The following is a 56054-nucleotide window of genomic DNA, read 5'->3' as shown; positions in this document are numbered from 1 at the left end:
AGCTGACCCTGCGCGCGGTGATCGAAGCCTGCAAGGCCGCCGGCGCGACCAAGAAGGATCCGACGGCTGTCGCGAAGCAGATCGCCGCCGTGCACGAGGAGTGGCTGAAGGCCTGGCTGCCCAAGCTCGAGTCCAACGACGAGCCGCTCAATCCCTACCGCGTGCTGTGGGAGCTGCAGAAGACCGTCGATGTCGCCAACACCATCATCACCCACGACGCCGGCAGCCCGCGCGACCAGCTCTCGCCGTTCTGGAAGAGCACCGCGCCGCACACCTATATCGGCTGGGGCAAGACCACCCAGCTCGGCTACGGCCTGGGCTTGGCCATGGGCGCCAAGCTCGCCAAGCCGGACAAGCTGTGCATCAACGTCTGGGGCGACGCGGCCATCGGCTTCACCGGCATGGATTTCGAGACCGCGGTGCGCGAGCGCATCCCGATCCTGTCAATCCTGCTCAACAATTTCTCGATGGCGATCGAGCTCGCGGTGATGAAGGTCTCGACCGAGAAGTACCGTTCGACCGACATCTCCGGCGACTACGCCGCCATGGCGCGCGCCTTCGGCGGCTACGGCGAACGCGTCACCAAGGTTTCGGAGATCGCCGCCGCCATCAAGCGCGGCATCGAGCAGACCAAGCAGGGCAAGCCGGCGCTGCTGGAGTTCATCACGTCGAAGGAGACGTCGATCTCGACGTTCAAGTGATGCTGCGGCACGGGCCCGGGTCCAGTTCATGAGAGCACGCGCTGGGTGGCTCGGCGTTCTGGCCCTGGTTCTCGCCGCCGCGATCGGCCCGACGGCGCGCGCCGATATCATCGAGCTGTCGGTGCGTATCGTCGACGAGCAGGGCGGGCCGCACGCCGCGATGCCGACCCGGCTCGTCGTCGGCAGCGAGCCGAGTTCCCGTCGCGCGGATGCCGGCGCGCGCCTGATCGCCGATGCCGACGGCCGCGTCTCGCGCACGCTGGAGGCGACGATCGAACGACGCTGGTCGACGGGCGACTACCTCGTCCCGCGTCGACTGGACACGCTGTCCGTCGGCATCGAGCTCGACCTTGTCGGCCGGCGCGCGCTGTACTGGGTGAGGCTCACCGACCACGGCCGACGCGGCGCATCGATCGGCATCGAGACCTTCGTGCAGGGGCGCGACGGCACCTTCGATGCGCCGCTCAGGCACGTGCCGCCGGCGTCGTGGCAATTCCCCGACCAGCCGGGCGGGCTGCTGATGAGCGACATCGGCGTGAAGCCGCGCAGCTGGAACCTGGAGAGCGACACATTGGCCGACGGCAGGCGCCGGTGGCGGGCGACGATCGAGCTGACCAAGCAGGTCTTCGCCCGCCGATGACGTCGCGCGGCGACAGTTGACGTGAAGCAGACGGACCCGGCATGTCGTCGGAGTCGTTCCGCCACAGGAGCCCACTGCGATGCTCGCCGACCTCGTCACGCTGTTCTCAGATCCCGCCGTCTGGGCGGCGCTGGCGACCCTGATCGCGCTGGAGATCGTGCTTGGCATCGACAATCTGATCTTCATCTCGATCCTGACCAACAAGCTGCCGGAAGCGCAGCGCAAGGTGGCCCGTCGTATCGGCATCGGCCTGGCGCTGATCATGCGCCTGGGTCTGCTGGGCACGGTGGCGCTCATCGTGCGGCTCAGGGAGCCGATCGTCGAGGTGATGGGTCACGGCCTGTCGTGGCGCGACGTCATCCTGATCGCCGGCGGACTGTTCCTGGTGTGGAAGGCGACCAAGGAGATCCACCACCACGTCGATCCCAATCACGGTCCCGACATTTTCCAGGGCGCGGCCAGGGTCATGAGCTTCGGCGCGGCGATCGTGCAGATCGTGATCCTCGATCTCGTCTTCTCGATCGACAGCATCATCACCGCCGTCGGCATGACCCCGCACGTGCCGGTCATGGTGATCGCCGTTGTAATCACCGTGATCGTGATGCTGATCGCGGCCGATCCGCTGTCGCTCTTCATGGAGAAGAACCCGACGCTGGTGATACTGGCGCTGGCCTTCCTGCTGATGATCGGCATGACGCTGATCGCCGAGGGCTTCGGCGCGCACGTGCCCAAGGGCTATATCTACGCCGCGATGGCCTTCTCGGTGTTCGTCGAGATCCTGAACATGCTCTCCCGCCGGGTGAACCGGAAGCGCAAGGCCGACTAGGACGCCATGCTCCGGGAAGACGAAGTGGAGGATTGCCATGCCCGACACCGCGATGAGCCAGGCCGAGCGCCTGCGCGTGATCCCGCTGGGCGGTTCGTTCGGCGCGCGCATCGAGGGACTCGATCGCTCGGTGCCGGCCGACGAGGCGACGCGCGCCGCTCTGATGAAGGCCTTCCTCGACCACCAGCTGCTGGTCGTGCCGGGCGCGCCGATGACGGCGCCGCAGATGCGCGACTTCAGCTCGATTTTCGGCGAGGTCGTACCGCAGGTGCTGCGCTACAAGCGCGTCGGCGACATGCCCGAGGTTTCGCGCATGGAAAGCACGCTGAAGCCCGGCGGCGGCACCGACATGACCGCGATCCGCGCCGAGGACTGGCACACCGACGATTCGTACATGTCGATCCCGGCGCGCGGCACGGTGCTGCACGCGCATGAGATTCCCAGCAGCGGAGGCATGACCTGGTTCTGCGACATGTACGGCGTTTACGAAGCGCTGCCCGAGGCGATCCGCAGCCGCATCGACGGTCGCGTGGCGGTGCACGGCTACGACACGCCGCGAGCCCGCAACCGTCCTTCGCCGCGCACTGCGCTGGAGATCGCCGAGACGCCCGACGTGGTGCATCCGCTGGTGCGCACTCATCCGCAGACCGGCCGCAAGGCGCTCTATATCAACTCGAACCGCCTCGATCGCATCGAGGGCATGCAGCGTGCCGAAAGCGACGCCCTGCTCGACGAGCTCTACGCCTTCGCCCGACAGCCGCGCTTCCACCACGGCCACCGCTGGACGGTGGGCGACGCGGTGGTCTGGGACAATCGCTGCCTGATGCACAGGGTTGACGTCGACTACCCACCCGGCGAACCGCGCATCATGCTGCGCACGCTGCTGCGCGGCGAGAAGCCGGTGTAACTCATACCTTCCCCGGAGGGGGAAGGAACTATTCCGCAGCCTGCTTCTTCGCCGCGTTGGCCTTGGTCGCCATCGGGCCCATCAGGCCCGTGGGATCGACCAGCGTGCCGTGGTTGAGCTGGTTGTGCGCGTGCGCCAGATGATGCAGCGCGAACGACACCTGCATCGCCGTGCGCCTGCCCTGCGCATCCTGCGCGGCGTTCACCGCCTCCTTCACCAGCTTCAGCGCGAACATCGGCTTTTGCGCGATGCGCTCGGCCATGGCGAAGGTGAAGTCGAGCAGCTCGGCGCGCGGCACGACGTGGTTCACCATGCCCAGCCGCAGCGCCTCCTTGGCCTCGATCCAGTCGGCGGTGAACAGGAACTCCTTGGCCTTGCGCACGCCCATCTCCCAGGGGTGCATGAAGAACTCGGCGCCACCGACGCCCATCGCCACGGTCTGGTCGAGGAAGGCGGTGTCGTCGGCTGCTACGATCAGGTCGCAGGGCCACATCAGCATCAGCCCGCCAGCGATCAGCTTGCCGTGCACCGCCGCGATGGTCGGCTTCGGGATGTTGCGCCAGCGCTCGCAGAAGCCGATGTAGATCTCCTTCTCGCGCGCGAACTGCGCTTCGGCGCCGGGCTTGCCGAAGCCGCTCCAGGTCTCGACCGTCTCGTGCTTGCGCATGTTGTCGTGGCCGCCCTGCTCGCGCAGGTCGTGGCCCGAGGAGAAATGCGGGCCGACGGCCGACAGCACGATGACCTTCACGTCGTCGTCCTGCGCCGCGCGGTCGAAGGCGTCGTTGAGTGCATAGAGGAAGGCGGTGTCCTGCGCATTGCGCGTCTCGGGCCGATTCAGCACGAGGTGCGCCACGTGCGGACGCGGCTTGCTGTAGAGGATCGTCTGATTCTCGCTCATGAGGCGTCTCCTCGATCTGATTGCTGTCATCCCGAGCGTAGCGAGGGATCTGGATGTCTCGCTACGCTCGACATGACAGGGAAGGCATCATTCCGCCGCCTTGGGCTTGCCGAGATAGTCGCCGGTGGGCGAGGGCGATTCGGCCGAGCCTGCCGTCGCGCCGGCGTCGACCGGCAGGATCACGCCGGTGACCCAGCGCGCTGCGTCGCTGCACAGATAGAGCACGGCGTGGCCGACATCCCAGCCGTTGCCCTCGACCTGCAGCAGCGAACGCTTGCGCCTCAGCTCGCGCTGCTCCGGCGTCATGCCGCGCGAGTAGACCATGGGCGTGTAGACCATGCCCGGCGCGATGCAGTTCACGCGGATGCCCTCGCGGCCGTGATGCGCCGCCATGGCGCGTGTCAGCTGCACCACCGCGCCCTTCGACGTCGGATAGAGCAGGCTGGGATGGCCGCCGCGCAGGCCGGCCACCGAGGCGATGTTGACGATCGCGCCTGATTCCAGCCTGCGCATCTCGGGGATGACGTACTTCGCCATCGCCACCATCGAGGTGACGTTGATGCGCATGGCGTGGTCGAAGGCGGCGAGGTCGATGTCGACGGCGTTGCCCACCGGCCCGCCGACGCCGACATTGTTGACCAGCGCATCAACGCGGCCCCAGGCATCGACCGCCGCCTTCACCGCCGCCTGGCATTGCGCGGCGTCGGTGACGTCGGCCTGCCGAACCAGGCAGGTGCCGCCCTCGTCGCGGATCATCTTCGCCGTGGCCTCGGCCCACTCGGGCACGGCATCGATCAGCAGCACCCTCGCACCGGCGCGCGCCATCAGGATCGCAGCGGCGCGGCCATTGCCGATGCCGTCGGCGCGCGAGCCGGCGCCGGTGACGATGGCGACCTTGCCGTCCATGCGGTGCTCGGGCAGCGCGTCGGCCATGTCAGCTGCTCGAGCCGATCACCGCCACGGCCTCGATCTCGACCAGCAGCTCGGGCGCCGCCAGCGCCGAGATCTCGACCAGGGTGCTGGTCGGGAAGTCGCCGGTGAAGAACTCGGCGCGCGCCTTCCACACGCCGGTGTTGTTGGCGATGTTGGTGACGAAGATCGTTACCTTCACCACGTCGTCCATCTTGCCGCCGGCGGCTTCGACGAGATCCCTGATCTTGGAAAAGATGGTCTTCGACTGCTCGTACTCGTCGGCGCCGCCGACCTTGTCGCCGGTGCGCGCCGTCATGCCGGCGACCCAGACCATATCGCCGACGCGGATGCAGTTGGACCAGCGCTGCGGTGGCGGTTCGGCCACCTTCGGCGAGGTGACGCGCGTGCGTTTGGTCATGGCTCGATTCCTCCCCAGCTCGTCATTCCGAGCGTAGCGAGGAATCTTCGCGGCAGGGAGTCCTCTATCGAGAGGATTCCTCGCTGCGCTCGGAATGACAGGGTTGCTCAGAACAGCTCGAAATACTCGCGCTGCTCCCACTCGGTGACTTCCGCCTGGAAGCGCGCCAGCTCGTGTTCCTTGATCCTGGCGTAGTAGGACACGAAGGCCTGGCCGAAGCCATCGACCAGCACCGCGTCGTCCCGCAATGCGGCCAGGGCCGCGCCGAGGCTGGTGGGCAGCATCGGCGCCCGGGTCTCGTAGGGCGTGTCGGCCGACGGCCCGGGCTCGAGATTGCGCGTCAGCCCGTCGAGTCCGCTCACCACCTGCGAGGCCATGTAGAGATAGGGATTCGCCGTGGGCTCGCCGACGCGGTTCTCCAGCCGCGTCGCCGGATCGCCGGGCCCGCCCAGCGCGCGCACCATCACGCCACGGTTGTCGCGACCCCAGATCGCGCGGTCGGGCGCCAGCGAGTAGGGGCGGTAGCGCTTGTAGCCATTCAGCGTCGGCGTGCTGAACACCGTGGCGCCGCGCGCGTGATCGAGCAGTCCGGCGAGCCAGCGCCGCGCGACGTCGGAGAAGGGCCGTGCCGGGTCGTCGATCATGAAGGCGTTGGCGCCGCTTTTGCGATCGCGCAGCGACTGGTGCAGGTGCCAGCCGCTCGACATCACGTTGGGCAGGCGCGGCCGGCACATGAAGGTGGCGTGGTAGCCATGGCGTCGCGCGATCTGCTTCACCGCCGAGCGGAACAGCATCATGGTGTCGGCCGATTCGAGCCCGATGCCCGGCGCGAAGGTGAACTCGCACTGGCTCGGCCCATACTCGAGCTCGACCGTACGCAGGGGCAGGCCGAGCTTGAGCACGTCGCGCCGGATGATCTCGAACACCGGATCGAACAGGTCGTAGCGCTGCTCGGTGAGGTACTGGTAGCCGGTGGTCAGCAGCGATACTTCGGGCGGCGAGCCGGGCTGGCCGGAGTCCGAGGGCTGGAGCCTGGCGTCCACCAGCTTGAAGACGTGGAACTCGACCTCGAGGCCGGCGACGAAATCGAAGCCGGTGTCGGCGAGCCTGGCCAGCACACGGCGATAGAGATCGCGGGTCGAGAACGGCACCGGCTGGCCGGTGGCGAAATACAGATCGCACAGCATCCAGCCCGTCTTCGGTGCCCAGGGCAGCACCCTGAACGTCGTCGGATCGGCGACCATCAGCGCGTCGGCCGCGCCTTCCATCTCCTTCATGCCGAAGCCGCCGCCGGGCGTGAAGGCGGGGAAGACGGTGCGATGCGCGGTGTCCTTGGCCAGCAGCGTGGTGGTCACTCCCACCCCGCTCTTCATTGAAGATTCGAGCGCGGCCGCCGTCACCGACTTGCCGCGCAGCACGCCGTGCTGATCGGCGAAGGACAGCCGGATCACCTCGAGCCCCTCGGCCTCGACCCGGCGCAGCACCTCGCGCGCGGCCTCGACCTGCGCCGGACTCCACAGCCCGTAACGCTCGACGAGGCTCATGCTGGGACCGCCGGCGTCCCGCCGGCTCTTCGTTGCCGCCCAGTCATCACGCTGCCGATCGCTTCCACGGCGCGGAGTCGCGGCGCTTGCGATCGATCTCGGGCCAGAAACTCTCCCAACCCTCGGTGGGACCGATCGCATCCATCGTGGCGGGGCCGGTCATGCCAGCAGCGGACGCGCGGTCGAGCACCATCAGCGGCCGCTCGCCGGCCTGCGCCTGCTCGATCGCCTTCACCAGCAGGCGGCGGTTGGCGATGATCGCCTTGTCGGTGGTGCCGAGATGCTCGCGCGTGCGATCGGCGATCGGTCCCTGCGACTCGCAGGCCCACTGGTCGTGCACGTTGATGTCGAAGCCCATGCCGGTGAAGGTCTTGCTGCGCTGCTCGGCGGGGTCGTAGCCCCACTCGTTGTGGCGACCCAGCCGCGGCTTGTAGTCGGGCAGCTGGTAGAGGTCGAGCCGCTGCTCGGTCATGGTCTTCTTGTCGACCGGCCCGCCGAAGCTGGTGAAGATCGCGTACCAGTAGTTCGAGGTGTCGTCGACCGGCACGTGCCACTGCGTGATCGTCATCTCGCCCGAGAGCGGAATCAGGAACGCATTGGGGAAGATCAGGTTGGTCACCCGCAGATGCGTGCGCTGCTTGTCGATGCGCCTTCGCGAGAACAGCCGCAGGCCCCACGGCACGGGCTGCACGTCGATGTCGGGCCGCGGGAACTCGCGCAGCAGGGTGGTCATCGGGATGTCCGAGCCCATCGAGGCGGCGCGGAACTGGCGACCATAGGTGTTCGAGCCGCTGGCGCTCTCGTCCTCCTCGAAGCGGTGCAGGAAGGAGGCGTGCGCCGGGTCGATGCCGACCTCCAGCGCTTGCAGCCAGTTGCAGGCCATGTGGCCCTTGAAGGCGAAGACGTGGCTGTCGGGCGCGATGAAGCAGTCGAAATCGGGGAACGCCGGCGCCTCGCCGGCGCCGAGATAGCCCCAGATGATCCCCGAGCGCTCGACCACGGGATAGGATTTCTGCTTCACCCGCTGGCACAGCACGCCGCCGCCATCCGGCTCGCCCGGCATCTCCAGGCAGTTGCCCTGGACGTCGAACAGCCAGCCATGGAACGGGCAGCGCAGGCCGCCATGCTCCAGCCGGCCATAGGCGAGGTCCGCACCGCGATGCGGGCAGTCGCGGTCGATCAGCGCCAGCTTTCCGGACTCGTCGCGGAAGACCACAAGATCTTGTCCCATCAGTCGTACGGAACGCAATGGGCGGGGTCCCTGCAACTCGACCGCCAGCGCGATGGGCTGCCAGTACTGCCGCATCAGCGTGCCGCATGGCGCCGCCGGCCCGGTGCGGGTGATGAGATCGTTCTGTTCGCGCGATATCATGGCGATCCCCCGCTCAGGACATGGACAACAGCCTACCCAGCCACGGGACGTTTGGGCAACATCGCGCCGCCCGGCAAGGGAATGGTTGAGATGGGCAAGGCGCAGTTCGACTACCTGGTGAACATCTCGGAGTCGGCCTTCCGTTCGATCACGCTCGCCACCATCGAGAGCTATTCCGGCGTCTCGCCGCCGCGCGGCAAGGGCCGGCCGCGCAAGTATCTCGAAGCCTACGGCCTGCTGTGGGGTTACGAAACCACGCTGCGCAACGGCAAGCCCTGCTTCACCGTCGAGGCGGCGACCACCGACATCAACGCCGAGCGCGACCACACCTCGGTGACGCCCTCCAAGCACGGCCTGCAGACGATGAACGCCATCGTCTCGGCCTACTGGCCGAACTGGCGCTTCATCGGAGACTTCCACAGCCATCCGTTCAAGCCCAGCCAGGCGATGCCGCGCCGACCGGCGCTGTCGAAGGAGGACATCGAGACGGTCGAGGATGCCGACAGCCCCTATCCCAGTCTCGGCTATCGCGTCTGCCTGCTGACCAGCATCAAGCAGATGACCAGGCGCGGTGCCAAGGAGCCGGAGTATCTCGGCAACAACGCCATGGAGTGGACGATGCACAATCTGCGCCTGTCGCTGGCGGCCTGGGTCGCCCAGCCGCGCGCGCGCGGCAAGCGGCTCACGCTCTATCCGCTGCAGCAGCACATCGGCCGGCCGCGCGCCAACGGCAACCGCAATGTCTGGCTGCAGGCGCCGGTGCATCTCATCCACGACAACCTCGGCGACTGACGCCGATCGCACCTCTTGCCGCCTCGCATCGCGTCTGATCTAACGCAGGCCGACCATTCCATCTGTCCGGGATCCCGCGTCCGACATGCCCACCATCAACTACGTGCTCAAGGACGGCACAAGCCGCGCCATCGACGTGCCCAACGGCACCAGCGTCATGCTGGGCGCCATCAACAACAATCTGCGCGGCATCGACGCGGAATGCGGCGGGTGCTGCTCCTGCGCCACCTGCCATGTCTACATCGACGAAGCCGACATGGCGCGGCTGAAGCCGGCCGACGCGGTCGAGAACGAGCTGCTCGAAGGTGTCGCTGCCGAACGCAAGTCGACCAGCCGGCTGTCGTGCCAGATCGACGTGACGCCGGCGCTCGACGGACTCACCGTCCACATGCCCGAGCGCCAGAGCTAGGATGGTTGAGTCCTTCTGTCATTCCGAGCGCCGCGCGGAAGCCAGCGAAGAGCCTGGATTCCGCGCGGCGCTCGGAATGACAGAGGACCTGTGCCGGCGAGGACGGCTCTAGTGCCGCCCGAGGAAATCGTCGGCGCCGTCATCGAAGGCGCGGTGGAGCTGGCCGGCGCAGTCGTCAAGGCGGTGCTCGACGATGACGAGAAGAAGCCCGACACCGGTGAGGGGCTCATCATCGTCGGCGGCTCCTATGCCGGCGCGCAGATCGCCGCCTCGGCGCGCGACGCAGGTTACGCCGGCCGCATCCGCCTGGTCAGCGCCGAGGCGCATCCGCCCTACCACCGCCCGCCGCTCAGCAAGGCCTATCTGCTGGGCAAGGCCGAGCGCGACTCGCTGCCCATCCGCGGCGCCGCCTTCTACGAGCAGGAGAAGGTCGAGCTGCTGCTGTCGACGCCGATCGTCGCCGCCGATCGCACCAACCGCACGCTGACGACCTCGGGCGGCGACGTGCTGCGCTGGGACCGGCTGGCGCTGGCCACCGGCGCGCGGGCGCGCACCTTGCCGGGCGTGCCGGACAAGGTCCTGACCCTGCGCGATCTCGCCGATGCCGACCGGCTGCGCGACATCGCGGCCAACGCCCAGCGACTCGTGGTGATCGGCGGCGGCTATATCGGCCTGGAGGCCGCCGCCTCGCTCAGCCAGCTCGGCAAGAAGGTCAGCGTCGTCGAGATGCAGGACCGCCTGCTGGCGCGCGCCGCCACGCCGGCGCTGGCGCAGTTCGTCGCCGAGGCCCATCGCGCGCGCGGCGTCGAGCTGCTGTTCGGCGCGCGCGATGTCGGCTTCGAGCACGACCGCGGCATTCTCGCCGGCGTGCGGGCCACCGACGCCGCCGGACATGTCCACATCCTGCCGGCCGACCTCGCCGTGGTCGGCATCGGCGTGGTGCCCAACACCGAGCTCGCCGCGACGCTGGGTCTCGCCGTCGACGACGGCATCCGCGTCGATGAATTCGCGCGCTGCCTTGATGCGAGCAGCGGCGCGGCTCTGCCGGAGATCGTCGCCGCCGGCGACTGCACGCGCCATCCCAGCCGCTGGAACCCGGTGCAGGGCATGGGGCTGCGGCTCGAATCGGTGCAGAACGCCACCGACCAGGCGAAGACGGCAGGCGCCACGATCGCATCGTCATCGTCGGCCAAGCCCTATGACGCCGTGCCGTGGTTCTGGTCGGACCAGTTCGACCTGAAGCTGCAGATGGTCGGCCTGACCGGCATCCCCGACGCGACCGTGACGCGCGGCGACATGGCGTCGAGCCGCTTCTCGCTGTTCCACTTCCGCGCCGGCGCGCTGGTCGGCGTCGACTCGGTCAACAAGCCCGCCGACCATATGCTTGCCCGCCGCCTGCTGGTCGCGCGGGCATCGCTCACGCCCGAGCAGGCGGCCGACGCGGCGTTCGACCTGCGCTCGGTGCTGCCGACGTAGTCTTTTACTTCCCCCGGAGGGGGAAGGTGGCGCGCAGCGACGGAAGGGGGATGTCGAAGACGGACTCAGGCGTTCGCTTTGACATCCCCCTTCCGCCCTTCGGGCACCTTCCCCCTCCGGGGGAAGGGACTCATGGCGGCACAAACGCCGCGCATTGCGCGCAGACGTCGTCCTTCATGCGGTGGAAGTTGGGCGTGACGCCGAGCTCGGGTCGCTGGTGGTACCAGCCGATCTGCACCATGCCGCGCATCAGGTGGAACATCGGCAGCAGCGCAAGGTCGGCATCGGGCAGCACGCGCAGGCGGCGGTAGCCGCGCAGGAAGGCGGCCTCGGCGGCAGGGTACTCGGCCGTGCCCTGCTGGTGGATCAGCGCCACGGCGATGTCGTAGAGGTGCCAACCGAAGCCGGTGTCGTCGAAATCGATTACCGTCAGCTTCTTGCCATCCACCAGCACGTTGCGCGGATGCATGTCGGCGTGGATCAGGCTGTAGGTGCGCGGATCGCGGCCGTAGCGCGCCAGCGCCACGCGCACGCGATCGCGCGTGTCGAGCAGCAGGCGCGCTTCAGCCGGCGTCAGCAGCCTGTGCTCCCAGAACGGACCCCAGAACGGCCGGTCGCCCATCAGCCCGTCGGTGTCGAGGTGATGGCGGGTGAAGCCCTGCGGCACCTGCCACGCGGCGGCCTGGTTGTGCATCGAAGCGGTGATCGCGCCGAGCTGCTCGAAGGCCGTGGCCTGCCACGCCGCGTCGGTGGTCTCGGCCAGCGCCTCCGACAGCAGCCGGCCCTCGGTCCAGCTGATCATGCCGGCGTAGCGTTGCTCGCCGGTGCCGGGCACCGCGACCCGCACGTACTCGCTGCCGTCGCGCGCCAGCACCGGCGTCGGCACGGAAATGCCGGCCTCGACCAGCGCGCGCAGCCAGACGCGCTCGGAGATCAGCTCCTCGAGCGTGTGGTACCAGGGGCGGTGCAGGCGGAAGACGTACTGCGTGCCGTCGCGCGCGTCGCTGACGCGAAACGTGATGTTCTCGGCCACCGCCACCAGGTCTAGCGTCGCGGGCTCGATCGCGAAGGACTGCAGCGCCTCGCGCGCCGGTGGCTCGAAGATGCGCCGTGCCTCGTCCCTATCCATCGAGCGTGGCAATCGTCTCGTCGAACGCCTTGAGGAAGTCCTCGGCATGCGCCCGGGTGAACACCAGCGGCGGGCGGATCTTCACCACGTTCCGGAAGGCGCCGGCGTTGCTGGTGAGGAAGCCCTTGTCCTTGAGCCTGTTGACGACCTCCACGGTGCGCTTCTCGTCGGGCTCCTTCGCCGCGCCGGGCTTGACCATCTCGACGCCGATGAACAGGCCATGGCCGCGCACGTCGCCGATCGCCGCCGAGCGCGGCTGGCGCTTGGTCAGCTCGCCCTTCAGCCAGGCGCCCACCGTGCCGACACTTTCACGCAAGCCGTCGCGCTCGATCACGTCGAGCACCGCCGTGCCGACCGCCGCCTGCAGCGGGCTCGAGGCGAAGGTGTTGAAGTAGCGCGTCTTGCTGCGGAAGGCGTCGATCAGCTTCTTGCTTGCCGCCGTTGCCGCCAGCGGCAGGCCGTTGCCCATCGGCTTGCCGCTGACGGCGATGTCGGGCGTGAAGCCGGAGACCTCATAGCCCCACCATTCGCCGGTGCGGCAATAGCCCGCCTGTACCTCGTCGGAGATCAGGATGCCGCCTGCCTTGCGCACAATCTCCGCCGCACGCGGCATGAAGCCTGCCGGCACGACGGGCAGGCCCTCGTTGGCGAAGATCGAGCAGACGATCAGGCCGGCGAAGCCGGTGCCGTCGGCCTCCAGCGCGCGGATCGCGCCCTGCAGGCGATCGAGATAGGCCTCGCACAATTCCGCCTCGGTCGCGTTCGGCTTGATCGGCCGGAACGTCTCGGGGAAGGGAATGGCGGCGACGTCGCCGCTCTCATTGCGCTCGGCTGTCAGCCTTGTCAGCGCGCCCACGGCCTCGCTGTTGCCGTGATAGGTCGCGTTGGTGCAGACGATGCCGCGCTTGCCGGTGACCATGCGCGCGATGCGCAGCGCGATCTCGTTCGCCTCGGTGCCCGAGCAGGTGAAGATCACGCTCTCGATGCCGGGATGATGCAGCGCCGCCAGCCGCTCGGCGAAGGCGATGATGCCCTCGTGCAGGTAGCGGCTGTGCACGTTGAGCGTGCCCTGCTGGCGCACCATCGCGTCGACGACATGCGGATTGGCGTGCCCGACGCAGGGCACGTTGTTGTACATATCGACGTAGCGCTTGCCCGAGGCGTCGTACAGGTAAACACCCTCGCCGCGCACGATGTGCAGCGGCTCGTCGTAGAACAGCGGCGCGCCCGCGCCCATCGCCCTGTCGCGGCGCGCTGTCAGCGTGGCGGTACTCATGCTCGGCCTCCGATCCTCTGTCATCCCGAGCGTAGCGAGGGATCCAGGGTTGCCTGGACCCTCGCTACGCTCGGGATGACAGCAATACGCTAATCGTTCGGCCAGCGCCGGTCGACAGCCTCGCGCAGGGGAGAGCGGATTTCCGGCGGCGCATGGCGGAAATACCGCAGCGCCGACTGGAGGTTCTCGCTCTGCAGACTCGCGAGATGGCCGATGGCCGCGTCGAGCGAGAACGCCGTGCCTGTCTGGTCGACAAAGTTGCTGGCCAGCGCCGTCCAGATCACGGCGCCGTAACCCGATCGCAGCGCCCAGCTCTCGATGGTGACGATCGAACGCGGATGGCGCTCCCATGCCGTCTCGTTGCGCGTGTGCGCGAGCGTGTCGATGAAGCCGATGCCGTCGGGTCCGGGCATGTTCTCGCGTCGACGCAGATTGTCGATCGCCTCGTCGAGGTCGAGATGGGCGCTGGGCGCGACGTAGGTCGTGCAGGGCGTGCCGCGATCCTCGTCGATCACCAGCGTCAGGCGCCGGTCGAGCGAGACACGGCTGAACTCCAGCGGCAGCGACGGACCATCCGGCCTGAACGGCCCGCCCAGCATCAGATCGCGCCTGTCCCAGACCAGCGAGCCCCAGGCTAGAATGGCGATGCGCACGCGCTACCTCCCGTGCATGTGCCGAGCCATCCGACACCGCATTCGGCCGGATAGGCAAGTGGCTCGATGTGATGATCCGGCGGACATCTCCTTATCGCATTGACACGATATAGCTTGAACACTATATCTTGTCGTGGCTTGGACTATCGCCTTTCATAGCGAGTTCGAACCGGAGTTCGCGGCAATGCCCGAGGCGGTCCAGGACGCGCTGTTGGAGTCGGCGAAGGTGCTGGAGGCGATCGGTCCGACCCTGGGGCGACCGACAGTCGACACGCTCAAAGGTTCGGCCTACGCCAACATGAAGGAAATGCGTTTCGACGAGACAGGCGGCGTCTGGCGTGTCGCTTTCGCGTTCGACCCGAGACGCCAGGCGGTTCTGCTTGTGGCCGGCGACAAGGGCGGGCTGAGCCGCAAGATGCAGGTCAAGTTCTGCAGGGATCTGATCGCCAGGGCCGACGCGCGGTTCGCGCGGCACCTGCGGGCGACGAAGTAGCATCGAGAGGAGCGTTGCATGGCGAAGACACTGAGCGACGTCATGGCGCGGCTGCCGGCGGAACGGCGCCGCAGGATCGAGGCGCGTGCGCGGGCCCGGATCGACGAGGAGCTGGCCTTGCGCGATCTGCGCAAGGCCATGGGCAAGACCCAGGTCGAAGTCGCCCGCAAGCTGCGCATCTCGCAGGTCACGTTGTCGGATACGGAGCGGCGCACGGACGTGATGCTGTCGACATTGCGCAAGTATGTGGGGGCACTGGGCGGTGAGCTCGATCTGATCGCCCGCTTTCCCGACCGCAAGCCTGTGCGGATCGCGCAACTTTCGGACCTGGGATCGACGGCCACAAAGTCCGGGCCGAGCCGGATCGCCACCAAGCGCAGGTCGAGCGGTCCCGCGTAGTCAACGCCCCTTGAACACCGCCGGCCGCTTCTCGACGAAGGCCTTCGACGCCTCCTTGTGGTCCTCGGTGTCGCTGGTGCGCGAGTGGCCGTTGGCCTCGGTGTCGAAGCAATCCTCCAGCGTGCCGTCCTCGGCGGCGTTGAAGTTGCGTTTCATGTAGCCCAGCGCGACGCGCGGGCCGTGCGCCAGGCGTTTCGCCAGCGCCATCGTCTCGGCGAGGAGCTTGTCGTCGTCGAACACGGCGTTGGCGAGACCGAGCTTCTCCATGCGCTCCGAATCGATCATGTCCGAGAAGTAGTAGAGCTCGCGCGCCCGCGCCGTGCCGACGATGCGAGTGAGGAAATAGGAGCCGCCGAAATCGCCGGAGTAGCCGACCTTGGCGAAGGCGGTGGTCATGCGCGCGCTGCGGGCGGCGTAGCGCAGGTCGCAGGCCAGCGCCATCGACAGGCCGGCGCCGGCGGCGACCCCGTTGAGCATGGCGATGGTCGGCTTGCTGATCTCGTGCAGCAGGCGTGAGACCTCCATGCGCCGGCGCAGCGCGCGGATCTTCTGCTCTAAGGGCTCGGGCTCCTGGTCGGCGCGGCCGGCCATGGCGCGCACGTCGCCGCCGGCGCAGAAGGCGCGGCCGGCACCGGTCAGCACGATGGCGCCGACCGAGGAGTCGAGCTCGAACTTCTGCAGCGCCTCGAGCATCGCCGCACCCATGTCGCGCGACAGCGCGTTGAGCGCCTGCGGCCGGTTCATGGTGAGCGTGGCGACGCCGTCGTCGACGGAGACGAGAAGGTCGGTGGTCATCAAGTCACTCCTGTCATCCCTGGCGCAGCGAGGGATCTAGGTCTGCCTGGATGTCTCGCTGCGCTCGACATGGCAGGGGTGGTGCGTGTCACACGACGCGAATGCGCATGCCGCCGATCATCACCGTGTCGCCGTCGACCGGCAGCCCGTGCGCGCGCGCATCGGCGAGCGCGCCCTGCTTGTCGTCGACCGCGACGTCGAGGCCGCCCAGCCCGTCCGGCCGGCCGTCGCTGGTCTGCACGATACGCAAGGTCGCGTCCGCCAGCACGATCTCGAAGGCCTTGCCGGCCTGCCTCACCGGCAGGTCATAAATCGCGCCCCAGCGCTCGGCGAGCCGCGCCGGATCCTGGCCCTGCGCCTCGGCGGCGAGAAAGCCCCTGGCGCGGCCCGAGGGCTGCTGGCCGGTGGCGTGCTGGTTGGCCGGATGCCAGTCTTCGGCGCCGTGCGATTTCTGCACGCCGAAGCTCAGCATGGCGCCGCCGCTGTCGGCGGGATGCAGCTGGATCTCGTTGTAGCTGTGATAGTCGATGGTATTGGCGATGCGCACGCCGATCCTGCCGCAGCGGGCGCGGTAGCTGTCGTTCTCCGGCACCTGGCAGATCACCATGTAGCCGCCGTCGCCGCCGCGCCGCTCGAGATAGCGGCCGGCGGCGGTGCCCGGCCGCGTCGGCGCCACAACCTCGAGGAAGGACGGACCCAGCGGCATCAGCATGTTCTCCAGCCCGTACCGGCCGACGCCGGGGTCGCGGTAGCAGACAGAGAGCCCCAGCACCGCCTTGAAGTCGGCCGCCAGCGTGTCGAGCCTCGACGCCACCAGGCAGATCTGACGCATGCGCGCCGCCATCGCCGTTCCTCCGTTCGTTGACGCAGACCGTAGCCCAGGGCGGCGTGCCAAGGCGACAGCTTAACCCGCAACCCGCCATCCCTCTCTGGGGGAAGCGATGAAGCCTGCCCTCCGAACACACATAAGGACGCACAAAACTCCAGTGTTTGCGCCATCGGATGCGCATCGGCGACATCCGTAGAGGCGGAAATGGCCAAACCCGTGCCATGTCGCATACATCGGTGCCGGTGACTATTCACAGGAGCCCGGCCCATGGCCCGCAACCGAACCATCACACCCGATGCCGTCTCCACGTCGACGCCGGGGCACGGGCCACCGGCCGGGTTCCAGGAGGTCGCGCCCGATGTCGAGCAGCATCGCGCCGAGCGGCTGCGCCTGGCCGCGGGCAAGCCGCGGCGCGCAGCGGCCGCGTGCTGCTCACTTGAGCGCGTCGATCGCCTTGAGCAGTTCGGGCGTGATGCGGCGCACCAGCACGTCGACGCCCTTGACGTTGGGATGGATGCCGTCGGCCTGGTTCAGATCGCGCTCCATCGCCACGCCTTCCAATAGAAAAGGATAGAGAGGGATCGCATGCTTCTCGGCCAGCCGCGGATAGAGGCCGTCGAAAGCCCTCGTGTACTCCGGCCCGTAGTTGCGCGGCGCGGCCATGCCGAACAGCATCACGGCGGCGCCCTCGGCCTTGAGGCGGGTGATGATGGCGTCGAGATTGCGCTCGGTCTCGGCCGGATCGGTGCCGCGCAGCGCGTCGTTGGCGCCCAGCGCCACCAGCACCAGCTTCGGCTTGTCGCCCATCATCCAGTCGAGCCGCGCCAGGCCGCCGGCGGTGGTGTCGCCGGAGACTCCATGGTTTGCTATGGTGACATCGCGGCCGGCCGCCCTCAGCGCCGTCTCCAGCTTCACCGGCAGCGCCTGCTGCGGCGACAGGCCGAAACCGGCGGTCAGGCTGTCGCCCAGCATGGCGATGCGCAGCGGCCCGGCTTGCGCCAGAACCGGAACCACCATGGCAAACCATAGCAAAACCGCCGCGACACAGGCGGCAACGATCCGGCCATTGAACGCCGCCGCAATGGCGCCATATGGCATTCGCAGGGTTCGCACTGCTTTTCCCTCGCTCCCGCTGATGCCTACCGACGGACCGACTGAATGATCCGCCTGCGCGACGTGCACCTACATCTGGCGAGCGATGCCGGGGTGGTCAATATCCTGCGGGGCGTCGATCTCGACGTTGCAGGCGGTGGAAGCACCGCCATCGTCGGCCCCTCGGGCGCCGGCAAGTCCAGCCTGATGATGGTGATCGCCGGCCTGGAGCGCGCCAGCTCGGGCACGGTCGAGGTCGCCGGCCAGGACATCACCCGCCACGACGACGATCGCCTGGCGCGTTTCCGCCGCGATCATCTCGGCATCGTCTTTCAGGGCTTCCACCTCGTGCCGACCATGACGGCGACGGAGAATGTCGCCCTGCCGCTGGAGTTCGCCGGCGTCGCCGATGCCTTCGGCCGCGCCGAGGCGGCGCTGACGCAGGTCGGGCTGGGCCATCGCCTGACGCATTACCCGGCACAGCTCTCGGGCGGCGAGCAGCAGCGCGTCGCGGTCGCCCGGGCGTTCGCCACCGAGCCCAAGCTGCTGATGGCCGACGAGCCCACCGGCAATCTCGACGGCGCCACCGGCCGGCAGGTCATGGACCTGCTGTTCGAGATGACCCGTGCGCGTGGCGCCACCCTGGTGCTGATCACCCACGATCCCGCCATCGCCGAGCGCTGTGACCGCGTGATCCACGTCGCCGACGGCCGCATCACCGACGATGCGCCCACCATGGCCGCCGCCTCGTGACCCTCGCCACCGCCGAGACCGGCCTGGTCCGCACTACAGGGGGTGGCGGCGAGCCCGGTCGCTGGACGCTGGCCGCCACCATCGCGCGCCGCGAGCTGCGCTCGGGGCTGGGCGGCTTCCGCCTGTTCCTCGCCTGCATCGCGCTGGGCGTCGGCGCCATCGCCGCCATCCTGTCCTTCGCGCGCGCCATCGAGGAAGGCCTGCGGGCCGACGCGCGCTCGCTGCTGGGCGGCGACATCTCGGTGTCGCGGCCCTATCAGCCATTGACCGACGAGCAGCTCGCCTACATGGCGCGCGACGGCGCCACGGTCACGGCCTGGGTCGAGATGCGCGGCATGGCGCGGCTCGATCGCGACGGTGCGCGACCGACCTTGATCCAGCTCAAGGCGGTCGATGGCCGCTACCCGCTGGCCGGCACGATCGAGCTGAAGGGTGGCATGCCTCTGGCCGACGCGCTGGCGCTGCGCGACGGGATCGCCGGCGCCGTGGTCGAGGAGGTCGCGCTGCGCCGCATGGGGGCCTCGATCGGCGATCGCATCCGCATCGGCGACGCCTCGGTCGAGCTGCGCGCGGTGATCGCGCGCGAGCCGGATCGCGGGCTGGGCCTGTTCGGCCTGGGGCCGCGGGTGATGATCAGCGACAAGGCGCTGCCCGCCACGGGGCTGCTGCAGCCCGGCGTGCTGCGCACGCACGACTATCGCGTCGCGCTGCGGCAGGGCGCCGACTGGCAAGCGTATCGCAAGGATCTGATCGCGCGTTTCCCCGAGGCCGGCTGGCGGGTGCGCGGGCTGACCGAGGCGGGCGGCGGCGTGCGCACGTGGACCGAGCGGCTCACCGTGTTCCTCGAGCTCATCGGCCTGGCGGCGCTGCTGGTCGGTGGCGTCGGTGTCGGCAACGCCGTCGACAGCTACCTGCTGGGCCGCACCCGCACCATCGCCATCCTCAAATGCGTCGGCGCGCCCGCTTCGCTGGTGACGCGTAGCTACCTGCTGCTGATCGGCGTACTGGCGGCGGTCGGCGTCGTGCTCGGGCTGCTTGTCGGCGTGGCGCTGCCCTTCGTCGCCAACGCCTTCTTTGCCGACGTGCTGCCGGTGCGCGCGCGTGTCGGGGTCTACGCCCAGCCGCTGGTCATCGCCGCCGCCTTCGGCATGCTGGTGGCCGGCATCTTCGCGCTGTGGCCGTTGATGAAGGCGCGCCTGGTGCCGGCCGCCACCCTGATGCGCGGCGCGGTCGCGCCGACCGCGGCGCGTCCGCGGCTGCGCGATCTCGCGATCATCGGCGGCGCCGTCGTGGCGCTGGCGGCGCTCACCGTCGCGACGGCGGGCGACCGGCGCATCGCCCTGTGGTTCGTCGCCGGCTCGATCGGCGCCTTCATCGTCTTCCCGCTGCTGGCGCGCATCGTGATGCTGCTGGCGAGACTGGCCGGTCGTCCGCGCTTCGCCGCGCTGCGCCTGGCGCTGGCCAACATCCATCGCCCCGGCGCGCCGACGCCGACGGTGATGCTGTCGCTCGGGCTGGGGTTGACCGTGCTGGTCGCCGTGGCGCTGATCGAGGGCAATCTGCAGAGCCAGATCACGCGGCGTCTGCCGGCCAATGCGCCGACCTTCTTCTTCGTCGACATCCAGCACGCTCAGGTCGAGGCCTTCACCAGGGCGGTGACGGCGATCGAGGGCGTCAACGACATCGACAAGGTGCCCATGCTGCGCGGCCGCATCACCCGCATCGGCGGCAAGCCGATCTCCGAATCGCGCATTCCCTCGCAGGCGCGCTGGTCGGTCGACAGCGACCGCGGGCTGACCTATTCGGCGACCATCCCCGAGGGTACGCGCATCGTCGCCGGGCAATGGTGGCCGCCCGACTACAAGGGCCCGCCGCTGATCTCCTTCGACGCCGAGCTGTCGGCGGCCTACGGGCTGGGCGTCGGCGACACCATCACGGTCAACGTGCTGGGCCGCGACGTCGAGGCGCGCATCGCCAATCTCAGGCGCATCGACTGGAGCTCGCTGTCGATCAACTTCGTCTTCGTCTTCGCGCCCGGCACGCTGGAGCGCGCGCCGAAGACCTTCCTCGCCACGGTGCGCGCCGAGCCGGGGGCCGAGGACAAGGTGTTCGACGTCGTCACCCGCGACTTCGCCAACGTCACCATCGTGCGGGTCAAGGAGGCGCTGGAGAACGCCAGCTCGATCCTCGCCAATATCGGCCTGGCGGCACGGGTGGTGGGCGTGGTCGGCATCGGCGCCGGGCTGCTGGTGCTGGCCGGCGCCATGCTGGCGACCCAGCGGCGGCGCGTGCACGACGCGGTGGTGATGAAGGTGCTGGGCGCCTCGCGCCGGCGCGTGCTGGGCGTCTTCGCCCTGGAATTCGCCGCCCTGGGCTTCGTCACCGCGCTGGCCGCCGCCGCCTTCGGCGCGGTCGCCGCCTGGATGGTGATCCGTTTCGTGATGAACCTGGAGTGGATCCTGCTGCCCGACGTTGTGGCGATGACCGTGCTGGGGGCCATGGCGCTGACCCTGGGTTTCGGCCTGGTGGGGGCGGTAGGCGCCACGCGGCAGCGACCGCTGGCCTTGCTGCGCAATGAATAGGCGGTCGCGGCATGGGGATATTGGCATCCTTCATGACCCTTTCGTGACCCGCCGGCGTTTCGCTGGTTGGTGCGCGGGTATTGATAAAGCCGCGTCTTTCGCCAATATGGATGGCAGGTGTGTGTGTCCGCTCGCCTATCGGGAGGCAATAAATGGCTCAGTATGAAACCCGGCCCGTAGTCGGTACGACGACGACCGTCGACCAGGCTGCCTTCGATGCCGGTCTGCGCAGCCACATGCTGCGCGTCTACAACTACATGGCGTCCGGCCTGGCGCTGTCGGGCATCGTCGCGATGCTCGTCTACAGCGTGCCGGCACTCAACGCGCTGTTCATCCAGACCGGCGTGCTGGCCAACGGCCGCCCGTTCATGTCGCTCACCATTCTCGGCTGGCTCGCCGTTCTGTCGCCGATCGGCCTCATCCTGCTGGCCTCGTTCCGCGCCGCGACGATGAGCGTGACGACGACCAAGGCGATCTACTGGGCGATCGTGGCGCTCAACGGCGTCGGCTTCACCCTGCTGATCTACCGCTACACCGGCACCAGCCTGGCGCGGACCTTCTTCATCACCGCCGCCGCCTTCGCCGCGCTCAGCCTCTATGGCTACACGACCAAGCGCAGCCTGTCGGGGCTCGGCACCTTCCTGTTCATGGGCCTGATCGGCATCCTGATCGCCATGGTCGTGAACATCTTCCTCGCGAGCACGATGCTGCACTTCATCATCGCCTCCGCGGGCGTGCTGATCTTCGCCGGCTTCACCGCCTACGACACGCAGCGCATCAAGGAGCAGTATGCCGAGGCGTGGGGCAGCGACGTGCAGGAGAAGGTCGCCATCTTCGGCGCGCTCAGCCTGTACCTGGACTTCGTCAACATGTTCCAGATGCTGCTGGCGCTGATCGGCGATCGCGAATAGTCGCCGGCCGGACAGAATGCTCAATGCGCCCGGGCGGCAACGCCCGGGCGCTTTCGTTGGCCTTTTCCGAATACACCATCCGCTTCTTCATCCAAAATGACACAAAAGACTCGCCTTACTTAACGTTTGATGGTAATTTCACGACATATTGAGATCATAGAAAAGAGTTTATTGGGGGAAGTCGATGAATCGCCGAGGCTTTTTCAGCGGTCTGGCTGCCTTGCCGGTCGTTGCCATCAGTGAGCCGGTATTTGCACAGTCGTCGAAATATGCCCCGCCGGCGGTTGTCGTCTACCATTTCGTCAGTCCCGGCTGCGAGGACTGCGAACGTTGGGATTCGCGCCATCTGCCGCGCTGGCTGAACTCCGGCGAGTTCCGTCGCTCGGCCTATCGCCGGATCGAAGGCCGTACCGTCGAGGAGGCGCTCGATCCGCGCCGCTGGCCGCGCGAGGCGCGTCCATTCGCGGCCTCGCTGCGCCAGACGCCGGCCTTCATCGTCATGCGCCAGGGCCGCGGTGTGGCTGCCGCGTCGGGCGAGGAGGCCTGGACCTCGGTGATCTGGCCGGCGATCCGCCGCGCCGCCGCCTGATATCGACAAGCCCGGTCACTTCGACTACGAGGGGCGCGCCATGCCCCTCCGGAACCCGATCTACGCCGCCATCGACACCGTCGACCTCGCCCAGGCCGCGCGCGTGATCCAGCGCATCGCCGGTGGCCCGGTGCCGGCGGTGGGCGGCATCAAGCTGGGGCTGGAGTTCTTCCTCGCCCACGGCGCGCCCGGCGTGCGCTACGCCTTCCCCGAGCCGGTGCGCATGACCGGTGTCGGCTTCTTCCTCGACCTGAAGCTGCACGACATCCCCAACACCGTCGCCGGCGGCATCCGCGCCGTGGCCGCGCTCGAGCCGACCTACATCACGATCCACGCCGGCGGCGGCGCGGCGATGCTCAAGGCTGCCGTCGACGAGGCCGGGCTGCAGGCCGCCAGGCTCGGCGTGCCACGTCCGAAACTGCTCGGCGTGACCGTGCTGACCTCGCTCGACGATGCCGACCTCAAGGCGACCGGCGTCAACGAGACCGCGGCCGACCAGGCGCGCCGGCTGGCGCTGCTGGCGCGCGAAGGCGGGCTCGACGGCGTGATCTGCTCGCCGCAGGAGATCGCCACGCTGCGCGCCGCGTGCGGTCCCGACTTCCTGCTGGTGACCCCCGGCATCCGCCCGGCGGGCGCCGCCGTGGGTGACCAGAAGCGGGTGATGACGCCGCGCGACGCCATGCGCGCCGGCGCCACCGCGCTGGTCGTCGGCCGGCCGATCACCGAGGCCAGGGACCCGCGCGCCGCCGCCGAGGCGATCGCCCACGAGGCCGATCTCGGCGACAAGATCCGCATCCAGGTCGGGGCCTGATCCGATGGCGGTGGTCGCCAAGATATGCGGCGTCCGCACCAGGGAGGCGCTCGACGCCGCGATCGCCGGGCGGGCGCGCTATGTCGGCTTCGTCTGCTACCCGCCTTCGCCGCGGCACATCGCCTTCCACGATCTCGAGGAACTGGTGGCCGAGGTGCCGGCGCACATCATTCGCGTCGGCCTGTTCGTCGATCCCGACGACGACACGCTGGGCGAGTATGTCGAGGAGGGCGCGCTGGACATGCTGCAGCTTCAGGGCAGCGAGACGCCCCGGCGCATCGCCAAGATCAAGGAGGCCACCGGCCTGCCGGTCATGAAGGCGGTACACGTCGCCTCGCGCGAGGACGTCGAGGCGGCGATCGAGACCTACGCCGGCTCGGCCGACCGCCTGATGTTCGAGCCGACGCCGGCTGCCGCGAATGCGCTGCCCGGCGGCAACGGCCTGCCCTTCGACTGGCGCGCGCTGCAGGACGTGAAGGTGCCGCTGCCCTGGATGCTGGCCGGCGGTCTCACCGCCGCCAACGTCGCCGATGCGGTGCATGCCTCCGGTGCCAAGGCCGTCGACGTGTCGTCGGGCGTCGAATCGAGCCGGGGCGTGAAGTCCCCCGATATGATCCGCGCCTTTCTCTCGGCAGTCGCCAGGCTCTGAGCTAGGCTGCGGCCCGTCATCCTGAGGGGGCCGCGATGAGGACCGAGAAGCGTCTCAAGGAACTGGGCATCGAGCTCAAGGCACCGCCGTCGCCGGTGGCCAACTACGTCAACGCCGTGCGCACCGGCAACCTGCTCTATCTCGCCGGAAAGGGCCCGGGCCCGATCAGGGGCCGGCTGGGCGAGAGCATGAGCGTCGAGGACGGCTACAAGGCGGCGCGCGCCACCGGCGTCAGCCTGATCCAGGTGATGAAGGCCGAGCTCGGCGACCTCGACCGCGTCGTGCGCATCGTCAAGGTTCTGGGCATGGTCAATTGCACGCCGGAGTTCGGCGACCAGCCCAGGGTGATCAACGGCTGCTCGGATCTCTTCGTCGAGGTCTTCGGCGATCGCGGCAAGCACGCGCGCTCGGCCGTCGGCATGGGCGGCCTGCCCAACCAGATCCCGGTCGAGGTCGAGGTGATCGTCGAGGTCGGCGATCCGCCGCGTCGTCGTGCCGCCGCCGCCAAGCGCCCGGCCGCGCGCAAGGCCGCGCCGAAAGCCAAGGCGAAGAAGAAGGCGGCGAAGAAGCGGCGTTAGACTTCGTCTTACCTTCCCCCTCCGGGGGAAGGGATCGTCCTATCCGACGACGGCCAGCACCGTCGATGTGCCCGCCTGCAGCGCCGCGAAGCGCACGTCGTAGACAGGCTCCAGGGTCTCGGGCGTCATGACCTCCAGCGGCGGGCCCACGGCGTGGGCGCGACCTTGGCGCAGCACCAGCACGCGATCGCAGTAGCGCGCCGCGAGGTTCAGGTCGTGCAGCACGACGCAAACACCCGGACCGTCTGCCGCGAGGCGTCGCACCGCCGTGAGCAGCGCATGCTGGTGCGACAGGTCGAGGCTGGAGGTCGGCTCGTCGAGCAACAGGTAGCGTTGCGCCGCGGCTTCTGTCGGCGGCGCGTCGAGCTGGGCCAGCGCGCGGGCGAATTGCGCGCGTTGCCGCTCGCCGCCCGACAGCGTGCCCATCGCGCGCTCAGCGAAGCGATCGACATCGGCCAGCGCCAGCGCGCGTGATACGGCGCGGCGATCCTCTGCGCTGGTCGAGCGGCCGACCCAGGGCGAGCGGCCCAGCTCGACGATCTCGCGCACGGTGAAGTCGAAGGCCGGCGCGCCGTGCTGGCGCATCACGGCGCGCCGGCGTGCGCGTGCCAGGGCGTCGAGACGCGCGAAGTCACGGCCGTCCAGCGAGGCGTGGCCCAAGGTCGGCCTGAAGTCGCCGGCGAGCGCACCCAGCAGCGTCGACTTGCCGGCGCCGTTGGGGCCGAGCAGGCCGAGCATCTCGCCCGGCTGCACCTCGATCGAGACATCCTCGAGGATGGTGGCGCGACCGATGCGCTGGGTGACGGCGTGGACGGCGAGCGTCATAGCGCCGTCGCGGCGTGGCGCCGCGCCATGATCGAGAGGAACACCGGTGCGCCCAGGGCGGCCATGACGATGCCGACAGGCATCTCGGCCGGCGCCATCACCAGGCGCGCTAGGAGATCGGCCGACAGCATCAGCGCGCCGCCCAGCATCGCCGCGCCCGGCAGCACCAGGGCATGGCGCGGCCCGCCGATCAGGCGTACGAGATGCGGCACGACCAGGCCGACGAAGCCGATGATGCCGCTGACCGACACGGCGCCGCCGACGCTGAGCGCCACCAGCACCACGATGCGCGTCTTGACGTCTTCGACCTCGATGCCGAGATGGCTCGCCTCGCGCTCGCCCAGCGCCATGGCGTCGAGCGCGCGATGATGGCGCAGCAGCAGCAGGGCGGGAATCACGACCAGCGGCAGCGCCGGCAGGATCACGCCCCAGCTCGCCGCGCCCAGGCTGCCCATGGTCCAGAAGACCAGCAGGCGCAGCTGGTTCTCGTCGGCGATGTAGGTGAGGAAGCCGATACCGGCGGCCGCCAGCGCGTTCACGGCGATGCCGGCCAGCAGCATGGTGGCGACCGAGGTCGTGCCGCCGCGCGTGCCCAGGCGGTAGACCAGCCCGGTGGCGATCAGGCCGCCGATGAAGGCCGCGCCGGGCAGGAACCACGGGCGCTGCGACGGCGTGATCAGGTGCAGCACCGAGCCGCCGAGCACGATCACCGCCACGGCCGCCAGCGCCGCGCCGGCCGAGACGCCGATCAGGCCGGGATCGGCCAGCGGGTTGCGGAACATGCCCTGCATCGAGGCGCCGGCGATGCCCAGCCCGGCGCCGACCACCAGCGCCAGCACGGCGCGCGGCAGGCGGATGGCGAGGAACACCGCCTCGAGGCGCTGGTCGACGTCGATGGTCGCGCCCAACGCGCGCAGCACGATGCCGAGCATCTCGCCGGGCAGGATGCGCACGGCACCGAATCCCACGGCGCAGAGGAAGGCCAGGGCCAGCGCGATGCCGAAGGCCATGAGCGCCAGATGCCGCTTCACGCGGCGCGGCACCGCGGCGGCGGCCGGCATGCTGAGGTCGCTCATTGCCGTGCGGGGAACTCGATGTCGGGATGGAAGACGCGCGCGACGATGCGAACGGCCTCCGCCGTGCGCGGGCCGAAGCCCAGGAGCAAGAGTGCGTCGGCCGAGGCGACACGCTTGTTCTTCGCCGCCGGCGTCAACGCCAGCGCCGGATCGGCCAGGACCTTGTCGATGCCGCCGACAGTCTCGATGGTCTGCGTGCCGAGCATGATCACCTCGGGCGCCGCCGCGACCGTCGCCTCGGGGGTCATCGGCTTGTAGCCCGACCAGGCGTCGAAGACGTTGATGCCGCCGGCCAGCCGGATGATGCCGTCGGCCGCCGTCATGCGGCCGGCTGCCTGCGGCGCGCCGCCCTGGCCGAAGGTCAGGAAGGACAGCACGCGCGGCTTCGCCTTGGACCGCACGATGCGTGCCGACAGGTCGGCCATGTCGGTGCGCACCCGGGTCACCAGGTCGGCGGCGGCCTTGTCGAGCCCGAGCGCGCGGCCGATGCCCTCGATCTTGGCGATCACCGCGTCGAAGCTGTAGTCGTCGCTCAGCACCAGCACGGCGACGCCGGCATCGGCGATCTGGCGCAAGGCCGCTTCGGGGCCCGCCGCCGTCGTGGTGATCACCACGGAGGGCCGCAGCGACAGCAAGCCCTCGGCCGAGAGCTGGCGCATGTAGCCGACCTTGGGCGTTTTCTGGGCTGCGGCCGGGAACAGGCTGGTGCTGTCGGTGGCGACGAGGTTCCGTTCGCCGCCCAGGGCGTAGATCACCTCGGTCACCGAGCCGCCGACGGCGACGATGCGGGAGGCGTCCTTGATCTCGACCTCGTGGCCGCGGGCGTCCTTCACGCGCACGCCCGCCATCGCGCCGCGGCCGATGAGCAGCAGCGGCGCGCCCGCCGCCGCGATCAGCGCGCGGCGACGCGGCAGCAGAATGGAGGCGGACATCTCAGGCCGCGAAGGGGCGGCTGAGACCGGCGATCGCCTCGCGCCACGCCGGCAGTTCCGGCTTGCCCGGCTTGCGGGCACCGAAGATCAGCGCCATCTGGCGGTTGCGCGCGTCGTACAGCTCGATCGAGTTGACCTCGCCGTCCTCGGTCGGCTTGCGCACGTGGAAGACCGAGGCGATCGCACTCTCGCGCAGATGCAGGTTGAAGTCCGGATCGAGCACGTTGAACCACGGGCCGGTGGGCATCAGCTTCTTCACCGGCCCGCTGTGGATCTGGATGCAGCCGGGGCTGCCGACGAAGATCATGATCGGCGTGGCCGCGGCGGCGACGCTCTCGAGGATCGCGCGCGCCGATGTGTTCGGCAGCCTGCGCACGAACTCCTCGCCCACGAGACGCAGCGCCTGCACGCGGCCGACCTTGTGCTTCTTCAGCATCGGAAAGAAATCGTGCGTGTCGCGCAGCGCGCGCCAGTCGGTGCGCAGGGCGTCGAGGACGATCTCGGAATCGGGACGGTCGGCCTCGTCGGCCGGATAGGGCGTGATGACCAGCGTCTCGTCCTGATCAGGCGCGCGCATCTTCTCGACCAGCGCGGCCCAGGCCGCCCGGTCGGTGCCGTCGGTGGCGTAGATCTTGAACACCGCCATGCCGTCGCGGTCGAAGAACTGCAGGCTCAGGCGCTCGCCGCGATCGGTCGGCTCGGCGAGCGCGAAGCCCGAGTGCCAGCGCGAGAAGAAGATGCGCAGATCGATGTCCGGCCCGAGCACCAGGCCGTGCGGCGGCTGCACGCGCACATCCTCGAAGCGGCCCTTGCGCTCGTGCACGACGTTGTCGTTGCGCGTCAGGCACATCACGCGGCCCAGGCCCGGTGCCGCGGCGATGATCTCGCGCAGCGGGGCGCGCAGGCGGGTGGCGGTCCGGCCGACATTCAGCGCGACCAGCTCGGCCTCGCTCGAGCCGATGGCGGCGGCCGCGTCGCGGATGCGGACATTGGGATTGGCCGTCTTGTAGGCGGCATAACGCTCGCCAAGATTCCCGGTCCCCTGCATGGTCCCCTCAACTCGTTGCAGTTCGTGATGTGAAGCGGCGGGCTACTTGGTCAGCAGCAGGCGGCCGTTGGCCGTCACCCGCAGCAGGTACTCCGCGCCGTCGTGGTCGATGACCAGCAGCTTGCCCTCGCCCAGGAGGTCGCGGCTGTTGGCGCGGCGCGGCAGTGTCTGGGTCACCGCGGCGGCGACCCGGTCGAAGGGCTGGCGCTCATGGCGAGGGCCAGCCGGCGGGAGAATGGTTCGCTCATGCATATGCGAATCATTCTCATTAACGACGGAGAGAGTCAACCCCCACCTCAGAACTGAAAGGCGGTGGTGAACTTGAAGTTGCGGCCGTAGTCGCCGACCGCCGAGAGGTGGTCGCGGTAGCGGCGGTCGGTGATGTTGTCGATGCCGAAATCCATGCGCACGCCGGCCAGCGGGCCAGTCACCGGCTCCCAGCTGACGAAGAGGTCGAACAGCGAGTAGCCCGGCGTGGCCGACGTGCCCGTCGGCACGCGGTTCTGGTCGGCGACGAACTTGGCGCGGCCGCCGAAGGTCACGCCCCAGGGCTCGTGCGTGTAGCCAGCGGTCAGCCCCAGCTTGTCGCCGGGGATCGACGACAGCGGCGTGTTGGTCGGCGAGGTCTGGTCACCCCTGATGCGGCTGGCGGCGATGCTGCCGAAGAAGCCGAAGCCGGCATAGGCGATCTCGGCCTCGAAGCCGCTGATGTTGGCGCGCGAACGGTTGACGTTGGTCGTGGTGGTGAAGGTGACGATCGAGTCGATGAAGTCGTCGTAGTTGGTGTTGAAGTAGACGAGGCGCGCGCGCAGCCGGTCGTTCTTGGTCAGGAGGTCGTCGAACTTGAAGTTGACGCCGACCTCGCGGTTACGCGCCGTCTCCGGCCGCAGGTTCGGGTTGGGGATGAAGAGATTGCCCGGGAAGTGCGAGCCCGAGACGTAGAGCTCGTTGAGCGCCGGCGCGCGGAACGCCTCTGCGTACAGGCCGTAGACGTTGAGCCATTTCACCGGCTCGACGGCGACCGAGACACGCGGCGAGAAGCGGCTCGCCTCGAGGTCGGGGCCGAGGGCCGAATTCTCCGGCCGGCGCGAGAAGCGGTCGAAGCGGCCACCCGGCGTGAGCGTGACGATGTCGAAGAACTTCAGCTCGCTCTGGGCGAAGAGGCCGAAGGCGTCGCCATGCGCGTTGGGGTATTGCGTGCGCGGCAGGCTGTTGCGCGTGCCGCTGACATACTGGATGTAGCCGTCGATGCCGTAGGTCAGCCGCACGCCCATCCAGTCGTTGACCGCGAAGTTGTTGGAGTTGGCGAAGTCGATGCCGGTCGTGCGGAAGAACGATCCGTCGACGCGGCTGTCGCTGAAGCGGCGCTCATGCACGTCGAGCCGCGTGTGATAGATCGTGCCCCTGAAGTCGAACCAGGGATTCTTCGCCGGGTTGTAGCTGAAGTTGGCGGCGAAGGTGTGCTGCAGGTTGGAGCGGTCGGCCGGCGAGGTGGTGGAAGCGGTGTTGGGCGACGTCGTGCTGTAGCCCGTGTCGCGATGGCCGAGCCACGAGAAGCTCACCCGCGCGTCCGGCGCCACCCGGGCGCCGACCTTGATCAGGCCGCTCATCACGTCGAGCGCCGAGAACGGCAGCGTGGTGCCGCCGCCCTGGCGGATGTCGGAGCCGTTGCGGTAGAGGCCGGAGGCGACGACGTCGAACATGCCGGCGCGGGCGAAGCCGGTGAACGAGCCCATGCCCATGTCGGGTGCGCTCTGGTAGCCCGCCTTGACGCGGAAGCCCCAGTTCTGGCCGGGCTGCAGGAAGTCGGCGGCGTCCTTGGTGGTGAAGCTCAGCAGGCCGGCGATGGCGCCGCTGCCGTAGAGCGTCGATTGCGGACCGCGCACGACCTCGACGCGCTTGAGCATGTCGGGATCGACGAAGACCCGGCCCTTGTGCTCGTTCTGGAAGTCCTGGCGCGCGCCGTCGATGCGGATCTGCACGCGTTCGCCCTCCAGGCCGCGGATGTTGGGCTGGATGCCGCTGGAGCGCGGACCGCCGCTGAGCTCGACGCTGGGAAGGCTGCGGATCAGGTCGCCCCAATGGTTGGGCTGCTGGCGATCGATCTGCTCGCCCTCGACCACCGAGACCGAGCCGGGCACCTGCGATACCGGCCGCGCCGTGCGCGTGGCATCGATCGATACCGGGTCGAGCACGGTCGCGGGGATCGGCGTGGCCGGCGTGGTCTGGGCCAGGGCCGATGCGGCAAGGGCTCCGCCGGCGAAGGCGGCGGCGATCGACAGGCTGGTGGCACGGACTATCCGGCCGGAAACGCGGCGGCGCATGAAGATCCCCCGAAGGCACGCTGGTGGCGCTACTCGTTTGCGGCTGGCATGGCCTTCGGGGCCGGCTGGCTGGTGCCTCCTGTAGCACCATGGAAAAATATAGGCAATTGCGACGCATTCGCGTCAAGATCGGGACAATCGGCCAACTTTGACGCCCGCCGGGGCGCCTGCTACAGCGCCGCGCGGCGGAGACGGGAATTTCCATGAACGCGTTGAACAGCTATCGCGCCGGTCCGGACGAGCGCGGCCATTTTGGCATCTTCGGGGGTCGCTACGTCGCCGAGACGCTGATGCCGCTGATCCTCGACCTGGAGAAGGCCTACGAGGCGGCCAAGGCCGATCCGGCGTTCAAGGCCGAGCTGGAGAAGCTCAACACCCATTACGCCGGGCGGCCCAGCCCGCTCTATCACGCCGAGCGGCTGACGGCCGAGCTGGGCGGCGCCAAGATCTACTTCAAGCGCGACGAGCTCAACCACACCGGCTCGCACAAGATCAACAACGTGCTGGGCCAGGTGCTGCTGGCCAAGCGCATGGGCAAGACGCGGGTGATCGCCGAGACCGGCGCCGGCCAGCACGGCGTGGCCACCGCGACGGCCTGCGCGCTGTTCAACATCCCCTGCGTCGTCTTCATGGGCTCGGTCGACGTCGAGCGCCAGGCGCCCAACGTGTTCCGCATGAAGATGCTGGGCGCCGAGGTCCGACCCGTCACCGCAGGCTCGGCGACGCTGAAGGACGCGATGAACGAGGCGTTGCGCGACTGGGTCGCCACCGTCGAGACCACATTCTACTGCATCGGCACGGTGGCCGGCCCGCATCCCTATCCGTCGATGGTCAGGGACTTCCAGTCGGTGATCGGCAAGGAAACGCGCGAGCAGATGATGGTCGCCGAGGGCCGCCTGCCCGACACGCTGGTGGCCTGCATCGGCGGCGGCAGCAACGCCATGGGCCTGTTCCATCCCTTCCTCGACGACAAGGACATCCGCATCATCGGCGTCGAGGCCGGCGGCAAGGGCGTGCATACCGGCGAGCACGCCGCCTCGCTCACCGGCGGCAGGCCGGGCGTGCTGCACGGCAACCTCACCTACCTGCTGCAGGACAGCGATGGGCAGATCACCGAGGCGCATTCGATCTCGGCCGGCCTCGACTATCCCGGCATCGGCCCGGAGCATGCCTGGCTGAAGGATGTCGGGCGCGTCGAGTACGTCTCGGCGACCGACGACGAGGCGCTGGCGGCCTTCCAGAAGCTCAGCCGCGTCGAGGGCATCATCCCCGCGCTCGAGCCGGCGCACGCGCTGGCGCACGTGCTGAAGCTCGCGCCGACCTTGCCGAAGACCAACCTGCTGGTGATGAACTTGTGCGGCCGCGGCGACAAGGATGTCTTCGCGGTGGCCGAGCGCCTGGGAGTGAAGCTGTGAGCCGTATCACCAGGCGCTTCGAGAAGCTGAAGGTTGAAGGCCGCGCCGGCCTGATCACCTACGTCACCGCCGGCGACCCCAATCTCGACGTGTCGTACGAGATCCTCAAGGGCCTGCCCGCCGCCGGCGCCGACCTGATCGAGTTCGGCATGCCGTTCACCGATCCGATGGCCGACGGGCCCTCGATCCAGGCGGCGGGCCAGCGCGCGCTGAAGGCCGGCATCTCGATGGATCGCACCTTCGCGATGGTCAGGCGATTCCGCGCGGAAACGCGCGACGACGAAACCCCCATCCTGCTGATGGGCTACTACAACATGATCTACCAGCGCGGCGAGGCGAAGTTCTGCGCCGACGCGGCGGCCGCCGGCGTCGACGGCTTCATCATGGTCGACCTGCCGCCCGAGGAGGCCGACAAGCTCAAGCCGCACGCGAGCGCCAACGGGCTGGACACCGTGCTGCTGACCGCGCCTACCACCGACGCCAAGCGCCTGCCGGCGATCCTCGAATTTGCCTCGGGCTTCGTCTACTTCGTCTCGGTCTTGGGCATCACCGGCACCAAGTCGTCGACCGCAGACGTGATCCAGGGCCACGTCAGCCGCCTGCGCTCGCAGACCACGCTGCCGATCGGCGTCGGCTTCGGCATCCGCACGCCCGAACAGGCCGCCGCCGTGGCACGCATCGCCGACGCCGCCGTGGTCGGTACGGCGATTGTCGATCGCGTGAAGGCCGGGCTGGACGACAAGGGCGCACCGAAGCCGGACCTGCTGCCGGGGGTGTTCGCGTATATCCGCGCGCTGTCGGAGGGTGTCAGGGGAGCGCGGCGCGACTGACGGTACCTTGTGGCCGAGGTCTTGCGCGCCTAGATTCAGCGCCATGACCGGCAACAAGTCGATTTTCGACGAAATGGTGCAGGGCCACCGGAACGCCGTGGCGAATGCCGTACGGGATTCCCATGCGCGCGGCGTTCCGGTCTTTGAAGCCGACGACCATCACGTCTTCGCGGTCTACCCCGACGGCCGACGCGTCGCGATCGAACGTGTCGGCTCCCCATTGCCGTCGCGCGATCCGCAGGCAAATTGAGCGCGCCTGTCCTGACTCTGCTGGCTGGACCGAACGGCGCCGGCAAGTCGACCTATGCGCGCGAGAATCTTCAGGAACTGGCAGCGGCGGGCGCCTTCCTCAATGCCGATGACATGGCGCGAGACCTGGACGCCGACGACGTGCAGGCGGTGGCGATGCGCGCCGGGCGGCAGATGCTTTCGACGCGCGAGGTGCTGCTGTCTGAAGGCCGATCGTTCTGTGTGGAAACGACGATGGCCACGCGTACGCTTCTCAACTTCGCCGGCAGAGCGCGATCGCGCGGCTACAGCCTGCGCCTCATCTTTTTGTTCACAGCGCATTCGAGCCTGAACGAAAGCCGCGTGAAGCAGCGCGTCATGCTCGGTGGGCACAACATCGACACTGATACGATCCGGCGGCGACATCGGCGCGGTCTGATGCACTTGCCTGAGTACTGGGCTGAAGCTGACGATGCGATCGTTCTCGATGTTCGGACCCGGATTCCGACAGCGATCGTTCAGAAGATCGACGGCACGGTGGAAATTCGCGACTCGAGTCGATTTGCTGTGCTCAATGCCAGGATCGTCGCCTCGGGCGGGAAGGCGTTGAGAGGTTGAAGATCCACGGCTCGTGGTCAAGCAGCATGTCGCGGGCAACGAGCTGGTCTCGACGATCAAGCGCCCTTGGCGCCCAGCGACTTGCCCAGCGCGATCATGGTCTCGCGCGGCAGCTTCGTCGGTGTCGGCAGGTCGGTCTCGTCGCGGGCCGCGCGGAAGCGGATGTGCCAGGCCGACAGGCCGCTGATGAACAGCCGCGCCTCGGCGCCCGAAAGCGTGTCGCCGTCGTTCGCGCCCAGGCCGACGACCTGCGGATACCAGCCGCCGCCCTCGACGATGCGGATCGGCGCGCTCCAGGCGTCAGGCCGTTCGGGCGTGGCGTTGAACGAGACGGCGTTGGCCGCGGAATGGAAGCCGGAATAGGGCCCGGCGGTGTGGCTGAGCAGCATGACATAGACGCCGAGATCGCGGTTGAAGTGGACCGACGGGCCCCAGAAGCAGTCGGGATGGACGTCGTGCCAGCCGCATACGGCCGGCCAGAGCGGCGTGGGCAGGGCGCTGTCGGCCGCTTGCCAGGTGCCGCCGCTCCACACCTCGAAGCGCGGCGCGTCGCGCTTCGTCACGAGGCAGCGCGCGGCGCAGACACCCTGCGCGCGCTCGTCCGCCACGTAGCTGCTGAACAGCATGTGGAGATAGGGGCCATCGCGGTTGGGCACGACGCTGAAGTCGCCGTAGCCGCCGGCCATGAATCCATTGCCGGCGAGGAGATCGATCTGATTTGATGGCCCCCGCAGCACCTCGCCCAGCACCTGCCAGCTCAGCCCGTCGTCGTCGGAGCGCAGCGCGCCGATATGCGGCACGAATGGCGCCGTCTTGCTCTCGATGCGCTCCTCGGCGTGATACCAGCCGTAGAGCCGGCCATCGGGCGCGCGCCAGGTCGATTCGATCCACTTGCCGACCTTGGGGTCCGGATCGTCGAGCAGGCGCACGGCCTGCGGCGCGCCCAGCCCGGCGATGCCGACATCGCCGGTGCTGCCGCCGGCCGGGCCGGCGCGGCGGTAGTGCGATCGGCGTGTACGTGGACGGACGAGTTGCAGTCGACGCGATCGAGCGGCGGCGCTTGCAGCGCCAGCGGCGCGGCCGGCGCCAGCTCGGCGACGAAGCGCGGCACGCTTACGTCTCGTCCTCGAACAGCATGTCGCAGACAAAGGGGTTGGTCTTGCGTTCCCAGCCGAAGGTCGAGGTCTGGCCATGACCGGGCACGAAGCCGATGTCGTCGCCCAGCGGGAACAGCTTCTTGCGGATCGAGTGGAAGAGCTGCTCCTGATTTCCCTTGGGGAAGTCGGTGCGGCCCACCGAGCCGCGGAACAGCACGTCACCGACGAAGGCGATGCGCGCCTTCTCGTGCGTGTTGACGAACACGACATGGCCCGGCGTGTGGCCGGGGCAGTGCACGACATCGAAGCTGAGCTTGCCGAGCTCGACCGTGTCGCCGTCCTTGAGCCAGCGATGCGGCAGGAAGGGCTCGGGTACGGTGAAGCCGTACTTGCGGTTGGAGTCGGGCAGGCCCTCGATCAGGTAGCGGTCACCTTCGTGCGGGCCCTCGATCTGCACGCCGTAATGCTCGGCGATGGCGCCGGCGGCCGAAGCGTGATCGACATGGCCGTGGGTCAGCATGACCTTGGCGACTGTCATGCCGGTCTGCGTCACCGCGTCCTTCAGGCGCTCGAGGTCGCCGCCCGGATCGACCAGCGCGCCGTGCCTGGTTTCCTCGCACCAGACGAGGGAGCAGTTCTGCTGGAACGGCGTGACCGGACAGACAGCGATCTTGATCATGGTTTACTGACATAAGCCGCCATCGCGGCCATGCCAAGGCCGCGCGGTTGCGCTAGAATTGCGCACATGTCCGTCTCCGTGTTGCGCCGCCTCCTCCTCGTACTCACAGCCCTTCTTGCCCTCGTCGCTCTCGGCCCACCGGCGCTGGCGCAACGCGGCGTCCTGCCGACGCCGACCGGGCCGGTGCAGGCCGGCCCCTCGCTGGTCGTCGACATGCATAGCGGCGAGGTGCTGCATCAGCGCGATGCCAGCGCGCCTTGGTATCCGGCATCGCTGACCAAGATGATGACCCTGTATCTGCTGTTCGAGGACCTGAAGGCCGGCAGGATCCGGCTCACCGACCAGCTCGCCTTCTCGCCCTACGCCTACAACCAGCAGCCGTCGAAGCTGGTGCTGCCGGCCGGCGCCACCATCAGCATCGAGCAGGCGATCCTGGCCCTGATCCTGCGCTCGGCCAACGATGTCGCCGTGGCGGTCGGCGAGCGCCTGGCGGGCTCCGAGCCGGCCTTCGCCCAGCGCATGAACGCCACGGCGAAGCGGCTGGGCATGACCGGCTCGAACTTCCGCAATCCAAGCGGCTGGAAGGATCCGGCGCAGGTGACGACGGCGCGCGACATGGCGACCCTGGCGATGGCGCTGATCCGCGACTTCCCCGACAGATACGCCTATTTCACCCAGAACGAGGTGATCATCCGCGGCGCGCGCATCACCCACTCGGTGCGCTTCCTCGAGAAATATCCCGGCGCCGACGGGCTGAAGACGGGCTTCCTGTGCTCCTCCGGCTTCAACCTCGTGGCCTCGGCGACGCGCGATGGGCGGCGGCTGATCGGCGTGGCGCTGGGCTTCCGCCGCTCCGACCTGCGCGACGAGGCGATGGTCAGGCTGTTCGACGAGGCCTTCGCCAAGAAGAGCGCCGGCTCGGGCCAGAAGCTGTTCCAGCTGCCGGCCAGCAGCGGCGGCCAGGCGCCCATCGTGCTCGACGATTTCAGCTGCTCGCCCTACCGCTACGACTATCCCGGCAACGGCGCCTGGGTCGGCACCTTCCTCAACCTGCAGCAGGCGCGCGCGGCGCATGTCGCGGCCCAGGCGCGGCTGGTGGAGCTGAAGCAGGCCTGGATCGGCCGCGAATGGATCGTCGACGTCACCGCCAACAAGTCGCGCCGTTTCGCCACCATCATCGCCGACCTCGAGCCGGGCGTGGCCGAGAAGCTCTGCGCCGACTACCAGGCCCGGCGCAGATTCTGCCTCGTCAAGCGGCCGACCGAGCTGGTGCGGCCGTTCGGGGGGCTGTGGCGTTAGAGCCCTAACCTTCTCCCGGGGAGGGGAAGACCGGTCTTTTCCGGCCCCTGCAATCGTGCCATAGGGCGGGCATGAACTGGCTGACCAATTTCGTGCGACCCAAGCTCAGGGCGCTGGTGGCGCGCAAGGAAGCGCCGGAGAATCTGTGGCTGAAGTGCCCGGCGTGCGAACAGATGCTGTTCCACCGCGACCTCGAGACCAACCAGCAGGTCTGCAACCACTGCAACCACCATCTGCGGATCCGGCCGCTGCAGCGCCTGCCGCACCTCTTCGACGGCGGCAAGCACGAGGTCCATGCCGTGCCCAGGCCGATCGTCGATCCGCTGAAGTTCCGCGACCAGAAGCGCTACATCGACCGGCTGAAGGAGGCGCAGTCGCAGGCCGGGCCTGGCGGCGACGGCATCGTCGTCGCCAGCGGCGAGATGGAGGGCCAGCCGGCCGTCGTCGCGATCTTCGATTTCGGCTTCATGGGCGGCTCGATGGGCATGGCGGTGGGCGAGGGCGTGGTGACCGCGGCCCGCATCGCCGTGCAGAAGAACGCGCCGCTGATCCTGTTCTCGGCCTCGGGCGGCGCGCGCATGCAGGAGGGCATCCTTTCGCTGATGCAGATGCCGCGCACCACCATCGCGGTGCGAGAGGTCAAGGAAGCCGGCCTGCCCTACATCGTCGTGCTGACCGATCCGACCACCGGTGGCGTCACAGCCTCGCTCGCCATGCTGGGCGACATCCACATCGCCGAGCCCGGCTCGCTGATCGGCTTCTCGGGCCAGCGCGTAACCCAGGCGGCGATCCGCGAGACGCCGCCGCCGGATTTCCAGCGCGCCGAGTTCCAGTACAAGCACGGCATGGTCGATCTCGTCGTGCACCGCCACGAGCTGCGCGACACGCTGGCGCGCATCATCTCCATCCTGATGAAGCGGCCGGCCGCCGAGGCGGCTTAGGGCGCAGTCCGTGTGGGCCGAGTTCATCTGTCATCCCGAGCGCAGCGAGGGATCTTTTCTCAACGTAAAGATCCCTCGCTGCGCTCGGGATGACAGGGCTCCGCGTTAGAGAGTCCCTCCCATGTCCACGGAAGCGCTTGTCGCACGCCTCATGGCGCGCCATCCGCGCGTCATCGATCTCGACTTCGCCCGTCTCAAGCGCCTGCTCGACCGCATGGGCAACCCCGAGCGGCGCCTGCCGCCCGTGGTGCATGTCGCCGGCACCAACGGCAAGGGCTCGCTGTGCGCCTATATGCGCGCCATGGCCGAGGCGGCGGGCTACCGCGTGCACGTCTACACCTCGCCCCACCTCGTGCGCTTCAACGAGCGGATCCGCCTCGCCGGCACGATCATCGACGACGACACGCTGGAGGCGGCGATCGAGGCCTGCGAGGCGGCAAACGGCGATGATCCGATCACCTTCTTCGAGATCGTCACGGCGGCGGCGCTCGATGTCTTCGCCGCCATCCCGGCCGAGCTGCTGGTGCTCGAGGTCGGATTGGGCGGGCGCTTCGACGCCACCAACGTCGTCGATCAGCCGGCGGTGAGCGCCATCACGCCCATCGGCATCGACCACACCGGCTTCCTCGGTGACACGCTGGAGAAGATCGCCGGCGAGAAGGCCGGCATCGTCAAGGCGGCCGCGCCGGTCGTCGTCGGCCGCCAGCGCGAGGCACCGGCGCGCGTGATCGAGGAGGCGGCGCTGAGACTCGGCGCGCCGCTCTTCCGCATGGGCCGCGAGTGGAGCGTCACGCCGACGGACAGCGGCTTTCGCTACGAGAGTGCCCTGCTGGGGCTCGACCTGCCGGCGCCCAATCTTACGGGCGCGCACCAGCTCGACAACGCCGGCACCGCCATCGCCTGCGTCGAGCGCCTGCGCGCGCGCGGCATGGCGATCGACGACCAGGCGGTGCGGCGCGGGCTGTCGACGGTCGAATGGCCGGCGCGGCTGCAGCGCCTGTTGCGTGGCCCGCTGCCCGATTCGATGCCGCCGGGCGCGGAGATCTGGCTCGACGGCGGCCACAACGAGGATTGCGGGTTGGTGCTGGGCGCGCAGGCGCGGGCCTGGGCGGCCGAACCGGCGGCGCTGCCGCTGCATCTGGTGTTCGGCATGATGACCACCAAGGACGCCTCGGGCTTCCTGCGGCCGCTGGCCCGCCACGCCGTCTCGGCCCGCGCCGTGCCGATTCCCGGCCATGCCGCCTTCACCCCGCAACAGGCCTGCACCCGGGCCGAGGAGGTCGGCCTGCGCTGCCTGCCGGCCGACAACGTGGCGACGGCCGTCGAGGACCTGCTGGCGAGCGAGCCCGGCCCCTTCCGCATCCTCGTCTGCGGCTCGCTCTACCTTGCCGGTGAAGTGCTGCGGCGCAACGGCTGAGCCGTTCCGCACAGCGGCGCTTGCGCGCCCGCCGCAACGCAGGCGCGACAGGCGGTTGCCTTGTCAGTGCCCCGGCCCGCGTCTAACGTGAACGGTGGGAACAAATGACGAAATCCGGAAAGACCTGACATGAAGTTCACGGGTACCGACAACTACGTCGCCAGCGACGATCTGCGGGTCGCGGTCAACGCCGCCATCGCGCTGCAGCGACCGCTGCTGGTCAAGGGCGAGCCGGGCACCGGCAAGACCGTGCTGGCGCACGAGGTGTCCAAGGCGCTGAAGGCGCCGCTGATCGAGTGGCACATCAAGTCGACCACCAAGGCGCAGCAGGGCCTCTACGAGTACGACGCGGTCACCCGTCTGCGCGATTCGCAGCTCGGCGACGAGCGGGTCAAGGACATCCGCAACTACATCAAGCGCGGCAAGCTGTGGGACGCCTTCACCGGCACCCAGCGCCCGGTGCTGCTGATCGACGAGATCGACAAGGCCGACATCGAGTTCCCCAACGATCTGCTGCTCGAGCTCGACCGCATGGAGTTCTTCGTCTACGAGCTGCAGGAGACGGTCAAGGCCGAGCACCGGCCGATCGTGATGATCACCTCGAACAACGAGAAGGAGCTGCCGGACGCCTTCCTGCGCCGCTGCTTCTTCCACTACATCCGCTTCCCCGACCGGGAGACGATGCAGGAGATCATCAACGTCCACTTCCCCGACATCCAGCGCAACCTGGTGCGCGAGGCGATGACGGTGTTCTACGACATCCGCGACGTGCCCGGCCTGAAGAAAAAGCCCTCGACTTCGGAGCTGCTCGACTGGCTGAAGCTCCTGATGGTCGAGGACATTCCGCCGGACGCGCTGCGCAGCAAGGACAGCTCCAAGCTGATCCCGCCGCTGCACGGCGCGCTGCTCAAGAACGAGCAGGACGTGCACCTGTTCGAACGGCTCGCCTTCATGGCGCGGCGCGAGAAGACCTGACGTTTTTCCTTCTCCCCGCGAAGGCGGGGAGAAGGTGCCCGAAGGGCGGATGAGGGGCTTCACGTCGAACACACGAGGTGTGCGTCGTGAGCCCCGGCAAACAGGATCGACGGTCGCGAAGCCCCTCATCCGGCGCTTCGCGCCACCTTCTCCCCGCCTTCGCGGGGAGAAGGACAGACGTTAAGAGGCCGGCGATGTTCACCAATTTCTTCCTCGAGCTCAAGAACGCCAAGGTGCCGGTCTCCATCAAGGAGTACCTGGCGCTGCTCGAGGCGATGGACGCCCATCTCGCCGACTACAGCGTCGACGATTTCTACTACCTCAGCCGCTCGATCATGGTGAAGGACGAGCGCAACATCGACAAGTTCGACCGCGTCTTCGGCCACGTCTTCAAGGGCCTGGAGAAGGCCGCCGATGCCGCGACCGCGGAGATTCCGGAGGAATGGCTGCGCAAGCTGGCCGAGAAGCTTCTGACCGAGGAGGAGAAGAAGCAGATCGAGGCGCTGGGCGGCTGGGAGAAGCTGATGGAGACGCTGAAGAAGCGTCTCGAGGAGCAGCAGAAGCGTCACCAGGGCGGCAGCAAGTGGATCGGCACCTCCGGCACATCACCGTTCGGCGCCTATGGCTTCAACCCCGAGGGCGTTCGCATCGGCCAGGACAAGAACCGCGAGGGCCGCGCGGTCAAGGTCTGGGACAAGCGCGAGTACAAGAACCTCGACGACACCGTCGAGCTGGGCACGCGCAACATCAAGATGGCGCTGCGCCGCCTGCGCAAGTTCACCCGCGAGGGCCTGGAGACCGAGCTCGATCTCGACGACACGATCCGCAGCACCGCGCGCAACGCCGGCTGGCTCGACATCAAGATGGTCCCGGAGCGCAAGAACAAGATCAAGGTGCTGGTGCTGTTCGACATCGGCGGCTCGATGGATGCGCATATCCGCGTCTGCGAGGAGCTGTTCTCCGCGGCGCGCACCGAGTTCAAGCACCTCGAATTCTTCTACTTCCACAACTGCCTGTACGAGAAGCTGTGGAAGGACAATCGCCGGCGCCACACCGACACGACGCCGACCTCGCAGGTGCTGCACACCTATCCCTCGGACTACAAGGTGATCTTCGTCGGCGACGGCTCGATGAGCCCCTACGAGATCGTCTATCCCGGCGGCTCGGTCGAGCACTGGAACGAGGAAGCCGGCCAGGTCTGGATGCAGCGCTTCACCGACACCTACTCCAGCGCGGTTTGGCTCAACCCGGTGCCCGAGCGCCACTGGCAGTACACGCCCTCGATCCAGCTGCTCAAGCAGCTGATGAGCGACCGCATGTATCCGCTGACGCTCGGCGGCATCGACAACGCGATGCGCGAGCTCCGGCGGTAACCCGACGATTGGCGGCGCGTCGGATGGTCCCGATCACCCTGGCGCACTGCTGACGGCCCGCTTGGAGCGCATCAGCCACGCGATCGCCGCACCCAGCAACGCGGTGGCGAAGGCGATCGCCGACAGCTGGAGATGGGTCAGTCCCGTCATGGCGCCGCCCGGCGCCGCGAAGGTCAAGCCGCCGAAGCCGATCAGCAGCCGCGACGGCAGCCCGACCGGACCGTCGGGCAGGCGGCCGAAGCCGATCAGATAGCCCTGCAGCGCGCCGCCCAGCAGCACGATGCCCAGTGCGGCGGTGGCGCAAACCACGAGCACTTCGCTGACGGAGCCCTGCAGCAGCAGCGCCGGGTTGTACACGAAGAAGAACGGGATGAAGTAGATGATCGTCCCGAGTCGCATTGCCTCGAAGCCGGTTGCCATCGGGTCGGCCTTGGCGACCGACGCGCCGGCGAACGCCGCCAGCGCGACCGGCGGCGTGATGAAGCTCAGCATGCCCCAATAGAGCAGGAACATGTGCACCGGCAGCGGCTCGAGGCCGGCCTTGATCAGCGCCGGCGCCAGGATGATCGCCAGGAAGATGTAAGCCGCGGTCACCGTCATGCCCATGCCGAGGATGAAGCAGGTCAGCGCGCCCATCAGCAGGAGCACCAGCGTGTTGTTGCCGGCGATGAACACCAGATCGTTGGTGATCGTGCCGACCATGCCGGTGCTGACCAGGGCGCCGACGACGAGCCCGATCGCCGCCAGGATCCCGGCGAGCTCGGCGAGAAGGAACCCGGTCGCGAAGACGAACTTCTTGAGCTTCTCCCAGGTGAGCCTGTGTGTGCGGTCGAACTGGTTGATGAACAGAAGCAGCGCGGTGGCATAGAACGGCGCCCGCGCTTCCTGCTGGAGATGGATGAGCATGAAGATCAGCAGGGCGAAGACGAACACGTAGGTCCAGCCCGTGCGCATCACCTTGCCGACGCTCTGGAGCTCCTGCTTCGGGATGCCCTTCATGCCGTGACGGGCCGAATAGGCGTCGATCTGCACGAAGAGCCCGAAGTAGTACAGCAGCGAGGGAACGGCGGCGGCGAGCGCGACCTCGACGTAGGAGATCTGCAGGAAATTCGCCATCACGAACGCCGTCGCGCCCATGATCGGCGGCATCAGCACGCCCCCGGTCGATGCGCAGGCCTCGACCCCGCCTGCATATCTGGCCGAGAAGCCAAGGCGCTTCATCGCCGGGATGGTGAGCGTTCCGGTGGTCAGGACGTTCGTGACCGGGCCTCCGGACATCGATCCGAACAGGCCGGAGGAGAACACCGCGACCTTCGCCGGGCCGCCGCGCACGTGGCCGAGCAGGGCGAAGGCGAGGTTGATGAAGAAGCTGCCGGCCCCGGTGTACTGCAGCGCGATGCCGAAGATGATGAAGCCGAAAACCAGCGAGGCGAAGGCCCGCATCGGGATGCCGAGAAGGCTTTCGATGCTGAACATGTGGAACGCCGCCGTGTTGAGCGGCGTCTGGGGCACACCCGAAACGACCTCGGGCATCAGATCGACGTAGATCGGATAGGTCGAAAGCGTGAGCACGACGAAGAAGATCGGCCATCCGCCGGTGCGCCGGCCGGCTTCCAGCACCAATGCCCACATCGCGAGCGCCACCAGCTGCCCGTGCAGCGGAGCGGCGTATTCCCAGGCCTGGTCGACGATGTCGTTGGAGTACCAGCAGGCATAGGCGCCGACCGCGAGGGAGGCGACGAACATCGCCGCGTCGTACCAGGGCACGACGTTTCGATCCTGGCGCTTGTGGCTCGGGAACACCACGAACACCATGGCGAACATGATCGCCACGACGGCATAGAGGAACTGCGCTTCGATCAGCGTCCAGCCGATGAAAAATCGCCAGGCGAAGATCTGATTCATGGCCAGACCGACCGCCGTGATCGTGGCGCCGATCACGATCCATTGCCAGGCCGGCGGCAGATTCCGCGTCCTGGCGAGTTCGTAGTCGGGGATATCCTCTTCCTTGACGACGATCTTCTGCGGCCCCTCGGCGGGGGCTGGAGACGCGGCCATGATCGCTCCTGGCGACAAGCGGTAGGGACGGATGGACACCGCGCGGGCTGGCCCTCCGGCCATCCCACGCGGGTCAGAAGTCGGAGTCGTGGTTCACCAGGTGTCGAAAACGACGACCATGCTCTTGGATTTCAGCGCCTCCGCGCGGGCCTTGATCCACCCGGCCTTGAACGCCTCCTTGTCCGAGGGCGCACCCTTCGTGTAGGCGGCCCAGGCGTCGATCAGCGCTTTCTGACGAGCCAGCGAGCCCGCCTGGATCTCGTCCTGCTCCTTCGGCCAGACGCCGATCTCCTTGAAGTAGCGCACCGCGCCCGGGTGGTAGGGCACGAACTTGCTCCACTTCTGCCGGTCCATCGCCCAGCCGTTGCCGCCCGGCGCGCTGCCCTTGTAGTCCTCGTAGAACTTGTGCATCGCCTTGACCATATTGTAGGCGGCCGCTTCGTCGAGCTTGTCGTACGAGACCAGCACCGGGTAGGCGACCTGGGCCATCTCCTGACCCTCCTTGCGGATGCCGACGCCGTCGGTGGCGATATGCTTATCGTACCACGGCACGACGGCCTGCAGACGCTTCCAGCCCTCGGTGTCGGCGTGCGGCACCGGCGGATAGAAGATGCCGCGCGGCGACGCCGCGATCTTCTGATTCAGTGCGGAGAAGGTCGCGTTGTTGAAGGCGTCGACCTCGTTGTTGACGATGCCGTCGACAGTCGGGCCGTGGCCGCCGAACTCCACCTTCACGACGTCGTCCCAGGTCAGGCCGGCGAACGCCAGCATGCAGGTCACGGCCTGGTTGAGCGCCGGCGCGCCGCGAACCCAGGCGACGCGCTTGCCCTTGAGGTCCTGCAGGGTCTTGATGTTCGCGTCGGCTGCCGTCGCCAGAGCCACGGCCGAGCCGTCGGCGAAGTTCTGCAGCAGCAGACGGATCGGCTGCGGCCCCCACTCCTTCTCGCCGAAGGTGAAGACCGCTTCCTGACCGTACACATTGTCGGAGCCGGTGGCGGAGAACTGAGCAGTCCCCTGACGCAGCGGTGCCAGCCGCGAGACGTCGTTCTTGCCGGGGAGCACCCGGAGGTTGGTGCCGATGGCGTTCTTCAGGACCGAACCGATGCCGACGGCCTGGGCATAGCCCGACGAGCCGACATCGTAGGCTGTCCAGACAAGCGTCTGCGGCAGCTTGATGTCGGACTTCGCCTGGGCAAACGCTTTGCCCGAGGCCAACAGCAGCGCACTGCCGACTCCCAGGAACGTGGTTCGACGACCGATCGACATAGGTACTTCTCCCAACTGGCTTGGCAACGTCTCGGCCGCGATGCGCGATGCGCTCGTGTTCCTGCAGGATCGGCGAGACTGGCGGCGGCAAGCTAGCGGCGGGCAAAAACGTGGGTCAACCGGCGAGCCGGTCAAATACCGCCGCGCGGACTTTTTCCTTCGGGAGTTGGGCAGCTATGCACGCCGCGCTTTCCGTGTTCCGCCACGCGGAGCCGTGGCGTACTCGTCGCGTCGACCGTCGAGTGATCTACGTCCCTACGCGCAGTGGCGCGGTCAGGCCGCGCAGGCAGGCGATGACGCTGGGTGCCACGATTCTCCCGGTCCTCGGGTTTTCTTCGCTCGGCACGTTCTCGATCTTCATGGTCAGCCGCGCGCTGTCGCCCTCGACCTCGATGGTGTGGGTGTTGCGATCGACGGTGGGGTCGGCCCAGATCTCGAGCGTCGTGCGATCCGGCCCGATGCCGGCGAGGCCCAGGGCGGCGGCGACGTTGACGTTGGCGGGGAAACCCCTGGCGCCCTCGGTGGCGTTGCCCTGGAAGACGCGCTTGGGCTCGTTGAGTCCCGAAAGAGAGATTCCGCGCTCGACGAGATAGGGTGCGCCGTCGAGCCCGTTCGGCGGCTTGCGGGTGATCATGGTGACGCGCGTGATCTTGCCTTCGGCGATGGCGCGCACGGCGTCGAAGCCCAGCAGGCCGCCGGTGGGCACGATCACCTGGCCGCCGCTTGCCTTGGCCTTGTCGACCAGGTCCATGCGGCGCAGCAGGGCGCCGGCATTGACCGTCATCAGGATCTTGCCGGCGCCGATCACCGCGTCGCCCAGCGCCGAGAACGCGGCCGACGGCGCGCAATCGACGACGATGTCGGCATGCCGGGCCAGTTCGCCGCTCTCCACGACCTTGGGCACCGCCGTGAAGCCGGTGACGGCCTTTGCCGTCTTGTCGCGGTCGCGGCCGGCAACGGCGCTCAGGTGCAGGCCGGGGATTCCCTGATCGAGCGCGAGCGCCACCTTGAAGCCGATGGTGCCGAGGCCTGCAACGGCGACAGAGCGGGATGCGTGAGCGGTGGTGGACATGGCGGACCGGACGCGCGAGGTTTCAGGGAGCGCTGAGCCTAGAGCGTAACTCGCTTGGACGGAATCACGCTGTCATTCCGAGCGCAGCGAGGAATCCAGAGAAGCCGCCTGGATTCCTCGCTGCGCTTGGAATGACAGCAGATGCATGCAAACGCGATATGCTCTGACGCAGGACGCATAAGGGGAGAAGCGGATGGCGGGTCGGCTGGCAGGCAAGGTCGCGATCGTGACGGGCGCGGCGCCGCGTGGCGAGGGCGTCGGCAACGGCATGGCCACGGCGATGCTGTTCGCGCGCGAGGGTGCGAAGGTGGTGCTGGTCAACCGCAGCGCCGAACGCGCCGAAGCGCTGGCGAAGCAGATCGTTGCCGAAGGCGGCGAGGCGGCGATCTTCGCCGGCGACGTCACTCAGCCGGAAACCGCCAGCGAGATGGCCGATTTCGCCGTCGACCGCTACGGCCGGCTCGACGTGCTGCACAACAATGTCGGCGTCGGCGGTCCGGGCACGCCCGAGACGGTGTCGATGGAGGACTGGAACCGCGTGCTGCAGACCAATCTCACCAGCTCGATGGTGTGCTGCAAGTACGCGATCCCCAAGATGCTGGTGGGCGGCGGCGGCTCGATCATCATGGTGTCGTCGATCGCCGGCGCGGTGGGCCTGTCGGGCAGCCCCGGCGCGGTGGCCTATGCCACCGCCAAGGCCGGCCTGCACGGCATGACCATGTCGATCGCCGCCGACTACGCGACGAAGAACGTGCGCTGCAACTGCCTGATCGTGGGATCCGTGCACACGCCGATGGTGGCGCATCTCGGTGGCGAGGCACGCGAGCGGCGGCGCAAGATGGTGCCGATGCAGGTCGAGGGCACGGCGTGGGACATCGCCTATGGCGCGGTCTATCTTGCCAGCGACGAATCGCGCTGGGTCACGGGTATCATGCTGCCGATCGACGGCGGCCTCACAGGCGTGAGGGCGTGGCCGCGCTGACTTTGTGTCATCCCGAGCGGAGCGAGGGATCCAGGATGGGCCTGGATGTCTCGCTTCGCTCGACATGACAGCAGGGAGGACAGGATGGAAATGCGAGCTCTGGGCAAGTCGAACATCAAGGTCGCGCCGCTGGCCTTCGGCGGCAATGTCTTCGGCTGGTCGGCCGACAAGGACACGTCGCTGAAGCTTCTCGACCAGTTCGTCGATGCGGGCTTCAACCTGATCGACACCGCCGACGTATATTCGATCTGGGTACCGGGCCACAAAGGCGGCGAGTCCGAGGCGATCATCGGCGAGTGGCTGGCCAAGCGCGGCGGGCGCGACAAGGTGGTGATCGCCACCAAGCTCGGCATCCCCATGGCACCGGACAAGAAGGGGCTGAGCAAGAGCTACATCGCGACGGCGGTGGAAGACTCGCTGAAGCGGCTGAAGACCGACTACATCGATCTCTACCAGTCGCACCGCGACGATCCCGACACGCCGGTCGAGGAGACGCTGGAGGCCTACGGCAGGCTGGTGAAGGCCGGCAAGGTGCGCGAGATCGGCGCCTCGAATTTCGAGGCGCCGCGCCTGAAGGCCTCGCTTGAGGCCAGCGCCAGGCATGGCTACCCGCGCTACCAGACCATCCAGCCCAACTACAGCCTGATGGAGCGCGGCAGCTACGAAGGCGATCTCGAGACGCTCTGCGCCGCCGAAAACGTCAGCTGCATCGGCTACTACTCGCTGGCCAGCGGCTTCCTCAGCGGCAAGTACCGCTCCGAGGCCGACCTCGGCAAGAGCGCGGCGCGCAGCACGCGGGTCAAGGGCTACCTCAACGACAAGGGCATGAAGGTGCTGGCCGCGCTCGACGACGTGGCGAAGCGCTTCTCGGCAAGCCCGGCGCAGGTCGCGCTGGCCTGGCTGATGGCCAAGCCCACGGTCGCGGCGCCGATCGCCAGCGCCACCTCGGCGGCGCAGCTCAGCGAGATCATGAAGGCCGCCACCATCAAGCTCGACACCGCCGCCGTCGAGCAGCTCGACAAGGCGAGCGCGTAGGCAGTCCTTGGGACCGCCGGCGGAACGCCGGCGGTCCCAGCTACTTCAGCGGAAAGCCCAGCGCGTTGAGCCAGGGGCGCATTCTCTCGCGGCCGGTGATGACGGCGATGCGCTGCCGGATGCGCGCGGTCCAGGTCTCGGTGGGCATGTTCTGACGGCGCGAGAAGGTGCCCAGGACCTCGTCGTAGCGCGCGATGCGCTCGGCCTCGCCGGCCTGCTTGTAGGTCTCGTGATGCACGATGGCTGATTGCGGCAGGCGCGGCTTGACCTCGGCCTTCGCGGCGGGATCGGCGTAGCCGATGCACAGCCCAAAGATGCCGAAGGCGCCTGGCGGCAGGTCGAGCAGCGTCGCGACCGCGACCGGATCGTTGCGCATGGCGCCGATATAGACCATCGACAGGCCCAGCGACTCCGCTGCGGTCACCGCGTTCTGCGCCGCCAGCGCCGCGTCGACGGCGGCGACGAGAAAGGTCTCGGTCCATGGCAGGCCGTTGGTGCCGCCGCCATGCGCCTGACCAATGCGCTCCAGGCGCGAGAGGTCGGCGATGAAGATCATGTAGAGCGGGCATTCTTCGATGTGCTTCTGGTTGTTGGCGATGCGTGCCAGCTCGCGGCGCTTGGCCGGATCGCTCACCACCACCACCGACCAGGCCTGCAGGTTGGAGCTGGTCGAGGCCGACTGCGCCGCCGCGACCATGGTCTCCAGCGTGCCCTCGGGCACCGGCGTCGGCAGGAAGCGGCGCACCGAGCGGTGGCCCAGCATCACACCAATGGTCTCGTTCCACGGCCCGGCCGCCGGCAGCGCATCGGCGCCGTAACGCGCCGCCAGCGCCTCGGTCTTCTCGTCAGCCACCTTGGTAATCGTATCCATACCATCCGCTCCGCTCCAGGTCGGCCCGGAGCGTAGGAAGGAATCACGATGTCGGAAAGGCCCGCTGCTGCAAGGCCGTTGCGCTCAGAGCGGCTCCTCGTTATGGCGCACGCCCACGCGATAGCGGAAGACCAGCGCGCCGCCCTTCCAGCCGGCGAACAGCAGCAGGATCGTGGCGATCGCCGACAGCGCGATGCCGCCGGGCATCACAAAAGCCGAGCCGTCCTTCAGCCGCATGTAGAGGTTTAGGGCTTCGAGCGCGACGATGGTGACGTTGGTGCCGGCATGCCACCAGGCATCGCGCAGGCGCACGATACGCTTGTCGCCGATGAACTCGATCACGCCCGCAATGGCAGCCAGCGCTGCCATCGCCAGGCCGGCGCCGAGGATCCAGATCGTCGCCCGGAACACACCGTCGATGGCGTTGGTCCAGAACACGACATCGCAGACCAGCGTGGCGACGAACAGCACGATCGGGAAGGGCACCAGCATCGGATGGATGGGATGCCCGCGCAGCTGCGCGGTGGTGCGCGGGTAGTTGGTTCCCATGACGGACCTCCGAGCCAACGGAGATCAACGGCCTGTCGGAGCCGAGGTTGCGCCTACTCCGCCGGCGTGGCCGCCGGCGCTGGCTGCGGTTTTGGTCTCGTGATCACGGTGAACAGCGCCAGCAGGATGAAGGCGGCGACCAGCGCGAAGACCATGCGCGGCTCGCCGCGGTCGAGCAGCCAGGCGTAGAGCAGCGGCGCGATCATTCCGCCGATATTGAAGCCGGTGGAGACGAAGCCGAACACCTTGCCGAAGGCACCCGGCGGCGTCACCGAGCGCACGATCATGTCGCGCGAGGGCTGGATGATGCCGTTGAGGAAGCCGCCCAGCGACATCGCCGCGATCAGCGCCGCGGCGCCGAGATCGCCCCATCCCACCGCGACCACCATGATCGCGGTGGCGAGGAAGCCGGCCGCCGCGATGCGCTCGTGCTTGCTCGTGCGATCGGCGAGAATGCCGCCCAGCAGCACGCCCGCCGCGCTCATCAGCAGGTAGCCCGACAGCGCGATGTTGGCGGTCGAGGCCGGCGTGCCGTTCATCTGGCCGAGGGCGACCACGGAGAAGGCCTGGATGCCGCCGCCCGACAGCGCCAGCAGGACGAAGAAGAACAGGTTGCGCAGGATCGGCGCCGACAGCAGCAGGTCGAGCCCGGCCCTGCCCGAGGTCGGCGCGTTGGCTTCGTGTCGTGCCACGGCGCCGACCGAAAGCGGCGCGCCCCAGATGACCAGCGCCGCGACCACCAGCGCCGCCATCGCCGCCGCCACGTAGTAGGCGCCCTGCCAGCCGGCGTAGGCCGCGCAGAACAGCACGCAGGCCGGCGCCACGCCCGAGCCGAGGAAGCCGGAAAAGGTATGGAAGGAGAAAGCGCGGCCTGCCTTCCTGGCCGTGATCGTCGAGGACAGGATCGAATAGTCGGCCGGATGATAGACCGTGTTGGCCAGGCCGAGCAGGGCATAGGCCGCGATCAGCATCCAGTAGCTGGGAAAGGTCGCGGCCAGCAGCAGGGCGACGACGCCGATCATCATGCCGCCGATCAGCATGGGCCGCGCGCCGACGCGGTCGACCAGGAAACCGGCGGGTGTCTGCAGCAGGGCGGAGATCACGTTGAAGGCAGTCAGCACCGCACCCAGCGCGATGTAGCTCACCCCCAGCTCGGTGCGCACCACCTCGAACACCGGCGGCAGCAGCAGGAGATGGTAGTGGCTGACGAAATGCGCGGCGCAGACCAGGCCGACGATCCTGATCTCGCGACCGCTGCGACGCTGCGCGGATTCGGCCATACGCTCTCGACGTTTGCTCTGCCGGTCGAGCCGGCTGGCGGAACGTAGAGCACGCCGGCTTATCCTGCCAGCGTCGCGCGGCATGGGTGCCCGGCGCGTCGGACATGTCGCATCGGGCGGGCCAAGGGCCTATAGTCTGGCCGCCACGAAGAGGAACCTGAGCGCATGGACGAGAGCAAGCGGGACGGGCTGGGCTTCGCCGCCGAGTACGACCGGCCGATTCCCTACATGCAGCGCATCCGCGACTACTACGTCACCCTGGGCTACGGCACGCCCTATCGCTGGGCCAACTACGCCGACGTGCCGTTCACCAAGCTGAATGGGCCTCTGTCGAAGAGCCGCGTGGCGCTGATCACCACGGCAGCGCCCTACCAGCCGGACAAGGGCGATCAGGGCCCCGGCGCGGCCTACAACGCGGCCGCCAAGTTCTACAAGGTCTACTCGGGCGACACGTCAGTCGATCACGATGTGCGCATCTCGCATATCGGCTACGACCGCCTGCACACCACGGCCGAAGACAGCAACACCTGGTTCCCGCTGCCGGCCCTGCGCCGTGCCGCCGCCAAGGGCCGCATCGGCGAGGTGGCGCCGCGCTTTCACGGCGCGCCGACCAATCGCAGTCACGTCACGACGCTCGACGTCGATTGCCCGGAATTGCTGGCCAGGTGCCGCGCCGACAATGTCGACGCCGCGATCCTGGTTCCCAGTTGACCCGTCTGCCACCAGACCGTGAGTCTGGCCGCCCGTCACCTCGAGGCCAACGGCATCCCGACCGTTATTGTGGCCTGCGCCAAGGACATCGTCGAATTTGTAGGCGTGCCGCGCTTCCTGTTCAGCGACTTCCCGCTGGGCAACTCGGCCGGCAAGCCCAGGGACGTCGCCTCGCAGGACCTGACGCTCGAGCTGGCGTTGCAGGTGCTCGAGAGCGCCACGGGCCCGCGCACGACCATGCAGTCGCCGCTGCGCTGGAAGGACGACGCCTCGTGGAAGCTCGACTTCTCGAACATCGAGAAGATGTCGCCCGAGGAGATCGCGCGCCGCCGCGCCGAGTTCGATCGCCAGAAGGAAATCGCCAAGGGCGTCCGGCAGGGCGACAAGGCCGCGGATTGATTGGGAGCGCCGGCGTCTCGCCGGCCTCTTCGCGGCGGCCGGCGGGACGCCGGCGGTCCCATCACGGCGGCAGCCGGCCGTTCCAGCCGCCGCCCAGCGCCTTGTAGAGATCGACCAGCGCGGAGAGCTGCGAGAGCTGCGCCTGGACCACCGAATCGTCGCTCGAGATGATGCTGCGCTGGGCGTCGAGCACGGTGATGAAGTCGACCGTGCCGGCGCGGAAGCGCAGCTCGGCCAGCCGGTAGGCCTCGCGCGACTGCGCGCGGGCCTCGCGCGCGGCGGCGAGCTGCAGGCGGAATTGCGTCGCGCCGCTGAGCGCGTTCTCGACGTCGCGAAAGGCCGACAGGGTCGCCGTGCGATAGGCCTCCATCAGCTCCTCGTAGCGCGCCTGGGTCAGCTGCTGCTGCGCGCGCAGCCTGCCGCCCTCGAAGATCGGCGCCGCCAGGCCGCCGACCAGGGTGACGAGGAAGCTGCCGGGACCGAACAGGCCGGACAGCGCGGCGCTTGCCGTGCCGCCGTCGGCGGTGAGCTGGATGCGCGGAAAGCGCGCGGCGCGCGCCGCGGCGATGTCGAGATGCGCCGCCCTGAGGTCGGCTTCGGTGCTGCGCACGTCCGGCCGCCGGAACAGCAGCTCCGACGGCATGCCGGCCATCACCGGCGGCGTGGCGAGCGCCGACAGCCGCTGGCCGGCGACCGCGAAGTCCTGCGGCAGCCGGCCGAGCAGCAGCGCCAGGGTGCTGAGCGTCTGCCGTTCGACGTGGCGCAGCGCCGGGATCGCGGCGCTCTGCTGCGCCACCGAGGCGCGCTGCTGCGCGACCTCGAGATCGGAGGTCGTGCCGATGCGCCGCTGCTCGTCGAGCAGCAGCAGCAGGCGGCGCGAGGTATTGAGCGACTCGGTGGCGAGCGCGATGCGCTCGCGCAGCGCCAGCAGCTGGAAATAGGTCAGCGCAACATTGGCGCTGACTGTCAGCGCCAGCGCCTCCTGGTCGTAGCGGCTGGATCGCAGGCGCGCCAGCGCGGCGCTCTCGGTGGCGTGGATGCGGCCAAACAGGTCGAGCTCGTAGCCGACCGACAGGCCGGCCTGCCAGTTGGTCGTGGTCGTCGTGCGGGCCGAGCCGAAGCGCGAGGTGCGCGAGGCCGAGGCGTCGGCGTCGACCGTCGGGTAGATCGCCGCGCCGGCGATCCGCGCGTTGGCGCGCGCCTGCTGCACGCGCGCCACGGCGGCGCGCAGATCGAGATTGCCGGCGCTGGCCTCGCCCATCAGCCGGTCGAGTTCGGTGCTGCCGAAGCCGCGCCACCACGCCGTGTCGGGCCAGACACCCGTGCCGTCGGCGGTCGACTGCCAGTTGGTCGGCTGCGCCACCTCGGGCTTGGTCCACTCGTCCCACAGCGAGCAGCCAGCCAGCGTCGGGACGAGCAACAGCGACAGGGCAATCGTGCGACGCTTCATCTGGGCTCAATCGGCGGCGAGGGCGTGGACGGGATCGAGATTCGCCGCCTTGCGCGCCGGCAGATAGCCGAACAGCAGGCCGGTGGCAAAGGCGCAGGTGAAGGCGAGGATCACCGGCCCGGCCGAGAACACGATCGGCCGGCCGACCAGCGACAGCACGTACGCCGTGCCCAGCCCGGCAAACACGCCGATCAGGCCGCCGACGGCGCAGACCACCAGCGCCTCGGTGTTGAACTGCAGCAGGATGTTGAAGCGGCGCGCGCCGGTGGCCATGCGGATGCCGATCTCGCGCGTGCGCTCGGTGACGCTCACCAGCATGATGTTCATCACGCCGATGCCGCCGACCAGCAGCGAGATCGCCGCGATCGAGCCCAGCAGGATGGTGAGCGTGTTCTGCGTCTCGGACACCGTCTCGAGGATCGCCGCCATGTTGCGGATCTGGAAGTCCTCGGTGCGGTGGCGCAGGATCAGGAGCTTGCGGATCTCCTCCTGGGTCTCGTCGATGCGGCGGACATCCTCGACCTGCACGGTGATGGTGCGCACGTGGCGCTGGCCGAACAGGCGCAGGCTGCCGGTTGTGAGCGGCGTGAAGGCGACGTCGTCCTGGTCCGTGCCAAAGGGCGAGGCGCCGCGCGGCGCCATCACGCAGACCACCTGGAACGGGATGTTGTTGACCAGCACGAACTGGCCGATGGGATCGACTTCCGGTCCGAACAGCGCCTTCACCACCGTCACGCCCAGGCACATGACCGGGGCATAGCTCTTGACGTCCGCCTCGCCGAAGAACGCCCCGGATGTCGGCTGCCACTCGCGCGCCTTGGGGAAGGCGGCGGAGGTCGCGGTCACGCTGGTCTGGTAGTCGCGGCCCTGATAGCGCAGCGTGACAGTGCCGCCGTACTCGCCGACCGCGGCGCCGACATTGTCGAGCTCGGCGATCGCGTCGGCATCGGCCGGTACCAGCGTGGCGATCTGGCCGCTGCCGCGCACGTTGGGTGCCCCAGGCCGGATCAGCAACAGGTTGGTGCCCATGGCCGAGATGCGGTCGACCACTTGCTGCTTGGCGCCGTCGCCGATCGCCAGCATGGCGACGACCGACGCGACGCCGATGATGATGCCCAGCAACGTCAGCAGCGTGCGCATCAGGTTGTTGCGCAGCGACTTGGCGGCCATCTTGGCGGCCTCCAGCATGTCGGGCACCAGGCCCGCGCCGCGGCCGTTGCCGCTGGCGCGTACGGTCATCGGCGGCTCGGCCGCCGTCTCGGGCGCCGTGTCCGGGGGCAGCGTCACCGGCGTGTCCGAGACGATGGTGCCGTCCTTGATCTCGATGATGCGCCTGGCCTGGTGCGCCACGTCGGGGTCGTGGGTGATCAGCAGGATGGTGTGGCCGCGCCGGTTGAGATCGATCAGCAGGCGCATCACCTCGACGCCGCTCTTGCTGTCGAGCGCGCCAGTGGGCTCATCGGCGAGGATTACCGGGCCGCCGTTCATCAGCGCCCGCGCGATCGACACGCGCTGCTGCTGGCCGCCGGAAAGCTGGCTCGGCCGGTTGTCGAGCCTGTCGCCGAGGCCCAGCGCGGTGAGGATGTCGCGCGCCCGTTTCAGGCGCTGCTCGCGCGGCCTGCCGGCGTAGACGGCGGGCACCTCGACATTCTCGGTCGCCGTCGCTGTTGCCAGCAGGTTGTATTGCTGGAAGATGAAGCCGAAGGCCTCGCGGCGCAGGATGGCGCGCTCGTCGGAATCGAGCTCGGAGACCTCCTCGCCGGCGAAGCGGTAGCTGCCCTCGGTCGGCCGGTCGAGCAGGCCGATCAGGTTCATGAGCGTCGACTTGCCCGAGCCCGAGGCGCCCATGATGGCGACGAACTCGCCGGCGTGGATCGACAGCGATACGCCGTGCAGCACCTCGGTGGCGATGTCGCCGCGATAGTAGGTCTTGCGGACGTCGCTGAGCTCGATCAGCGGCACGCCGTCCGACGCGGCGTCGCGCGACGGCGAAGCGAAGGCCGCGCTGTCGTTCATAGGCGTGGCGGCCGCCCGCCGCCGCCCTGGGGCTTGGCCCGCGCCGTCGGCTGCGCGTCGCTGACGACGACGTCGTCGCCCGGCTTCAGGCCGGATCTCACCTCGGCCATCACGCGGCTCATCACGCCGACCACCACGGTGCGCTCGACGATGGCGCCGCTCTCGATGACGCGCACGCGGAAGCGCTTGCCGCCTTCCTCGTTGCCGCCGCCGCCGCGTGCCGGGCGCAGGGCGGCGACCGGCACCAGCGGCACCTTCCTGGCGCTGCCGGCGACGAAGAACACCTGCGCGCTCATCTGCGGCAGCAGGTCGAGATCGGGGTTCGGAACGTCGAACAGCGAGTCGTAGAGCACGACGTTGTTGACCACCTGCGGGGTTTGCATCACCTGCTTCAGCCGGCCCTCGCGGCGGCGGTCGGGCTGGCCCAGCGTGGTGAAATAGGCCGGCATGCCGACCTTGAGCTTGTTGACGTCGGCCTCCGAAACCTGGGTCCACACCGTCATGGTGTCGAGGTCGGCGATACGCAGGATGATCGGCGCGCTCTGGTTGGCGTTCAGCGTCTGGCCCTGCTTGGCCGAGATGCTGACGATGCTGCCGGTCATCGGCGCGTAGATGCTGGTATAGCTGAGGTTGGCCTTGTCTCCCTTCAGCGTCGATTCCGTCTGCTGGATCTGCGCCTTGATCATGTCGATCTGCGCGCCGGCGCTCTTTACCGCCGCCTCGGCGACGTCGTAGGCGTCCTGGCTAGTGGCCCGCGCCGCCAGCAGCTCGCGCTGGCGCCGAAGTTGCTGGTCGGCCAGCACCTTGGCGGCTTCCTTGTCGGCAAGCTGCGCCTTCAGATTCATCAGCTGCGC

The 56054-nt window shown here is 68.5% G+C and carries 56 protein-coding genes (2 of these 56 only partly in view); 28 read left to right on the top strand and 28 right to left on the bottom strand.

What is annotated here, in order from left to right; genetic code table 11:
* The 4 genes from KF889_08585 to KF889_08570 form a co-directional block, all read left to right on the top strand.
* A protein-coding gene (locus KF889_08585) for a thiamine pyrophosphate-requiring protein (protein MBX3499486.1) crosses the window boundary here: on the top strand, positions 1-701 show its end. 931 nt of this gene lie to the left of the window's left edge; only the last 701 of its 1632 coding nucleotides appear in the window; the start codon falls outside the window, past its left edge; it ends in the stop codon at positions 699-701.
* Positions 702-729: 28 nt separating this feature from the next.
* Complete coding sequence (locus KF889_08580; protein MBX3499485.1) at positions 730-1341, top strand: hypothetical protein; 612 nt, start codon at positions 730-732, stop codon at positions 1339-1341.
* A gap of 79 nt (positions 1342-1420) precedes the next feature.
* On the top strand, positions 1421-2167 hold the full coding sequence (locus KF889_08575) for a TerC family protein (protein MBX3499484.1): 747 nt from the start codon (positions 1421-1423) through the stop codon (positions 2165-2167).
* Between the two features lie 37 nt (positions 2168-2204).
* Positions 2205-3074: a TauD/TfdA family dioxygenase gene (locus KF889_08570; protein ID MBX3499483.1), complete on the top strand. Its 870-nt coding sequence runs from the start codon at positions 2205-2207 to the stop codon at positions 3072-3074.
* A gap of 28 nt (positions 3075-3102) precedes the next feature.
* On the opposite strand, the gene KF889_08565 is transcribed toward KF889_08570, so the two are convergent.
* The 5 genes from KF889_08565 to KF889_08545 form a co-directional block, all read right to left on the bottom strand.
* Positions 3103-3972: an enoyl-CoA hydratase gene (locus tag KF889_08565; protein ID MBX3499482.1), complete on the bottom strand. Its 870-nt coding sequence runs from the start codon at positions 3970-3972 to the stop codon at positions 3103-3105.
* A gap of 87 nt (positions 3973-4059) precedes the next feature.
* The gene (locus KF889_08560; protein ID MBX3499481.1) at positions 4060-4905 is read right to left on the bottom strand and encodes an SDR family oxidoreductase; all 846 of its coding nucleotides are present in this window, start codon (positions 4903-4905) and stop codon (positions 4060-4062) included.
* Between the two features lies 1 nt (position 4906).
* Positions 4907-5302, bottom strand: coding sequence for a RidA family protein (locus KF889_08555; GenBank protein ID MBX3499480.1), 396 nt, complete (start codon positions 5300-5302; stop codon positions 4907-4909).
* A gap of 107 nt (positions 5303-5409) precedes the next feature.
* Positions 5410-6846 (bottom strand): glutamine synthetase, encoded by a 1437-nt coding sequence (locus tag KF889_08550; protein MBX3499479.1) that lies wholly within the window; start codon positions 6844-6846, stop codon positions 5410-5412.
* Between the two features lie 46 nt (positions 6847-6892).
* Positions 6893-8218, bottom strand: coding sequence for an aromatic ring-hydroxylating dioxygenase subunit alpha (locus tag KF889_08545; GenBank protein ID MBX3499478.1), 1326 nt, complete (start codon positions 8216-8218; stop codon positions 6893-6895).
* A gap of 90 nt (positions 8219-8308) precedes the next feature.
* Between KF889_08545 and KF889_08540 the strand changes: the two genes are divergently transcribed.
* The 3 genes from KF889_08540 to KF889_08530 all read left to right on the top strand — a co-directional run bounded on the left by KF889_08540 (position 8309) and on the right by KF889_08530 (position 10895).
* Positions 8309-9010: a hypothetical protein gene (locus tag KF889_08540; GenBank protein MBX3499477.1), complete on the top strand. Its 702-nt coding sequence runs from the start codon at positions 8309-8311 to the stop codon at positions 9008-9010.
* A gap of 85 nt (positions 9011-9095) precedes the next feature.
* Positions 9096-9419 carry a 2Fe-2S iron-sulfur cluster binding domain-containing protein gene (locus KF889_08535; GenBank protein ID MBX3499476.1) on the top strand — a complete coding sequence of 108 codons (324 nt, stop codon included), beginning with the start codon at positions 9096-9098 and terminating at the stop codon, positions 9417-9419.
* 183 nt (positions 9420-9602) lie between these two features.
* The gene (locus KF889_08530; GenBank protein MBX3499475.1) at positions 9603-10895 is read left to right on the top strand and encodes an FAD-dependent oxidoreductase; all 1293 of its coding nucleotides are present in this window, start codon (positions 9603-9605) and stop codon (positions 10893-10895) included.
* Between the two features lie 130 nt (positions 10896-11025).
* Here the strand turns inward: KF889_08530 and KF889_08525 are convergent, their stop codons facing one another.
* The 3 genes from KF889_08525 to KF889_08515 form a co-directional block, all read right to left on the bottom strand.
* Positions 11026-12024 (bottom strand): phosphotransferase, encoded by a 999-nt coding sequence (locus KF889_08525; protein ID MBX3499474.1) that lies wholly within the window; start codon positions 12022-12024, stop codon positions 11026-11028.
* On the bottom strand, positions 12017-13300 hold the full coding sequence (locus tag KF889_08520) for an aspartate aminotransferase family protein (protein MBX3499473.1): 1284 nt from the start codon (positions 13298-13300) through the stop codon (positions 12017-12019). The genes KF889_08525 and KF889_08520 overlap by 8 nt, the downstream gene beginning before the upstream one ends.
* A gap of 89 nt (positions 13301-13389) precedes the next feature.
* The gene (locus tag KF889_08515; protein MBX3499472.1) at positions 13390-13953 is read right to left on the bottom strand and encodes a hypothetical protein; all 564 of its coding nucleotides are present in this window, start codon (positions 13951-13953) and stop codon (positions 13390-13392) included.
* A gap of 133 nt (positions 13954-14086) precedes the next feature.
* Here KF889_08515 and KF889_08510 point away from each other — a divergent pair, with 133 nt between their 5' ends.
* Positions 14087-14446 carry a type II toxin-antitoxin system RelE/ParE family toxin gene (locus tag KF889_08510; GenBank protein MBX3499471.1) on the top strand — a complete coding sequence of 120 codons (360 nt, stop codon included), beginning with the start codon at positions 14087-14089 and terminating at the stop codon, positions 14444-14446.
* Between the two features lie 18 nt (positions 14447-14464).
* The gene (locus tag KF889_08505; GenBank protein ID MBX3499470.1) at positions 14465-14845 is read left to right on the top strand and encodes a helix-turn-helix transcriptional regulator; all 381 of its coding nucleotides are present in this window, start codon (positions 14465-14467) and stop codon (positions 14843-14845) included.
* Here the strand turns inward: KF889_08505 and KF889_08500 are convergent, their stop codons facing one another.
* From KF889_08500 to KF889_08490, 3 genes are all read right to left on the bottom strand, one after another.
* Complete coding sequence (locus tag KF889_08500; protein ID MBX3499469.1) at positions 14846-15640, bottom strand: enoyl-CoA hydratase; 795 nt, start codon at positions 15638-15640, stop codon at positions 14846-14848. It abuts the gene before it with no gap.
* Positions 15641-15728: 88 nt separating this feature from the next.
* A complete protein-coding gene (locus tag KF889_08495; protein ID MBX3499468.1) occupies positions 15729-16484 on the bottom strand; it encodes a VOC family protein in 756 nt (251 codons plus the stop codon).
* 417 nt (positions 16485-16901) lie between these two features.
* The gene (locus KF889_08490; GenBank protein ID MBX3499467.1) at positions 16902-17567 is read right to left on the bottom strand and encodes an arylesterase; all 666 of its coding nucleotides are present in this window, start codon (positions 17565-17567) and stop codon (positions 16902-16904) included.
* A gap of 60 nt (positions 17568-17627) precedes the next feature.
* Here KF889_08490 and KF889_08485 point away from each other — a divergent pair, with 60 nt between their 5' ends.
* The 7 genes from KF889_08485 (at position 17628) to KF889_08455 (ending at position 24434) form a co-directional block, all read left to right on the top strand.
* Positions 17628-18314, top strand: coding sequence for an ABC transporter ATP-binding protein (locus KF889_08485; protein MBX3499466.1), 687 nt, complete (start codon positions 17628-17630; stop codon positions 18312-18314).
* Between the two features lie 23 nt (positions 18315-18337).
* Positions 18338-20896, top strand: a complete 2559-nt coding sequence (locus tag KF889_08480; protein ID MBX3499465.1) for an ABC transporter permease — start codon at positions 18338-18340, stop codon at positions 20894-20896.
* A gap of 152 nt (positions 20897-21048) precedes the next feature.
* Positions 21049-21807, top strand: a complete 759-nt coding sequence (locus tag KF889_08475; protein MBX3499464.1) for a Bax inhibitor-1/YccA family protein — start codon at positions 21049-21051, stop codon at positions 21805-21807.
* 184 nt (positions 21808-21991) lie between these two features.
* Positions 21992-22396, top strand: a complete 405-nt coding sequence (locus KF889_08470; GenBank protein ID MBX3499463.1) for a hypothetical protein — start codon at positions 21992-21994, stop codon at positions 22394-22396.
* Between the two features lie 40 nt (positions 22397-22436).
* A complete protein-coding gene (pyrF, locus tag KF889_08465; protein ID MBX3499462.1) occupies positions 22437-23207 on the top strand; it encodes an orotidine-5'-phosphate decarboxylase in 771 nt (256 codons plus the stop codon).
* Between the two features lie 4 nt (positions 23208-23211).
* Positions 23212-23856 (top strand): phosphoribosylanthranilate isomerase, encoded by a 645-nt coding sequence (locus KF889_08460; protein ID MBX3499461.1) that lies wholly within the window; start codon positions 23212-23214, stop codon positions 23854-23856.
* A 35-nt stretch (positions 23857-23891) separates the two neighbouring features.
* Positions 23892-24434 carry a RidA family protein gene (locus tag KF889_08455; GenBank protein ID MBX3499460.1) on the top strand — a complete coding sequence of 181 codons (543 nt, stop codon included), beginning with the start codon at positions 23892-23894 and terminating at the stop codon, positions 24432-24434.
* 39 nt (positions 24435-24473) lie between these two features.
* On the opposite strand, the gene KF889_08450 is transcribed toward KF889_08455, so the two are convergent.
* The 6 genes from KF889_08450 to KF889_08425 are packed head-to-tail and all read right to left on the bottom strand — an operon-like array spanning position 24474 to position 30639.
* Positions 24474-25259, bottom strand: a complete 786-nt coding sequence (locus tag KF889_08450; protein ID MBX3499459.1) for a heme ABC transporter ATP-binding protein — start codon at positions 25257-25259, stop codon at positions 24474-24476.
* Positions 25256-26335, bottom strand: coding sequence for an iron ABC transporter permease (locus KF889_08445; protein ID MBX3499458.1), 1080 nt, complete (start codon positions 26333-26335; stop codon positions 25256-25258). The genes KF889_08450 and KF889_08445 overlap by 4 nt, the downstream gene beginning before the upstream one ends.
* Positions 26332-27267: an ABC transporter substrate-binding protein gene (locus KF889_08440; GenBank protein MBX3499457.1), complete on the bottom strand. Its 936-nt coding sequence runs from the start codon at positions 27265-27267 to the stop codon at positions 26332-26334. The genes KF889_08445 and KF889_08440 overlap by 4 nt, the downstream gene beginning before the upstream one ends.
* A 1-nt stretch (position 27268) precedes the next feature.
* Positions 27269-28315 (bottom strand): hemin-degrading factor, encoded by a 1047-nt coding sequence (locus KF889_08435; GenBank protein ID MBX3499456.1) that lies wholly within the window; start codon positions 28313-28315, stop codon positions 27269-27271.
* A gap of 42 nt (positions 28316-28357) precedes the next feature.
* A complete protein-coding gene (hemP, locus tag KF889_08430) occupies positions 28358-28567 on the bottom strand; it encodes a hemin uptake protein HemP (GenBank protein ID MBX3499455.1) in 210 nt (69 codons plus the stop codon).
* 44 nt (positions 28568-28611) lie between these two features.
* Positions 28612-30639, bottom strand: a complete 2028-nt coding sequence (locus KF889_08425; protein ID MBX3499454.1) for a TonB-dependent hemoglobin/transferrin/lactoferrin family receptor — start codon at positions 30637-30639, stop codon at positions 28612-28614.
* 203 nt (positions 30640-30842) lie between these two features.
* Between KF889_08425 and trpB the strand changes: the two genes are divergently transcribed.
* Genes trpB through KF889_08405 form a run of 4 tightly spaced genes read left to right on the top strand, consistent with a single transcriptional unit; the run spans position 30843 to position 33730 of the window.
* The gene (gene trpB, locus KF889_08420) at positions 30843-32054 is read left to right on the top strand and encodes a tryptophan synthase subunit beta (protein MBX3499453.1); all 1212 of its coding nucleotides are present in this window, start codon (positions 30843-30845) and stop codon (positions 32052-32054) included.
* Entirely contained in the window at positions 32051-32884 is an 834-nt protein-coding gene (gene trpA / locus KF889_08415; GenBank protein ID MBX3499452.1) for a tryptophan synthase subunit alpha, read from the top strand. Before trpB ends, trpA begins: the two co-directional genes overlap by 4 nt.
* Positions 32885-32927: 43 nt before the next feature.
* The gene (locus KF889_08410; GenBank protein ID MBX3499451.1) at positions 32928-33134 is read left to right on the top strand and encodes a hypothetical protein; all 207 of its coding nucleotides are present in this window, start codon (positions 32928-32930) and stop codon (positions 33132-33134) included.
* On the top strand, positions 33131-33730 hold the full coding sequence (locus KF889_08405; protein ID MBX3499450.1) for a zeta toxin family protein: 600 nt from the start codon (positions 33131-33133) through the stop codon (positions 33728-33730). Before KF889_08410 ends, KF889_08405 begins: the two co-directional genes overlap by 4 nt.
* Positions 33731-33786: 56 nt before the next feature.
* On the opposite strand, the gene KF889_08400 is transcribed toward KF889_08405, so the two are convergent.
* Complete coding sequence (locus tag KF889_08400) at positions 33787-34659, bottom strand: hypothetical protein (GenBank protein ID MBX3499449.1); 873 nt, start codon at positions 34657-34659, stop codon at positions 33787-33789.
* A 184-nt stretch (positions 34660-34843) separates the two neighbouring features.
* Positions 34844-35503, bottom strand: coding sequence for an MBL fold metallo-hydrolase (locus KF889_08395; GenBank protein MBX3499448.1), 660 nt, complete (start codon positions 35501-35503; stop codon positions 34844-34846).
* Positions 35504-35572: 69 nt separating this feature from the next.
* On the opposite strand from KF889_08395, the gene KF889_08390 reads away from it, so the two are divergent.
* The 5 genes from KF889_08390 to KF889_08370 all read left to right on the top strand — a co-directional run bounded on the left by KF889_08390 (position 35573) and on the right by KF889_08370 (position 41511).
* Positions 35573-36805: a D-alanyl-D-alanine carboxypeptidase gene (locus tag KF889_08390; GenBank protein MBX3499447.1), complete on the top strand. Its 1233-nt coding sequence runs from the start codon at positions 35573-35575 to the stop codon at positions 36803-36805.
* Positions 36806-36876: 71 nt separating this feature from the next.
* The gene (gene accD, locus KF889_08385; protein MBX3499446.1) at positions 36877-37746 is read left to right on the top strand and encodes an acetyl-CoA carboxylase, carboxyltransferase subunit beta; all 870 of its coding nucleotides are present in this window, start codon (positions 36877-36879) and stop codon (positions 37744-37746) included.
* A gap of 121 nt (positions 37747-37867) precedes the next feature.
* Positions 37868-39163 carry a bifunctional folylpolyglutamate synthase/dihydrofolate synthase gene (locus tag KF889_08380; protein ID MBX3499445.1) on the top strand — a complete coding sequence of 432 codons (1296 nt, stop codon included), beginning with the start codon at positions 37868-37870 and terminating at the stop codon, positions 39161-39163.
* Positions 39164-39292: 129 nt separating this feature from the next.
* The gene (locus KF889_08375; GenBank protein ID MBX3499444.1) at positions 39293-40138 is read left to right on the top strand and encodes a MoxR family ATPase; all 846 of its coding nucleotides are present in this window, start codon (positions 39293-39295) and stop codon (positions 40136-40138) included.
* A gap of 194 nt (positions 40139-40332) precedes the next feature.
* Positions 40333-41511, top strand: coding sequence for a VWA domain-containing protein (locus KF889_08370; protein ID MBX3499443.1), 1179 nt, complete (start codon positions 40333-40335; stop codon positions 41509-41511).
* A 33-nt stretch (positions 41512-41544) separates the two neighbouring features.
* On the opposite strand, the gene KF889_08365 is transcribed toward KF889_08370, so the two are convergent.
* The 3 genes from KF889_08365 to KF889_08355 all read right to left on the bottom strand — a co-directional run bounded on the left by KF889_08365 (position 41545) and on the right by KF889_08355 (position 45907).
* Positions 41545-43569 (bottom strand): TRAP transporter fused permease subunit, encoded by a 2025-nt coding sequence (locus KF889_08365; GenBank protein MBX3499442.1) that lies wholly within the window; start codon positions 43567-43569, stop codon positions 41545-41547.
* Positions 43570-43662: 93 nt separating this feature from the next.
* The gene (locus KF889_08360; GenBank protein MBX3499441.1) at positions 43663-44835 is read right to left on the bottom strand and encodes a TAXI family TRAP transporter solute-binding subunit; all 1173 of its coding nucleotides are present in this window, start codon (positions 44833-44835) and stop codon (positions 43663-43665) included.
* A gap of 247 nt (positions 44836-45082) precedes the next feature.
* Positions 45083-45907 carry an aspartate dehydrogenase gene (locus KF889_08355; GenBank protein ID MBX3499440.1) on the bottom strand — a complete coding sequence of 275 codons (825 nt, stop codon included), beginning with the start codon at positions 45905-45907 and terminating at the stop codon, positions 45083-45085.
* A gap of 193 nt (positions 45908-46100) precedes the next feature.
* Here KF889_08355 and KF889_08350 point away from each other — a divergent pair, with 193 nt between their 5' ends.
* Together KF889_08350 and KF889_08345 are read left to right on the top strand one after the other, a co-directional pair.
* Entirely contained in the window at positions 46101-46889 is a 789-nt protein-coding gene (locus KF889_08350; GenBank protein MBX3499439.1) for an SDR family oxidoreductase, read from the top strand.
* A gap of 84 nt (positions 46890-46973) precedes the next feature.
* The gene (locus KF889_08345; GenBank protein MBX3499438.1) at positions 46974-47924 is read left to right on the top strand and encodes an aldo/keto reductase; all 951 of its coding nucleotides are present in this window, start codon (positions 46974-46976) and stop codon (positions 47922-47924) included.
* Positions 47925-47964: 40 nt separating this feature from the next.
* On the opposite strand, the gene KF889_08340 is transcribed toward KF889_08345, so the two are convergent.
* The 3 genes from KF889_08340 to KF889_08330 form a co-directional block, all read right to left on the bottom strand.
* Complete coding sequence (locus tag KF889_08340; GenBank protein ID MBX3499437.1) at positions 47965-48795, bottom strand: NADPH-dependent oxidoreductase; 831 nt, start codon at positions 48793-48795, stop codon at positions 47965-47967.
* A gap of 84 nt (positions 48796-48879) precedes the next feature.
* Complete coding sequence (locus tag KF889_08335; protein MBX3499436.1) at positions 48880-49344, bottom strand: DUF2231 domain-containing protein; 465 nt, start codon at positions 49342-49344, stop codon at positions 48880-48882.
* A 53-nt stretch (positions 49345-49397) separates the two neighbouring features.
* Positions 49398-50624 carry an MFS transporter gene (locus tag KF889_08330; protein ID MBX3499435.1) on the bottom strand — a complete coding sequence of 409 codons (1227 nt, stop codon included), beginning with the start codon at positions 50622-50624 and terminating at the stop codon, positions 49398-49400.
* A gap of 165 nt (positions 50625-50789) precedes the next feature.
* Between KF889_08330 and KF889_08325 the strand changes: the two genes are divergently transcribed.
* Complete coding sequence (locus tag KF889_08325) at positions 50790-51734, top strand: glycine reductase (GenBank protein ID MBX3499434.1); 945 nt, start codon at positions 50790-50792, stop codon at positions 51732-51734.
* 61 nt (positions 51735-51795) lie between these two features.
* On the opposite strand, the gene KF889_08320 is transcribed toward KF889_08325, so the two are convergent.
* The 3 genes in view from KF889_08320 to KF889_08310 are tightly spaced (at most 6 nt apart) and all read right to left on the bottom strand, a layout consistent with a single transcriptional unit that may run on beyond the window.
* A complete protein-coding gene (locus KF889_08320) occupies positions 51796-53184 on the bottom strand; it encodes an efflux transporter outer membrane subunit (GenBank protein MBX3499433.1) in 1389 nt (462 codons plus the stop codon).
* Between the two features lie 6 nt (positions 53185-53190).
* A complete protein-coding gene (locus tag KF889_08315; GenBank protein MBX3499432.1) occupies positions 53191-55200 on the bottom strand; it encodes a MacB family efflux pump subunit in 2010 nt (669 codons plus the stop codon).
* Positions 55197-56054: the 3' portion of an efflux RND transporter periplasmic adaptor subunit gene (locus KF889_08310; GenBank protein MBX3499431.1), read on the bottom strand. The gene runs 315 nt beyond the window's last position; the window shows 858 of its 1173 coding nt (coding positions 316-1173); its start codon lies off the right edge, out of view; it ends in the stop codon at positions 55197-55199. The genes KF889_08315 and KF889_08310 overlap by 4 nt, the downstream gene beginning before the upstream one ends.

It is taken from the genome of Alphaproteobacteria bacterium (assembly GCA_019635875.1).
Lineage (GTDB): Bacteria > Pseudomonadota > Alphaproteobacteria > Reyranellales > Reyranellaceae > JAFAZJ01.
The sequence above is the reverse complement of the archived record's forward strand: the minus strand, read 5'-3'. Positions and strand labels throughout refer to the sequence as shown.

Bases quoted from the DNA above. Each gene is read 5' to 3' on its own strand.
- KF889_08315 (MBX3499432.1), bottom strand. From the start codon at position 55,200: ATGAACGACAGCGCGGCCTTCGCTTCGCCGTCGCGCGACGCCGCGTCG.
- KF889_08540 (MBX3499477.1), top strand. From the start codon at position 8,309: ATGGGCAAGGCGCAGTTCGACTACCTGGTGAACATCTCGGAGTCGGCC.
- KF889_08390 (MBX3499447.1), top strand. From the start codon at position 35,573: ATGTCCGTCTCCGTGTTGCGCCGCCTCCTCCTCGTACTCACAGCCCTT.
- KF889_08460 (MBX3499461.1), top strand. From the start codon at position 23,212: ATGGCGGTGGTCGCCAAGATATGCGGCGTCCGCACCAGGGAGGCGCTC.
- KF889_08485 (MBX3499466.1), top strand. From the start codon at position 17,628: ATGATCCGCCTGCGCGACGTGCACCTACATCTGGCGAGCGATGCCGGG.
- trpB (MBX3499453.1), top strand. From the start codon at position 30,843: ATGAACGCGTTGAACAGCTATCGCGCCGGTCCGGACGAGCGCGGCCAT.
- accD (MBX3499446.1), top strand. From the start codon at position 36,877: ATGAACTGGCTGACCAATTTCGTGCGACCCAAGCTCAGGGCGCTGGTG.
- KF889_08445 (MBX3499458.1), bottom strand. From the start codon at position 26,335: ATGAGCGACCTCAGCATGCCGGCCGCCGCCGCGGTGCCGCGCCGCGTG.
- KF889_08425 (MBX3499454.1), bottom strand. From the start codon at position 30,639: ATGCGCCGCCGCGTTTCCGGCCGGATAGTCCGTGCCACCAGCCTGTCG.
- KF889_08520 (MBX3499473.1), bottom strand. From the start codon at position 13,300: ATGAGTACCGCCACGCTGACAGCGCGCCGCGACAGGGCGATGGGCGCG.
- KF889_08435 (MBX3499456.1), bottom strand. From the start codon at position 28,315: ATGCAGGGGACCGGGAATCTTGGCGAGCGTTATGCCGCCTACAAGACG.
- KF889_08380 (MBX3499445.1), top strand. From the start codon at position 37,868: ATGTCCACGGAAGCGCTTGTCGCACGCCTCATGGCGCGCCATCCGCGC.
- KF889_08500 (MBX3499469.1), bottom strand. From the start codon at position 15,640: ATGACCACCGACCTTCTCGTCTCCGTCGACGACGGCGTCGCCACGCTC.
- KF889_08495 (MBX3499468.1), bottom strand. From the start codon at position 16,484: ATGGCGGCGCGCATGCGTCAGATCTGCCTGGTGGCGTCGAGGCTCGAC.
- KF889_08455 (MBX3499460.1), top strand. From the start codon at position 23,892: ATGAGGACCGAGAAGCGTCTCAAGGAACTGGGCATCGAGCTCAAGGCA.
- KF889_08360 (MBX3499441.1), bottom strand. From the start codon at position 44,835: ATGTCGATCGGTCGTCGAACCACGTTCCTGGGAGTCGGCAGTGCGCTG.
- KF889_08335 (MBX3499436.1), bottom strand. From the start codon at position 49,344: ATGGGAACCAACTACCCGCGCACCACCGCGCAGCTGCGCGGGCATCCC.
- KF889_08565 (MBX3499482.1), bottom strand. From the start codon at position 3,972: ATGAGCGAGAATCAGACGATCCTCTACAGCAAGCCGCGTCCGCACGTG.
- KF889_08320 (MBX3499433.1), bottom strand. From the start codon at position 53,184: ATGAAGCGTCGCACGATTGCCCTGTCGCTGTTGCTCGTCCCGACGCTG.
- KF889_08470 (MBX3499463.1), top strand. From the start codon at position 21,992: ATGAATCGCCGAGGCTTTTTCAGCGGTCTGGCTGCCTTGCCGGTCGTT.
- KF889_08490 (MBX3499467.1), bottom strand. From the start codon at position 17,567: ATGCCATATGGCGCCATTGCGGCGGCGTTCAATGGCCGGATCGTTGCC.
- KF889_08580 (MBX3499485.1), top strand. From the start codon at position 730: ATGAGAGCACGCGCTGGGTGGCTCGGCGTTCTGGCCCTGGTTCTCGCC.
- KF889_08475 (MBX3499464.1), top strand. From the start codon at position 21,049: ATGGCTCAGTATGAAACCCGGCCCGTAGTCGGTACGACGACGACCGTC.
- KF889_08450 (MBX3499459.1), bottom strand. From the start codon at position 25,259: ATGACGCTCGCCGTCCACGCCGTCACCCAGCGCATCGGTCGCGCCACC.
- KF889_08560 (MBX3499481.1), bottom strand. From the start codon at position 4,905: ATGGCCGACGCGCTGCCCGAGCACCGCATGGACGGCAAGGTCGCCATC.
- KF889_08350 (MBX3499439.1), top strand. From the start codon at position 46,101: ATGGCGGGTCGGCTGGCAGGCAAGGTCGCGATCGTGACGGGCGCGGCG.
- pyrF (MBX3499462.1), top strand. From the start codon at position 22,437: ATGCCCCTCCGGAACCCGATCTACGCCGCCATCGACACCGTCGACCTC.
- KF889_08365 (MBX3499442.1), bottom strand. From the start codon at position 43,569: ATGGCCGCGTCTCCAGCCCCCGCCGAGGGGCCGCAGAAGATCGTCGTC.
- KF889_08355 (MBX3499440.1), bottom strand. From the start codon at position 45,907: ATGTCCACCACCGCTCACGCATCCCGCTCTGTCGCCGTTGCAGGCCTC.
- KF889_08555 (MBX3499480.1), bottom strand. From the start codon at position 5,302: ATGACCAAACGCACGCGCGTCACCTCGCCGAAGGTGGCCGAACCGCCA.
- KF889_08570 (MBX3499483.1), top strand. From the start codon at position 2,205: ATGCCCGACACCGCGATGAGCCAGGCCGAGCGCCTGCGCGTGATCCCG.
- KF889_08440 (MBX3499457.1), bottom strand. From the start codon at position 27,267: ATGTCCGCCTCCATTCTGCTGCCGCGTCGCCGCGCGCTGATCGCGGCG.
- KF889_08535 (MBX3499476.1), top strand. From the start codon at position 9,096: ATGCCCACCATCAACTACGTGCTCAAGGACGGCACAAGCCGCGCCATC.
- KF889_08345 (MBX3499438.1), top strand. From the start codon at position 46,974: ATGGAAATGCGAGCTCTGGGCAAGTCGAACATCAAGGTCGCGCCGCTG.
- KF889_08375 (MBX3499444.1), top strand. From the start codon at position 39,293: ATGAAGTTCACGGGTACCGACAACTACGTCGCCAGCGACGATCTGCGG.
- KF889_08370 (MBX3499443.1), top strand. From the start codon at position 40,333: ATGTTCACCAATTTCTTCCTCGAGCTCAAGAACGCCAAGGTGCCGGTC.
- KF889_08525 (MBX3499474.1), bottom strand. From the start codon at position 12,024: ATGGATAGGGACGAGGCACGGCGCATCTTCGAGCCACCGGCGCGCGAG.
- KF889_08505 (MBX3499470.1), top strand. From the start codon at position 14,465: ATGGCGAAGACACTGAGCGACGTCATGGCGCGGCTGCCGGCGGAACGG.
- KF889_08330 (MBX3499435.1), bottom strand. From the start codon at position 50,624: ATGGCCGAATCCGCGCAGCGTCGCAGCGGTCGCGAGATCAGGATCGTC.
- KF889_08575 (MBX3499484.1), top strand. From the start codon at position 1,421: ATGCTCGCCGACCTCGTCACGCTGTTCTCAGATCCCGCCGTCTGGGCG.
- KF889_08545 (MBX3499478.1), bottom strand. From the start codon at position 8,218: ATGATATCGCGCGAACAGAACGATCTCATCACCCGCACCGGGCCGGCG.
- hemP (MBX3499455.1), bottom strand. From the start codon at position 28,567: ATGCATGAGCGAACCATTCTCCCGCCGGCTGGCCCTCGCCATGAGCGC.
- KF889_08340 (MBX3499437.1), bottom strand. From the start codon at position 48,795: ATGGATACGATTACCAAGGTGGCTGACGAGAAGACCGAGGCGCTGGCG.
- KF889_08550 (MBX3499479.1), bottom strand. From the start codon at position 6,846: ATGAGCCTCGTCGAGCGTTACGGGCTGTGGAGTCCGGCGCAGGTCGAG.
- KF889_08410 (MBX3499451.1), top strand. From the start codon at position 32,928: ATGACCGGCAACAAGTCGATTTTCGACGAAATGGTGCAGGGCCACCGG.